This window comes from Lysinibacillus sp. FW301-JW8 (assembly GCF_058788755.1).
Window position 1 is genome coordinate 115343 of the sequence record NZ_JBYTBB010000001.1, and the last position, 57671, is coordinate 173013.

At 34.9% G+C, this 57671-nt stretch carries 54 protein-coding genes (2 of these 54 running past the window's edge); 6 read left to right on the forward strand and 48 right to left on the reverse strand.

Annotation, left to right across the window (positions count from 1 at the left end; genetic code table 11):
• The 45 genes from AC3WOM_RS00550 to AC3WOM_RS00770 all read right to left on the reverse strand — a co-directional run.
• Positions 1-1041, reverse strand: partial view of a glycosyltransferase gene (locus AC3WOM_RS00550; RefSeq protein ID WP_492444282.1) — the 5' portion only. 111 nt of this gene lie to the left of the window's left edge; only the first 1041 of its 1152 coding nucleotides appear in the window; the start codon lies at positions 1039-1041; its stop codon lies off the left edge, out of view.
• A 456-nt stretch (positions 1042-1497) separates the two neighbouring features.
• Positions 1498-2646: a UDP-galactopyranose mutase gene (glf, locus tag AC3WOM_RS00555; RefSeq protein ID WP_492444284.1), complete on the reverse strand. Its 1149-nt coding sequence runs from the start codon at positions 2644-2646 to the stop codon at positions 1498-1500.
• Positions 2636-4123: a glycosyltransferase family 61 protein gene (locus tag AC3WOM_RS00560; protein WP_492444430.1), complete on the reverse strand. Its 1488-nt coding sequence runs from the start codon at positions 4121-4123 to the stop codon at positions 2636-2638. The genes glf and AC3WOM_RS00560 overlap by 11 nt, the downstream gene beginning before the upstream one ends.
• Before the next feature lie 24 nt (positions 4124-4147).
• Complete coding sequence (locus tag AC3WOM_RS00565) at positions 4148-5200, reverse strand: glycosyltransferase family 2 protein (RefSeq protein WP_492444286.1); 1053 nt, start codon at positions 5198-5200, stop codon at positions 4148-4150.
• Positions 5201-5826: 626 nt separating this feature from the next.
• Positions 5827-6945 (reverse strand): glycosyltransferase family 8 protein, encoded by a 1119-nt coding sequence (locus AC3WOM_RS00570; protein WP_492444288.1) that lies wholly within the window; start codon positions 6943-6945, stop codon positions 5827-5829.
• A gap of 17 nt (positions 6946-6962) precedes the next feature.
• Positions 6963-8087 carry a hypothetical protein gene (locus tag AC3WOM_RS00575; RefSeq protein ID WP_492444290.1) on the reverse strand — a complete coding sequence of 375 codons (1125 nt, stop codon included), beginning with the start codon at positions 8085-8087 and terminating at the stop codon, positions 6963-6965.
• A gap of 250 nt (positions 8088-8337) precedes the next feature.
• Positions 8338-9366 carry a GDSL-type esterase/lipase family protein gene (locus AC3WOM_RS00580; RefSeq protein ID WP_492444292.1) on the reverse strand — a complete coding sequence of 343 codons (1029 nt, stop codon included), beginning with the start codon at positions 9364-9366 and terminating at the stop codon, positions 8338-8340.
• Between the two features lie 35 nt (positions 9367-9401).
• The gene (locus tag AC3WOM_RS00585; RefSeq protein WP_492444294.1) at positions 9402-10340 is read right to left on the reverse strand and encodes a Gfo/Idh/MocA family oxidoreductase; all 939 of its coding nucleotides are present in this window, start codon (positions 10338-10340) and stop codon (positions 9402-9404) included.
• Positions 10340-11275 carry a Gfo/Idh/MocA family oxidoreductase gene (locus tag AC3WOM_RS00590; protein WP_492444296.1) on the reverse strand — a complete coding sequence of 312 codons (936 nt, stop codon included), beginning with the start codon at positions 11273-11275 and terminating at the stop codon, positions 10340-10342. The genes AC3WOM_RS00585 and AC3WOM_RS00590 overlap by 1 nt, the downstream gene beginning before the upstream one ends.
• Before the next feature lie 64 nt (positions 11276-11339).
• Positions 11340-11891 carry an acyltransferase gene (locus AC3WOM_RS00595; protein WP_492444297.1) on the reverse strand — a complete coding sequence of 184 codons (552 nt, stop codon included), beginning with the start codon at positions 11889-11891 and terminating at the stop codon, positions 11340-11342.
• Complete coding sequence (locus AC3WOM_RS00600; RefSeq protein ID WP_492444298.1) at positions 11885-12703, reverse strand: SDR family oxidoreductase; 819 nt, start codon at positions 12701-12703, stop codon at positions 11885-11887. Before AC3WOM_RS00600 ends, AC3WOM_RS00595 begins: the two co-directional genes overlap by 7 nt.
• Entirely contained in the window at positions 12700-13407 is a 708-nt protein-coding gene (locus tag AC3WOM_RS00605; RefSeq protein ID WP_492444300.1) for an acylneuraminate cytidylyltransferase family protein, read from the reverse strand. Before AC3WOM_RS00605 ends, AC3WOM_RS00600 begins: the two co-directional genes overlap by 4 nt.
• A complete protein-coding gene (locus AC3WOM_RS00610) occupies positions 13400-14311 on the reverse strand; it encodes a Gfo/Idh/MocA family protein (protein ID WP_492444302.1) in 912 nt (303 codons plus the stop codon). The genes AC3WOM_RS00605 and AC3WOM_RS00610 overlap by 8 nt, the downstream gene beginning before the upstream one ends.
• A gap of 1 nt (position 14312) precedes the next feature.
• The gene (locus AC3WOM_RS00615; protein ID WP_492444304.1) at positions 14313-15371 is read right to left on the reverse strand and encodes a nucleotidyltransferase family protein; all 1059 of its coding nucleotides are present in this window, start codon (positions 15369-15371) and stop codon (positions 14313-14315) included.
• Positions 15372-15375: 4 nt separating this feature from the next.
• Positions 15376-15999: an acetyltransferase gene (locus AC3WOM_RS00620; RefSeq protein ID WP_492444305.1), complete on the reverse strand. Its 624-nt coding sequence runs from the start codon at positions 15997-15999 to the stop codon at positions 15376-15378.
• On the reverse strand, positions 15992-17065 hold the full coding sequence (gene neuB, locus AC3WOM_RS00625) for an N-acetylneuraminate synthase (RefSeq protein WP_492444306.1): 1074 nt from the start codon (positions 17063-17065) through the stop codon (positions 15992-15994). Before neuB ends, AC3WOM_RS00620 begins: the two co-directional genes overlap by 8 nt.
• Positions 17062-17727: a PIG-L deacetylase family protein gene (locus tag AC3WOM_RS00630; protein WP_492444308.1), complete on the reverse strand. Its 666-nt coding sequence runs from the start codon at positions 17725-17727 to the stop codon at positions 17062-17064. Before AC3WOM_RS00630 ends, neuB begins: the two co-directional genes overlap by 4 nt.
• Positions 17727-18884 (reverse strand): UDP-N-acetylglucosamine 2-epimerase, encoded by a 1158-nt coding sequence (neuC, locus tag AC3WOM_RS00635; protein ID WP_492444310.1) that lies wholly within the window; start codon positions 18882-18884, stop codon positions 17727-17729. Before neuC ends, AC3WOM_RS00630 begins: the two co-directional genes overlap by 1 nt.
• The gene (locus tag AC3WOM_RS00640; protein ID WP_492444312.1) at positions 18881-19519 is read right to left on the reverse strand and encodes an HAD family hydrolase; all 639 of its coding nucleotides are present in this window, start codon (positions 19517-19519) and stop codon (positions 18881-18883) included. Before AC3WOM_RS00640 ends, neuC begins: the two co-directional genes overlap by 4 nt.
• The gene (locus AC3WOM_RS00645) at positions 19497-20399 is read right to left on the reverse strand and encodes an ATP-grasp domain-containing protein (protein WP_492444314.1); all 903 of its coding nucleotides are present in this window, start codon (positions 20397-20399) and stop codon (positions 19497-19499) included. The genes AC3WOM_RS00640 and AC3WOM_RS00645 overlap by 23 nt, the downstream gene beginning before the upstream one ends.
• A complete protein-coding gene (locus tag AC3WOM_RS00650; protein WP_492444315.1) occupies positions 20396-21097 on the reverse strand; it encodes a class I SAM-dependent methyltransferase in 702 nt (233 codons plus the stop codon). Before AC3WOM_RS00650 ends, AC3WOM_RS00645 begins: the two co-directional genes overlap by 4 nt.
• A 649-nt stretch (positions 21098-21746) precedes the next feature.
• A complete protein-coding gene (locus tag AC3WOM_RS00655; RefSeq protein ID WP_492444317.1) occupies positions 21747-22895 on the reverse strand; it encodes a LegC family aminotransferase in 1149 nt (382 codons plus the stop codon).
• Positions 22892-23890, reverse strand: a complete 999-nt coding sequence (locus AC3WOM_RS00660; protein ID WP_492444319.1) for an NAD-dependent 4,6-dehydratase LegB — start codon at positions 23888-23890, stop codon at positions 22892-22894. Before AC3WOM_RS00660 ends, AC3WOM_RS00655 begins: the two co-directional genes overlap by 4 nt.
• Positions 23887-25107, reverse strand: coding sequence for a UDP-glucose dehydrogenase family protein (locus tag AC3WOM_RS00665; RefSeq protein WP_492444321.1), 1221 nt, complete (start codon positions 25105-25107; stop codon positions 23887-23889). The genes AC3WOM_RS00660 and AC3WOM_RS00665 overlap by 4 nt, the downstream gene beginning before the upstream one ends.
• Entirely contained in the window at positions 25104-25991 is an 888-nt protein-coding gene (galU, locus tag AC3WOM_RS00670) for a UTP--glucose-1-phosphate uridylyltransferase GalU (protein ID WP_492444323.1), read from the reverse strand. Before galU ends, AC3WOM_RS00665 begins: the two co-directional genes overlap by 4 nt.
• Positions 25992-27908 carry a UDP-glucose 4-epimerase GalE gene (gene galE / locus AC3WOM_RS00675; protein WP_492444325.1) on the reverse strand — a complete coding sequence of 639 codons (1917 nt, stop codon included), beginning with the start codon at positions 27906-27908 and terminating at the stop codon, positions 25992-25994.
• Positions 27909-28880 carry a UDP-N-acetylglucosamine 4,6-dehydratase (inverting) gene (gene pseB / locus AC3WOM_RS00680; RefSeq protein WP_492444327.1) on the reverse strand — a complete coding sequence of 324 codons (972 nt, stop codon included), beginning with the start codon at positions 28878-28880 and terminating at the stop codon, positions 27909-27911. It abuts the gene before it with no gap.
• Positions 28881-29014: 134 nt separating this feature from the next.
• Complete coding sequence (locus AC3WOM_RS00685) at positions 29015-30202, reverse strand: motility associated factor glycosyltransferase family protein (RefSeq protein WP_492444329.1); 1188 nt, start codon at positions 30200-30202, stop codon at positions 29015-29017.
• Positions 30202-30546 (reverse strand): DUF8042 domain-containing protein, encoded by a 345-nt coding sequence (locus AC3WOM_RS00690; RefSeq protein ID WP_492444331.1) that lies wholly within the window; start codon positions 30544-30546, stop codon positions 30202-30204. The genes AC3WOM_RS00685 and AC3WOM_RS00690 overlap by 1 nt, the downstream gene beginning before the upstream one ends.
• The gene (locus tag AC3WOM_RS00695; protein WP_492444333.1) at positions 30539-32227 is read right to left on the reverse strand and encodes a motility associated factor glycosyltransferase family protein; all 1689 of its coding nucleotides are present in this window, start codon (positions 32225-32227) and stop codon (positions 30539-30541) included. The genes AC3WOM_RS00690 and AC3WOM_RS00695 overlap by 8 nt, the downstream gene beginning before the upstream one ends.
• A gap of 97 nt (positions 32228-32324) precedes the next feature.
• Entirely contained in the window at positions 32325-33242 is a 918-nt protein-coding gene (gene hag, locus AC3WOM_RS00700) for a flagellin Hag (protein WP_492444334.1), read from the reverse strand.
• A 184-nt stretch (positions 33243-33426) separates the two neighbouring features.
• Entirely contained in the window at positions 33427-33645 is a 219-nt protein-coding gene (csrA, locus tag AC3WOM_RS00705; protein ID WP_492444336.1) for a carbon storage regulator CsrA, read from the reverse strand.
• A complete protein-coding gene (gene fliW, locus AC3WOM_RS00710) occupies positions 33645-34088 on the reverse strand; it encodes a flagellar assembly protein FliW (RefSeq protein WP_492444338.1) in 444 nt (147 codons plus the stop codon). The genes csrA and fliW overlap by 1 nt, the downstream gene beginning before the upstream one ends.
• Before the next feature lie 15 nt (positions 34089-34103).
• A complete protein-coding gene (locus AC3WOM_RS00715; protein ID WP_492444339.1) occupies positions 34104-34667 on the reverse strand; it encodes a DUF6470 family protein in 564 nt (187 codons plus the stop codon).
• A gap of 159 nt (positions 34668-34826) precedes the next feature.
• Complete coding sequence (flgL, locus tag AC3WOM_RS00720) at positions 34827-35750, reverse strand: flagellar hook-associated protein FlgL (RefSeq protein ID WP_492444340.1); 924 nt, start codon at positions 35748-35750, stop codon at positions 34827-34829.
• Positions 35751-35999: 249 nt separating this feature from the next.
• Positions 36000-37589, reverse strand: a complete 1590-nt coding sequence (gene flgK / locus AC3WOM_RS00725; RefSeq protein WP_492444341.1) for a flagellar hook-associated protein FlgK — start codon at positions 37587-37589, stop codon at positions 36000-36002.
• 40 nt (positions 37590-37629) lie between these two features.
• Positions 37630-38133 carry a flagellar protein FlgN gene (locus tag AC3WOM_RS00730; protein ID WP_492444343.1) on the reverse strand — a complete coding sequence of 168 codons (504 nt, stop codon included), beginning with the start codon at positions 38131-38133 and terminating at the stop codon, positions 37630-37632.
• 25 nt (positions 38134-38158) lie between these two features.
• Complete coding sequence (flgM, locus tag AC3WOM_RS00735) at positions 38159-38419, reverse strand: flagellar biosynthesis anti-sigma factor FlgM (protein ID WP_492444345.1); 261 nt, start codon at positions 38417-38419, stop codon at positions 38159-38161.
• 121 nt (positions 38420-38540) lie between these two features.
• A complete protein-coding gene (locus AC3WOM_RS00740) occupies positions 38541-38954 on the reverse strand; it encodes a TIGR03826 family flagellar region protein (protein WP_492444347.1) in 414 nt (137 codons plus the stop codon).
• An 84-nt stretch (positions 38955-39038) separates the two neighbouring features.
• Entirely contained in the window at positions 39039-39629 is a 591-nt protein-coding gene (locus tag AC3WOM_RS00745) for a ComF family protein (RefSeq protein WP_492444349.1), read from the reverse strand.
• Positions 39626-40993 carry an ATP-dependent helicase ComFA gene (locus tag AC3WOM_RS00750; protein ID WP_492444351.1) on the reverse strand — a complete coding sequence of 456 codons (1368 nt, stop codon included), beginning with the start codon at positions 40991-40993 and terminating at the stop codon, positions 39626-39628. Before AC3WOM_RS00750 ends, AC3WOM_RS00745 begins: the two co-directional genes overlap by 4 nt.
• Before the next feature lie 258 nt (positions 40994-41251).
• The gene (locus AC3WOM_RS00755; protein WP_492444353.1) at positions 41252-42094 is read right to left on the reverse strand and encodes a DegV family protein; all 843 of its coding nucleotides are present in this window, start codon (positions 42092-42094) and stop codon (positions 41252-41254) included.
• Positions 42095-42340: 246 nt separating this feature from the next.
• Positions 42341-42886 (reverse strand): nuclear transport factor 2 family protein, encoded by a 546-nt coding sequence (locus AC3WOM_RS00760; RefSeq protein ID WP_492444355.1) that lies wholly within the window; start codon positions 42884-42886, stop codon positions 42341-42343.
• 254 nt (positions 42887-43140) lie between these two features.
• The gene (locus tag AC3WOM_RS00765) at positions 43141-43815 is read right to left on the reverse strand and encodes a response regulator transcription factor (RefSeq protein WP_054770182.1); all 675 of its coding nucleotides are present in this window, start codon (positions 43813-43815) and stop codon (positions 43141-43143) included.
• 36 nt (positions 43816-43851) lie between these two features.
• Positions 43852-45000 (reverse strand): sensor histidine kinase, encoded by a 1149-nt coding sequence (locus tag AC3WOM_RS00770; RefSeq protein ID WP_427538868.1) that lies wholly within the window; start codon positions 44998-45000, stop codon positions 43852-43854.
• A gap of 165 nt (positions 45001-45165) precedes the next feature.
• Between AC3WOM_RS00770 and AC3WOM_RS00775 the strand changes: the two genes are divergently transcribed.
• Positions 45166-45801 carry a YigZ family protein gene (locus AC3WOM_RS00775; RefSeq protein WP_492444356.1) on the forward strand — a complete coding sequence of 212 codons (636 nt, stop codon included), beginning with the start codon at positions 45166-45168 and terminating at the stop codon, positions 45799-45801.
• A gap of 147 nt (positions 45802-45948) precedes the next feature.
• On the forward strand, positions 45949-47010 hold the full coding sequence (locus AC3WOM_RS00780) for an LCP family protein (protein WP_492444358.1): 1062 nt from the start codon (positions 45949-45951) through the stop codon (positions 47008-47010).
• A 467-nt stretch (positions 47011-47477) separates the two neighbouring features.
• Here the strand turns inward: AC3WOM_RS00780 and AC3WOM_RS00785 are convergent, their stop codons facing one another.
• Positions 47478-48557 carry a glycosyltransferase family 4 protein gene (locus tag AC3WOM_RS00785; RefSeq protein WP_492444359.1) on the reverse strand — a complete coding sequence of 360 codons (1080 nt, stop codon included), beginning with the start codon at positions 48555-48557 and terminating at the stop codon, positions 47478-47480.
• 224 nt (positions 48558-48781) lie between these two features.
• Here AC3WOM_RS00785 and secA2 point away from each other — a divergent pair, with 224 nt between their 5' ends.
• Both secA2 and AC3WOM_RS00795 read left to right on the forward strand, forming a co-directional pair.
• Entirely contained in the window at positions 48782-51148 is a 2367-nt protein-coding gene (gene secA2, locus AC3WOM_RS00790; protein WP_492444361.1) for an accessory Sec system translocase SecA2, read from the forward strand.
• Complete coding sequence (locus AC3WOM_RS00795) at positions 51148-52050, forward strand: accessory Sec system S-layer assembly protein (protein WP_492444363.1); 903 nt, start codon at positions 51148-51150, stop codon at positions 52048-52050. The genes secA2 and AC3WOM_RS00795 overlap by 1 nt, the downstream gene beginning before the upstream one ends.
• 47 nt (positions 52051-52097) lie before the next feature.
• Here the strand turns inward: AC3WOM_RS00795 and AC3WOM_RS00800 are convergent, their stop codons facing one another.
• Positions 52098-53018, reverse strand: coding sequence for a C40 family peptidase (locus tag AC3WOM_RS00800; RefSeq protein ID WP_427540126.1), 921 nt, complete (start codon positions 53016-53018; stop codon positions 52098-52100).
• 250 nt (positions 53019-53268) lie between these two features.
• Between AC3WOM_RS00800 and brnQ the strand changes: the two genes are divergently transcribed.
• Positions 53269-54588, forward strand: a complete 1320-nt coding sequence (gene brnQ / locus AC3WOM_RS00805; protein WP_492444365.1) for a branched-chain amino acid transport system II carrier protein — start codon at positions 53269-53271, stop codon at positions 54586-54588.
• 97 nt (positions 54589-54685) lie between these two features.
• Complete coding sequence (locus AC3WOM_RS00810) at positions 54686-56071, forward strand: S41 family peptidase (protein WP_492444366.1); 1386 nt, start codon at positions 54686-54688, stop codon at positions 56069-56071.
• 26 nt (positions 56072-56097) lie between these two features.
• On the opposite strand, the gene AC3WOM_RS00815 is transcribed toward AC3WOM_RS00810, so the two are convergent.
• Positions 56098-57671, reverse strand: the 3' portion of a protein-coding gene (locus AC3WOM_RS00815) for an IS1182 family transposase (RefSeq protein ID WP_492444368.1). It continues 160 nt past the right edge of the window; 1574 of the gene's 1734 nt are visible here — the last part of the coding sequence; its start codon lies beyond the right edge, outside the window — the gene reads right to left on this strand; the stop codon is at positions 56098-56100.

Genomic DNA, 57671 nt, shown 5'->3' on the forward strand with positions numbered 1-57671 from the left:
TAACCATAACGCTTTTTCTAAAAGTTGACGCGAGGCTATAATATCACCCTGTTGTGCAAAAATGACTGCACGATTATTTAATGCAGCGCCATGACCATCATTGATAGCAATTAACTTATCTAAATACGGTGCTGCTTCCATTTCCCTATTTTTCTCAATATAGTAAAGTCCCTGATAAAATAACTTACTTTGCAGAAATTCTTCGTCTATAATATCAGACAAATAATATACTCCCTCATCGAATTGTTGATACTGAAATAATAGCGTCACAAAATCGAGTAAATTCTTCTGCTCACTATAGTTTCGACTAAATATCGCTTCTTTTATTTCTTCAATAGAATATACTGCTAGGATGGCCTTACCAGCATTTGATGACTTTTTCAAATCTGATGTAATACTCATAGGGTGTCGGCGGAAATACACATACGGTTCATCTAAGTAGATAAATGTCCCTTTACGCGATAAACGCAAAATAAATTCTGCATCTTCGGAAACAAGAAAATTCGTTTTATACCCACCAATTTCAAGTGCAGCATCTCGATTTAACAACAACCCTGAAGGAGTAATAATATAATTACGTACTAGCAATGAACCGAATGTTTCACTAAATGGTAACTGATGTCCTCTATACTCACTATTTGCTAAAATATTGCCTTCTGCATCCGTTTGCACATACGCTGGGTGTACACAAACAGGTTCAGGTTTTACCCCTTTGTAGTTTTTAAGTAGCTCTACTTGGCGCCTTAATAAATCAGGATGAATTGTATCATCTGCATCCATCATTAACACCCACTCATGACACGCCTCTTGTAAACCTCGATTACGTGCCGCGGAACCCCCTTGATTATGTGACTGTTGAATCAAGCGAACAATAGAATGTTCCTTACTATATTCTTTTACAACTTCTGCTGACCGATCAGAACCACAATCATCTACAACTAAAATTTCGTCGATGGGATATGTTTGATTGATTAAACTATCTAATGTCTCTACTATGTATTTTTCAGCATTATACAATGGAATCACTACAGAAATGTTCACTTTGCTCTCCTTTATATAAAGAGAATCTATGAATGAAAATATAGATTCTCCCGTTTATTGTTCAATTCTTTTTAAATTCTTTCCTAATAAATCTACTATATAATCTAGTCTATCATGCCACAAAATGGATCTTATGGAAAGTACGTTCATCACAATTGCCATGAAAATATAACTAGATTTATAATCTAAATTTCTACTTAGTTATTTATAAATATACTCTTGTTTATCTTCATTGCACCGTCCATAGTCAAAGCTTAAAAACACAAGATACATTTTTCGTGTTTCCACATTATGTGCAATTGTCAAATCCATTTTCAGATAAGTGCCATCATCCAAAATAATACCACTAGGCTTTTCTGTGTCTATGAGGATAATACGTAGTAAATCTAGCTAATTATAATAATCATATTACTCACTTGATGGAATATGCCCTTATTTAACATAGCCTAGCATGTACTAATTGACTGTCAATTTTTTATACGCTTTCAATGCTGCTGCAACCACAGCATCCATATCGTAATACTTATATTCAGCTAAACGACCGACTAAATATATATTCTCTAACTCTTCTGCCAGCATCTTATATTTTTTATATAATTCTTGGTTTTTATCTGCAATAATTGGATAATAAGGTATATTCTCATCACGTATGTAGACTTGTGGATATTCACGTGCTAATGTCGTCTTTGGGTGTTGCTGTCCCGTTAAATGCTTGAACTCCGTAATACGCGTAAATTCATAGCTATTTGGTGAATTCAGTTGTCCTACTGTTTGTTTATATGCTACATCATATGTATCATACTCGAAACGCAATGAACGATAAGGAAGCTCCCCATATTGAAAGTCAAATAATTCATCAATCTTGCCAGTATAAATAATTTGCCCATCAAATGGCTGTCCGAATAACGAATGACCATCCTTTGAAATCGTCATTACATCTTGGTATTTTGTATTCAGCATGAGATGAATGTTCGGATGATTCATCATCTTTTTAAACATCTCTGTATAGCCATACTTTGGCAACCCTTGATATTTGTCTTGGAAATAACGATCGTCACGTGAAATATAAACAGGCACACGTCCTGTCACAGTTGAATCTAACTCTTCTGGCCCTATCCCCCACTGTTTTAACGTGTACTGCAAAAATACCTTTTCATATACGTATTCTGCTAAAAACTTTAAATCTTCATCATTTTGCTCACGTAATTTTAAAATTGGTACTTTCACATTATAACCAAGCAAATTAATTAGCTTTTGTTGCATTCGTTCTGCCAAATCTTTTGGGAACACTTCAGCAATCGTATTTAAATTAAATGGAATCGGTACCTCTTTGCCATCCACTTTCGCTAATACACGGTGTTCGTAATAATGCCACTCTGTAAAATGTGATAAATAGTCCCAAATTTCCTTTGAACGCGTATGGAAAATATGTGGGCCATACTCATGAACCAGCACGCCATGCTCATCAAAACGGTCATAGGCATTACCACCAATATGTTGGCGTTCTTCAATAACTAACACTTTTTGATTTTGCTGTGAGGCGAGGCGTTCAGCAAGAACTAGTCCTGCGTAGCCTGCGCCAATTATGATTGTGTTAAAGCTCAAAATCAGAACCTCCATTAATTATGTTTAAAAACTTATAAATTTCTTCAATGTTCACTAAAATATCTTTTACGTTTAATTTTTCTTTAATAGAATCAGAATACATATATTCTGTTCTATCGCCCAACGAACAATAATATTCCAAATTCATTTGACTACAAATCGACCAAAACATCACAGGTACATACGCAGGATTAAATATTTCCAAAACTTTTGTTCCTTCTTGACAATATACTAAATTCGATAAACCTGCTCCATGTGGAGCAATAATTACTTCCGCATTATAAAATAATGCAGCTTGTTCTTCTTGAGTGTATTTCTCCATATAACATATTTTGAATTCATATTTCTCTAATATTCCAATCAATAATTCTTCATTTACTACTTTTTTGTGAGCTACATCCCCTCTTGCTATATAGATTCTAGGAGCGTTCATTCGAATATTCTTCACTTTTTCGATGTGTATACTTTTAATAAAGTCACAAATCCATTTTGGTATATATCCTGAATCAAATGCAGGTGCGTAAGGAATAACAAGTTCATCAGCTTGAATCGCATAATTCTCACTAGAAGAAACAATTTTCTTAGTATCAATACCTATGCTTTGTAATGTATCAATTTGAAATCTAGTCATAGCGTAATTACTTAGATAATAATCAATTTCTATACCTGTCTGTTGTAACAAATGAAACCTAGGCAATTCTTCAAACATCCAATGGTAATAATTATCTTGACCCCAGATGGAAGTAACAACACCAACTCTCCCTTTTATTTTAACAAGTTCAGGTTGAGATTTTTCAAAATTATAATGCTTTATCCTTTGAGCGTCCCATATATTAGTATTTAAAGTGTTATATGTAGAATACTCATATAACATAATTCCTTCGCTATTAAAAATAGCTCCATTATAGTCATAACTGATACCATCTTTCAAAATAGAATACTCTACTAAACCTTGAGGCAATTTATGATGTGGAAACATAAAACTAGGAATTTGATTTTCAGATAATAAAAAAGGCTTTTTTAACGGAATTAAATCCTTAATTATATTTAATTGTTTTATTTCAAATTCGGCGTCGTTGTCACTTTTATAGTCTTTTAGACTTAGATATTTTTGAATATATGGAAATTCAAGTCTTTCTTTCGTATTAACATAATACAATTCGTTATCTTTAAACAATATTTTTCTACCGAAAATATAATGTTCCTTTTCTCTAAACCCTAGTTTATTTAACTGTTCTCCAATCTCTTTTTCATACATGCTAGCAATAATGATATAATCTTCATTTATTGATAATTTGTCAGGGTTAATTATGGTTTTCGCTAAAAATTTATCTTTCCATTTGGCTTTATTATTATCAACAAACTTATTAACAGTTAAATTTATTGTAGATAATACTTTATTTAACCTAGAGGCTGAAGTCCCTGTCCCAAATATTGCAATGTTTTTCCCTTGAACTAATTCTATTAGACGTTGCATCACACATTTCCCTTCACTCTAACATTAAAGTTTTGGCACAATTATTTTTGATTCTTCAAAACCTTGTGTTTTTAAAAATTCAAATATTTCTACTATTTTTGTAACTCCTATGATTATTCCATCAAAAAAATCTGGATTTTCTAAAAGATAATTAATATTATATAATGATGTACACTCAAAGTTCATAATGTCATTTGTAGTTAAACTATTAGTAAACCCTATGATAGAATAATCTTTGATTAATAAACTATATAATTCTTTTCCTAAACCACCATTGCCGAAAATTATATATCTTTTATTTTCATCTAAATTAATACATGCTTTAAATACATTTGCATAGATAAAAGTATAATTTATATCTGGTATTGGAGAAAAATCTTTTTGTTTTCTATATTCATTAAGTAATTCTAATGTCTTACTCTCATAGATATTACTTATAGATTGGTTCGAGTACCATCCATTTTCATCATGCGCTCTGTAACACCCTAATGTTTTTTCGATAGAAATCATATCTTCATGAATTAAAGAAAATACCCTTATATAATTATCCGCGCAAAGTTTATAGCTTTCTTCCGGTATTGGAAATACTTTTTTCAAAATTTCCGCATTGAAGGATATCCCGGAAGTGGGGATCAAACCCATAAAACCGTATTTTTCTAATAATTTTTTTTGCTTTACTACACCGTCTTCTAAAATAGTGTATGGAACTTTATTATTAATTAATAAATTATGTTGAACAGCACTAGATTTTCTATGATATTTTTCAATTGTTTCTAATTTATTTTCATACCAATAATCATCTGCATCTAAAAATGCAATAATATCTCCTTGTGCTAGTTTATAACCTTCATTAAAAGCAGATGCTTGTCCACCATTCTCCTTAAAAATTGCCTTAATCTTTGTTGGATATTCTGTCATGTATCTTTGAATAATGCTTTTTGAATTGTCATTTGAACCATCATCAACAATTATTAATTCAAAGTCTTGATATGTTTGATTTAATACAGATTCAATTGCCTCAGTAATGTATTGTTCATAATTATAGTTAGATATAATTATTGATATTAATCCAGTCATAATCTACTACCTCATATTCCAAAATAAAATTTATTAAAATCAAACAAAGTAAAAATTAAATCCCTTGACACAATGACAAAAAAGAATTGTCACTTCGATGCAATTTTTGCCCATTTTGACGCGCAACCTATTTTTCGGATATTCTCTAAAAGGATATTACGTAGACCGCACGAGCACTAAACTATAGTGCAATGATTGAATCACACTAATTATTCCCATTGCTAAAGCAATTAAGGATTTATTTTAACGTTTGGTCCACGATCCCTAGTTCAATTGTAGTTTTCTTGTTCCCAGATGTGGTATTATCTGAAACATCTTATTCATGTTTGATGTATATCATTTGTCAATAAGATCTACTCAATCTCATGAAAGATACATTATTTCAAAGAGTTCTTTAAGAGATAATGAACATCTCGCCATAGTTGTTTCACATCCAAATTCCGAGATGAAGATAGGTTCTGAAAAGACACTTATATCATTTATCATTTAGTACACCTTGCAAGAATCAATAAGTTATAATTAACTTTCTAGCTAATACACAGATGGTTCTAACTGACTTTTCTATATCTCTTGGAGATAACCCTCTTTAGGTCAATTTAAAAAACAGAGACTGTCTTCGATGTACCTTATAAATGTCTATAAACTAAAGGTGCAACTTTCAAAAAATTCATTTTTTCAAGTTGCACAGAGATTTCTTTTTCATATGTACTAGCTATAACTATACATATGTTAGGTATACTTTGTAATTTGAATGGGGGGATAATTTCAATTTCATCTACCTTTTGACCCCATTTATTTTCATTATTATCGGTAAAGTAACTTATTTTCAATCCATCACTTTCAATAAATTGTTTCATTTTTTTTCCACCTAAGCTTGCACCAAAAATTACAATATTCGATGTTGCCAAGGTATCTCTTTCAGAATACTTTATGTATTTAAACTGTGTATGATTTAAATAGAAAAAATATCTACTTTTAAAAGGATGATCATCTAGATAATTCCAGGGCTTTTTCCATGTAGTGTAGTGTACTATGATAGGTTTTTCCTTCGCATCTTTAATGGCAACTTGAAGTTCGAATGGCCAATCTTTACTCTCACGATCAAAAAACATCCTTGTTACATTCCATGACAAATCCAATTTTAACCAATTTCCTTTTAATACTCCATTTAATATATCTTGGTCTGGGAACCTTAATTTATCTTTATTCTCTAAGGCATAATTTAAACATTGATTCAAAAAATCTGTTTCTCTCCATTTTTTTAAATTTACTAACATAACGCCAGAATTAAAATATTCCAATCCCGAACTAATATTTTGATTTCTAGCTAATTCGTCATTAAAATCAGGAACTGCAGCAATATGGTAATTTTCCAAGTTAATTGAAAGCAATGAAGAAAGACTTCCTTCCAATATTAAATCGGAATCTAAATAAATCAGCTTCTCTACATTAATTGGGAGTAACTCTGTTAATAAAATTCTAAAAAGTGTCTGAACAGAAAGATGGGATTCTATAATAGGGATGGTGGAGAATCTATCTTCTGCAACTTCCACATAGTGAATTTCAATATTTTCATTTAATAAATTACTCAAAGCATCTTCTATAACATTTCTTTCATTAACACATATATCACTATGTAAAACAAAAATATCAATCTTTTCATTATGGTTATTTATTATTAATGAGGCACACATACTACAAAAATGTTGAATAAAATTTTTGTTAATTGATGTTACAATATTCATATTTCCACCGCTTTCTACTATTTAAAATCATATAACCCTATTTTAGGATATAGCGCACTCTCAGATGATGCTACTTTCAAACTAACTCCTTCATCCTTGAAAAACATTTCTTCAATCATATAAATAAATTGATCCGCAGGTATAGTATTTATGCCACTAACTGTAGAATGTATAATAGCCTTATCTTTTTTTCTTAATGGATACTGTGCCAACTGCTCATCAAAAACATTTTCCATTGACTCTTCAAAAAAGTAAACATCCTTATTCAAATCTACTCCACATAATATAACTTCTTTATAGCCAAGAGCCAACGCATGGAACATAACTGTCGTAACACTTGTTGCACCGCCTAAATGAAAATCCATTTTTGACAATAGACTATCAAGTTTCAAGTATTTTAGTAAATGTAACGAACTATATAAACTCTCTAAAGTATTTGTATGTAGCCTTATATCCTTTGTAATTGGTATCTTTTTAAATTCATCTTTTAAATAACAAGCATATGATTCTAAATAATAATGCAAATCTTTTATATAAGTTAAAGGATAACCTATTCTATTTTTCACATTACATGTAAGTTTATGGAATAATACGAAATTATCACCACCAAATTCGTACGAAGAATATGTCGGAACAATAGAGTGAATATTCCCGAAAGTCACCACCCAAGAATCATGTTGCCTAATATATTCAATGTTTTCTTCAGATAAATCATTTAAAGATCTACCTGTACCAAAGATAAATAATTTATTTGAAGACTTGATTTTTTTCAAATCTTTTCTTGTTATTATTTGATACTTAAGATCATTTTCTTTGAATTGGTCTAAAATTAAATTACATGAATCAATATCAACCTTTGCACAATAAATAATGGCCGCACTAAAAAAATTGATGTTCTCTTTTAATCCCATATTAATTAGTTGTCTTTTTATTTCATCATAATAATCACTAGCAACTAGTATTTTTATTGAGTGAAGATCAATTTCATCAGGCCTGTACACTTTAATATTTAAAAACTCATTTTTATTTTTATTATTATCTAAAAAAAATTGCGTCTTTACATTAGAGGTATATTCCTCTAGAAACTCAAAGACTATCTTCCCAAAGTTAGAAGCACCGAATATCGCTACATTTTCAATCATTATCATACCCTACCTTATTTTTATATAAAGTTAAAAATCGCATTTAGAGGTTGCTTTCATTATCCACCTCTGAAGAATAGAAGAACACAAGCTAGAACTCTTCATCTGTGAAAACACTTATCAAGCGAAAATTATGATAACTTGTACCTTTGGAGTCGCAGTAGCAGTACTACTAGTTAATACAAAACCCATATGATTCAGCTTTAGGAATCTCCTCGGCACTTCTTATTAATAACCCCCATAGTTTCATTTATACTATAATTAAATCTATATCTCCCCTTAGAAAATGGACTAAATAGTTTTTTTTATAAGTTAATTTCATTTTATTCAGTTGTTTATAGATGTCCACCCAATACATTGAAGAAATTATAATAAAAATTTCGTCTATACTATATTTATCCATCCAATATGTCAAACTATTGATTTCATTTTCTTCTATATATGTATTTCTTTTGTTTTCGTCATTATCAATAAAGCCTGTAATTAAAATGTGATTTTTAACAAGCATACGTTTTAAAGTTTGCCCCGATTCTCCTGCTCCAAAAATCAATATTTTTTTATTACTAGAAATTTCTAACAATATGTTTTTATCAGACTTTTTCACATTTTCCGTACTATTTACTATATTATTTTTATTCAGTGTTCGACTTATAATCTCAAAACATTCTTGAGCAACCAATTCATTTCCTGATTTATTTAAATGAATATCATCTAAGAGTAAAAATTCATGAGGCCTCATTGAATCTATATATTTCTCCATATCTATGAAAAATATATTGTTATTATTCGATGCTTGTTTTAAAACGTTGTTATATTTTTTTATTTCTTCTTTTACCCCAAGGTACCTACCATACATTTTTTCTGACGAAGGACATATGCCCACTATTATTAGTTTTGTATTTTCCCTATATGAAAACAATTTCAATATTACATTTAAATAAATAATAAACTCTTCATATAACACCATCTGTTTACCATTTAAAAAATCTCGATACCAACAATCTACAATCCCTATTTGTAAAACAATAATATCTGGTTCAAAATAGAATAGATGGTCCCAAAATTCAAAATAAATATCCTTTATTGTAGAAAACCTTTTAGCTCTATTAATTACTTCAATATATTCCGTTTCTCCGAATTCCTTAATTAATTTTTTGTGTAATATAGATGTGTGTACCCTATCATAAGGTACTGCCAATGTTAATTCATTGGGTGAGTATTCCTTCATATTATCGGGTCTTGGTAAACCTAACGAATCCCCTAGAGCTAAAATCCGCATTTCTCCCCCCCATTTCATCGATCCAGAATTTATTTCTAGTCTTTAATAAATAGATAATATTTAAACATTTCACTTGATTCCGTTATTGTCAATAAATTATTTATGAATTCATCACCTTCTAAAAAAGTCTTTGTTTGTTTATATAGGCCTGGCTTAAATAAATAATCTAATTCGTCATCAAAATCAATTTCTTCAATATCTACTGTGCCTAATTTTTGTACATGTAATTTTTCAAATGGTCTGAATATATATCTATTCTCTTTTGTCAACAGTTCTAACTTCCAACTTCCAGGTGCTCCCCAGTTGGCATGATATGAAAATAAAATACCCAACTCAGTAATGCCGGATCCTGCATAAATGCATCCATTTGGATGCCAAGTAGTTTGTCCTTGAACATAACTGCTCATTTTTTCTGGCTTACCACCAAAATAAAATGCTGTATCTAATACATGAGTTGAATTGCCAATATACCAATTTTCTAATTGAAACTCTGTTTTATCTAACTTTTCTATTATATGTCCCCATTCAGTAAATTCAAATAAAAATGATGTGAGCCCACCATCTTCTAAAATCCTCTTTTTCGCTTCTAAAACTGATCCATAAAACCTTCTATTATAGGCAACATAGACATTTGCCTCTTTACTCTTTGCTAATGTTGCAATTCTAGTTATTCCTTCGTATGTTACTGCACCAGGCTTCTCTAATAGAATATTCTTTACACCATTTTCAAGTAAAAAAACAGCGTTGTCTTCCAAACTCTCTAATGTTGTTGCGATAATTGCATGTGAGGGAATTGGATATTTAAAAAAGCAATTTTCTAACCCTCCTATATCCACTGTAATATTTAATTCATCTTCTAATACTTGAGCATTTTCCTTTCTTCGTCCAATTACACGGAATGAGATCTCAAGAGCTTGTAGCACTTTCACATATTCCTTTGCCATATATCCTGATCCTACTAGTAAAACTGACATTATGTTATAATCCCTTCTCTTCCTTTTAGGAAACTCTTAAAAGCCTTTAATAATAATAAATGCTCATTAGTAGACGTAATAAAATCAACTAAATCACATTCTTTTCGTTTATATAATTGCATGTACACTATGTCTGTTAAACTACTTTGATGGTGCACTCTGAACTCCATTTCGTTTCCATTCACAAGATACTTTTCTTGTTGTTCATAAATTTCAATCTCAAAATTATCACTATAAATTTTAATACTATGCTGTTCTTGACAATTAGATTTAGAGATTAATACAAGAGTATTTGACTTTGGGGTTGTAATTTTTAACGTTCCTGTCAACTCAATATAACCTTTTCTCTTATTTTCAGATACTTTTTCATCCAATAATGACGTATCTATACTAACTGAATTTTCATTTGCGAAATACAAAAAAAGATTTAAGAAATGAATTGCATTTGAAGCTAAATTCCATTCCCCACCTGAAACTTCAAAATGCAAATTTTTTTCTGATTTCAACATTGATTTTATATATTTATAATTTGGCCACATTTTTCTGGCACAATTAACATAAGCCTTAGTATTAACTTTATTTAACAACTGCTGTGCTTGTTCAAATTCTTCAATATTTGGAAATAAAAACTTCTCTAAAAGTAGATTATTAACCTGAGCATGATTTAGTAATTCACGTAGAACAGTTAGTCTTTGTTTGGAATTTGTTGCAATAACGACAAATTCCAAATTTTTCGGCAAATCAAAAATACTATTTAAGCTGGTCAGTGTTTTATTATAATAATTTACAACATCAAATCGTTCTTTACTTGTTTTTAATGATTGCTGTGAAGGATCCACAATATAAAGTGATACTTCTTCCTTTAATTGCGCTAAAGCTTGTAAATGCCTGCTCCCTAACTGACCAGCACCTATAATTGCTATATTTTTTGTCATAGATGCTTATCCCTTCTACCTAATATTTTTTTGATCTAAGTCTCTTCCTTTCCTAGTATAAATATTATTCTATTTTTTTTATAATTTTTGCTGGTACACCACCTACTAACATATTAGCCGGTACATCCTTTACTACGACCGCTCCAGCAGCAACTACTGCATTTTCTCCTATAGTGACACCAGGGAGTATCACAGCATTTGCCCCTATCCAACATCCTTCTTTAAGAACAACATTTTTAGATGGAAAATGTCCTTGGAAATATATAGGAATATTTATGTCGTTGTATTTATGATTGCTTACATATATATGCACCCCTGAACCAATTAAAACATTATCTTGAATTTCAATACTAGCATCTTTAGCAGCCATCAATATTGTATTGGGGCGTAACACAACATTACATCCTAAATAAACATTAGAACAGTTAACTACCGAAGCCCCAGGACGCACCTCAACATTTTCCCCAATAAAAGCAAACTTCTTTTTCAAAAATTTATTATATAATTTTGGAGCATACGACAATAAATGACTGTACAAAATATCAGGTCCTATTCTATCTATATTTTTAGACCACTTTATTCTGTTTACTATTTCATCTCTATATTCTTTTACCAAACACTTAACCCTCCATCTATTAAAATATTTTGTCCGGTTACATAGCTCGATGCATTTGAAGCTAAATAGATTAATGCACCGACCATCTCCTCAGCTTGTGCCATTCTTCCTAAAGGAATACGATTTCCATAATTTAACTTAAAGGTTTCATTTTGACCACTTTCTACTCCACCAGGTGTAATCGTATTAACACGAATCCCATCCTTTGCCCAATAAGTAGCTAGGTATTTTGTTAAAGCTACAACGCCACCTTTTGAGGCAGAGTAAATAGCTGGTGTATTAATTTCTCTATCTAAATAATACGAGCCTTCATAAATACGATTATCAGGACCCATCACTCCATAAATTGAAGCCGTCTGAATAACGGAGCCTCCTGTACCTTGTTCTTTCATTACTTTTCCAACATATTTAGCAACAAGGAACATACTATCTAAATTCGTACTCATAATTTCTTTCCATTGATTTAATTCATATTCTTCAAAAGGAGCAAAAAATTCATTAAGGTTGCTTGATTTTCCAGCAGCATTATTATGAAGAATATCAATTGTTCCAAACTCTGAAACAACTGTTTCAACCATTTCCCTGACAGATTGTTCTGATGTTAAATCACAATAAATAGCCTTTGCTTTTACATCGTAATTCTTCTCAATTTCATTTGCGACTTCTTTAGCACTTTCAACATTAATATCTACCACGGCTAAATTAGCTCCAGCATCAGCCAATCCTCTAGAAAAATGCCCCCCCAAGATTCCTGCGCCACCTGTAACTATGGCATTTTTACCTTTTAAAGAAAATCTCTGAAGATAACTCATTCAAGATTCCCTCTTTTCTTTGCAAGAAGCTGCACAATTTCAAAATCTAACTCAGTATCAATGTCTTGTGATCGCTCCTCTGGCATTACATACAATATTGTTCTATCAGTGAAAACAGAATTAAAGTTAAAAAAGGCTTCTCTATTCCAAACATAGATAGAGGCATTCATATCGTATGATTGTGGTGCATCTTGCCGTCGTACGACTGTATTTTCTAAAGGTTTTGAAAGTCCAACATAACCACCATTTCTTTCTTCTACTAAATTAAAATACGGGCTTCTTCGAGCAGGTGAAGCTGTTATTAAATTATAGGCGTTCTCATTTTTTTCAAACATAAATATTGCTTTTTGTAAATCTTCTATAGTGCGTAGAGGTGAGGTAGCATCAATATCAGTTATTAGATCAAATTGAAAATTGCTTAGTTGTTCAACTTGATTCACACAATGCTGGATAGCAGGCAATTTAGCTGCTGTATCTGTTGCTAATTCAGCTGGTCGTTTAATTGCAAAGTCCACTCCATATTCATTAGCAACCTTTAAAATTTCCTCACTATCACTGCTAACTGCGATAACATTAAATAGACCGCTTTTCTGAGCTTGTATAATACTATGGGCAATTAACGGTTTTCCTAATAAATCACGTAAATTTTTATTTTTCACACCCTTTGATCCTTCACGCGCACATATAGTACAAATTCTAGTCATTATATACCCACTCCTTATTTTCTGACGATTCCTCGATCGCTTCAATCATTTTCACTATATTTAAGCCTTCTTTAAAAGTACAACAATGTGATGGGCCATTCAGTATAGCTTCGTATTGTTTTCTATATGTATAATCTCTGTCTATTATTGTGAGTTGTTCAATTTCACCATTACAATTAATATTGTTATTATTAAAGTCAATTTTTATCGTATTATTATATGTTTGAACAATTACATACCGTTGTGAAATGCGGTCTAAATAATTTAATTCAACAGACACATATATATCTTGATTGGTTTTATAAGAAACATTTACATAATCTTCTGATTGTATATTTAAATTACTAATTTTCGCTGTTTGCGCAACTAACGAGTCCCACTTACCAAATAAGTAGGTAAGGTAATCTAATTCATGACTTAAATCTCTTAGAACCCCACCACCTTTATTACTATGCGCAGAGTAGCATTTTGTATAGTCTGTATTCGGTCTCCAGCTAGGTAGATATTGACCAACATATGCATTAACACTAATTATTTTTTCATTACATAGCATTGTTTTTAATTTGGTAATTAACGGATGAAACCTAAGATTATAAGCAACAATAATATTATCTTTTCTAGAATTTATCGATTCAAGTTTTGAAAAAAGGGGTTTTTCAACAAGTAAAATTCCTGTAAATCCACTATTTATAATTTCTCTTAAACTTTCTATGTGAGCTATCGTTTCATTCGCAATTACAATATAATCATATGTATTTGCCTCAAGAGCACTTTTCAAACTGTGAAAGAAATTCGATTCATCATATGACCTTCTAGAAGCAATATAAACCTGTAGTCCAAGCTCCGTTAGAACTCTCACATGACGTTGTCCTATTGAACCATAACCAATTACTAAGGCTTTCATTTCAGTCATCTCCTTTCTCAAATATGTTAGTAAATTCGTGATTTGCTCGTTCATATTCATTTATCTGCCCAATGTCTAGCCAATATTCGCGAATTGGAAAAGCAGACGTTTTCTGGTTTTCTTCAATCAATTTCTCAAATAGAGTAGGCATATCGTAAAATTCATCTTGTGGAATGTATTCAAGTACTTCAGGATTTAAAGCATAGATGCCTGCATTGACAAAACTACGTTGTATAGGCTTTTCTTTTATTGTTACTAAATCTGTTCCAGCCGTTTCAATAACCCCGTAGGGTATTTGATATTCAAATTCACGCACGCACATTGTAGCTATCGACTGATGTTCTATATGGAATTGCATAAGTTGATCAAATTTCACCTGTGTTAGCAAATCTCCATTCATTACAAAGAAAGGTAGTGTCGGTCTGCTTTTTAATAAGGAGAGTGCTCCAGCCGTTCCCATACGTTTCCCTTCTTCAACATATTCAATTGTTACATCAAAAGCTTCCCCATTTTGAAAATATTCCTGAATAACCTCTTTTTTGTAATTTACCGAAAAAACAAAATGTGAATATCCATATTGTTTGAAATTCTCAATGATTATTTCTAGAATCGGCTTATTTCCTATTTTCAACATCGGTTTGGGTATATCATTTGTAAGAGGACGTAGCCTAGTACCTAGTCCTCCAAGCATTAATATTACTGTATTTTTATTTGTGGACATCTCTAATCTATCAGTAAATAAAATATCTATAACTTTATTTGATTTATTTACTATCGGTAATTGTTTCAGTGTTTTAGATTTCATTAATTGCTTATATTTATGCTGTTTTTGTCCACTTTTTGCTGTTATAGGATTTGAATTCATAATTGAAGTAATAGGTACTTCAAGCCCTTCTCCTCGCAAAATACCACGACGAATATCACCGTCTGTTACAGTACCAAGTAAATGATGTTTCTCATCTACAACCACTGCAAACTGTAAAGAAGAATCATCAATAATTTTCATTGTATCTAATAAAGTTTGATTTTGAGTAACTAAAATATTTTGCCATTGCTTCAATGAGCTACACTTCCTTAGCAGGTACACCAACTACCTTTATACCATTTGTAATATTGTTTACCACAACTGATCCAGCCCCAATTAAACAATTAGAGCCTATATAAATTCCTTGTATAACCGTTGCACCAGTACCAATATGTGTACCTTGTTGTATTTGAACTCCACCTGACAGTTTAGTACCTGGAGCAATATGTATATGAGGTCCGATACGACAGTCATGATCAATTAACGCACCAGTATTTATAATGCTATTATCGGCTATATTCGTATTCGTTTGAATAATTGCACCTGCCATTATTTGAACACCTCTTCCCAATTTAACAGATGATGCAATAACAGCTGATGGGTGTATAACTGATTTAAATTGATAACTATAATTGCTATAAGTATTAAATATTTGTCCTCGTAATGGTGACGGTTCTATCATCCCTAATGCAAGTACTAATTCAACCTCTTTAGGATCATAATTTAGAATTATTTCATCAGGACCTAAATAAGGTAAATCAAAACAATTTTCTTCTAATGTCGGAGCTGTAAAGCCAATTATTTTTAGACTTTGTGTAAGTAAAATTTCCGTTAATACTGATGCATGCCCACCATTCCCAATTATAATAATAGATTTATTCATCTATTAACTCATCCTCATCGTAAAATTTTGATGCAGTTTGTCCAATAAATGACCAGTATTTCGATGGATCTATACCGTTTCCTGGTCTTTTTACAGTTAAATTCCTTGAGGTAAACACCTCCCCTACTTTAATTGAAGTTTTAGCAACTAAGCTTTTTCGTGAGGGAACACGATTTTGAAGTTCAATAGTAGTTGGCTTTTTAATACCATCACCTAAGGCTGTCTCTACATCTCTAATTCCTTTTATCATCTTCCTTAACTCAAAAGGATTTAACGAGGCAATATGATCAGGACCTTCAAGCGTTTTATTCAACGTAAAATGCTTTTCTATAACATTTGCTCCCATAGCAACAGCTGCTATTGAAACGTAAATGCCTTCTGAATGATCCGATAATCCAATTGGTAGCTTAAAAATCTTCTTCATTTCGTTCATTGCTTTCAAATTTATTGAATCCATAGGTGTTGGATATTGAGTTGTACAATGTAAAAGTGTTACATATTTTTTTAATGTCTTTTTAGCTTCGGCAGTTCCATAAAAAGCGTGTACGCGCTCTAGCATAACTGGTTCTTTCGGTCTCGCTAAACCATATGCAATAAATGCCAATGCCTCATGAATTTCTTCAATTGTCGCCATACCAGTTGATAAGATAATTGGTTTTCTTTTTGTTGCAATATAATGTATGTATGGCATATTCGTTAACTCTCCAGATGGAATTTTAACTGTTGTAATCTTCAGTTCATCTAGCAAAAAATCGACACTTTCAAAATCAAAAGGTGTCGATAAAAATTCAATTTGCTCAGTTTTACAATATGATTGCAGCTCTAAAAATTCTTCATAAGTTAATTCCAATTTTTTTAACATAGCCAATTGAGAACTACTTTCTCCTAAATTTTCAATTTGATAATCTGCTTGCAGTGCATGTTTAGTTACTAAGTTTTCTGCCTTAAAGGTTTGAAATTTTACTGCGTCAGCACCAGCTTCTTTTGCAACATTTACAAGTTCTTTCGCCATTTCTAGCGAGCCATTATGATTCACGCCAGCTTCTGCGATGATGTATGTCTTCATAGTACCCTCCCTTTTAATAACATAAATGCCTCTGCTGCTTCAAAACCACTTGCTGATCCACGAACATATGCAAGAGAACGAATTGCCTTTTCACTACGCGGAAATGGAAATTCACCTATTTCTGATTCGTAAATCATCATGATATCAATTTTTTTTTCCAAAAATGACTCTATGTTTACAAAAATGTTTGGTCTAAAATTATTGGCATCGGGGTTTATTGCAAAATCTGTCTCTGAGAGTGTTTCATATAACAATACTTGTTCAACAGATGGATATCTGAACCACTTTGTACATGCCATTGTGGCATCAAATACAGCTTTATGATCTGAATGAATATCGCTTGGATAGGGGGCATATACAATGTTCGGTTGTATTTCTTGGAATACCTCACTTATTTTCCCAATTAATAGACCACCTGAAACTTGATCTAATGTTGTAGCTTCAAATCCTAATTCAAATGTTTTATCAAATCCATACATTTTTGAAATTGTTTCAATTTCTTTAAATCTTTTTTCTCTCTTTTCTTCACCAAAATATTCACCCATAGTTGTAATAATTAACCAGTAAACCTTATCTCCCTGATTTACATGTTTCAGTAATGTTCCGCCACAGCCTAAGGTTTCGTCATCAGGATGTGGGGTTATTATAACAACTCTGTTCATTAATAAGTAATCTCCTTGATTAATAATTTTTCATTTATTTGCAAATTTGATAATATATTTGCTATTTTAGAAGCACTATTACCATCACCATACGGATTAATTCCTTGCTCTATCTCCTGTAAATACAAGTTATCAGTCAACGCTTTATTCACAGCTTTTACAATTTCATCTACTTCATGATTTACAAATTGAACATTATTTGTATGCAATCGTCCCTTTTGTCTATTTCCTATATTTACTACAGGAAGTTTAAGGAATGGCGCTTCTAAAATTCCAGCACTCGAATTCCCCACCATACAACTTGCATGACGCATAATATTGACAAACTCAAGTCTAGGTATGTTTTTTTGAATATACACAAAATGTAAATCGCTATACTCATTGATAGCATTTATGATTTGTTGTCCTCCTGCATCAGAATTCGGGTAACTTATTATCGTTTTAATACCCATTTTCTGAATGGCTTGCATCGTCACTTTCATTTGGTCATAAGCTTGTTCAACTTCTGTTGAAATTACATGTTGTATCAATAAAATAAACGGTTCATCATCTTCAATGATAAAACCTAGTCGTTTTGACAATTCTGATTTCGTTAATATAGGAACATTTTTCAATCTATCCAATCCCGGATTTCCTGTATTATAAATACGAAATGGTTCTTCACCTAATCGAATTAAGCGATCTGCACTTTCTTGGTTTGTCGTAAAATGTATATGTGCTAATTTACTTACTGCATGTCGTATTTGATCATCTACATTTCCAACAACACGGTCTCCTCCCGCTACATGAGCAACTGGTATATTCATATAAGCACCGACTAAAGCGGTAGTCATCGACTCTTCTCGATCACCTAGTACTAATAAAATATCAGGTTGCACTCTCTCAACAGTTTGAACCATTCCTTGTAACTGAATTCCCAAGCCCTTCACCCTAGCTGTCGAAAGGTCACTATTTAATAAACTTTCAATCTTATCCGCAATAACAAATCCATCATTCTCAATTTCCTGAATAGTATAACCGTATGAATGCGATAAATGTGCCCCTGTTACAATCAACTGTAATTCTAAATTTGAATGACTTTGAATAGATTTAAATACCGGCGTCATTAAATCGTAATCTGAACGAATCCCGGTTACGGCAAGTATTTTCCTTTTCATTCCTTTAACCCCCAAAAATCTTGAAAATTTTGAACATGTACAAAATCCATACCAGTATTCAAACAAAATTGTTCATCTACAAGTCTATCTCCAAAATAAATAATCTTAGAATCACTTTGAACACTTACTAATTTTCTTAAAGCTAATCTCGATGGTTTATAAAAATTCCTACCTAAATCGCCAGTAAAACAACAATTTTCATACATAAAATAATTTTCTAGACTTAACGCCCTATATTTACTTCTTTGTAGATGTGGATGTCCATCCGTTATTAAAAAACGTTTTGATAAAGGTATTTTTTCAATTATCTCTTTTACATTAATCTCTAATAACAAGTTCGGCTCTGATGTTCTATAAATAGATAAAGCATCCTCTATCGTTTTATTTTTTATATTAAAAGCTTGTATGGTTTCTTCAAAAATATATGGATAACTACTTCCTTTTTTAATCCATCTTTGAAGCATCCAGTCATATATATTTAGAGCTACCACCTTTGAATCGGGTGAAAAATAATGCGAAATTTTTATATATATTTGTTCTATAAAAAGTTGCTCGTTATACAATGTCCCATCCATGTCGAAGCCATAATAATCGTACTGATCAAAATTAACATTATTCAAGTGTAAATATTTCACGATAGTACCTCATCATTTTTAAACCATATTTAGTCTCTACAGGACAAATAGGCTTTCTGTGTATTAAGTTAGAGACCATTAAAGAAATCCAATTTTCAGTTGCAGCAAATCCAAGAGCCATTCCTCCAGCAATCCGAGGATTGATTTCAATAAATTGCAAATCCCCTTCAAAATCTTCAAAACATTGAATATTGATAGCACCGACAAATGGAAGTCTAGAACAAATAATTCTTACGTATTTCTCAATTTCTGGATGTTTCACAACTATACCACCTGTAGATTTTCCTTCCTTAACATTAAGGCGTTTCCGAGGTACTATATAAATAGGTTCATTATTAAAATCACAAAATACATCAATTGTATATTCTGTACCTCGAATTATTTCCTGTGATATATTACCATCCATATTCACACTTTGTTTGTCTACTTGTATAAAAATACCTGTACTACCTCGTCCTTTTCGAGGCTTTATAAGTGGATACTTTGATTCCAGACTCGTTTTGGGCGTTGGAATAAAGTTGTCTTGAAAAAATAAATATGTTTTCCATTTATCCTGACAAATCTCTAGAGTGGTCATTTCAGAAATTATTATATGAATATTGTTTTGTAAAAAAAATCTTTTATTTTCAGACCATTTCAATAAAGTTTCATCCAACGAAGGAATAACAACTTGAATTTCATTTTCATAAATAAGATTCACAGTTTTCTTCCAACTATGTTCTTCTGAAATTTTAGGCATCAGAATAAAATCATCTGCTAAATATTTCCCAAAACATTCTTCTATAATATCAGATGCGTAAACTTTAAAACCAGCTTCTTGAATCGAGCTAATTAAATAACCTGAAGTTAAACTTCCCGATGCTTCAACTAAAAAATTCATTGACTCTCACCAATATCCACCTTTTTTAGAACCAAATGGAACCTTGTATAATATTGTTTTGTAAAAACATTTTGATTAATAACCTTATTCAATTCCTTAATCTCAAATAGATTCTTAAATAAATCTTGAATTTTATCTAATGAAAAATACGATTGAATAGTTCCATTTTCATGATTAGACTCTACTAAAACTTCTCCTTCAAAATTATTTCCATATTCAGACTCATCACCAATTAAATCACAATAAAATAGGCCATCGTTCCGAATCACTCTATGGCACTCTCTCACAACATTTTTGGCAATATCAAACGGCATACTATCGAGCACACCATGACTTACAATAAAATTAAATTCATCTTGGTTCCACGGTAAATTTTCTGCTGTACCACTAACTAATTTATTTTCAGGGTTTATATTCTCCTTCTTTAACCATTCCCTTGCGACTGTAATTGCTTCTTTTGATAAATCAATCCCAAATGTCTCCATTCCTAATTTCTCAAAAAAGATAAGATGTCGCCCTATTCCGCAACCTAAATCTAAAATCTTATTTTCCTGATTTGTTCTATAACTCACTTCATCTAATCCGACTCTCTTAGCAATATATTTTGCTGAAAAGCGAATAATTTCCTCATGTGGATAAAAAACAAAATTATCTTTATTACGGTATGATAAATCCCATTCTTCTGCTTTTAAACTCATATTCTCTTCACTCCCCTTAATGGTATAAAATGTTATTCGCAACAATTGAATCAAAATTAAAACGAATAATATGATGTTCTTTCAAATTTAATTCTTCAAGTAATGCTTTGTTTAGCCAGTCCATTAAAGGTTATTAATTGCATCAAGTACTGTAAGTCCCTTTAGATATACGTGGCAGAAATTACTTTTAAGCCACTTTAATAGTGTTCTATAAATCAAAATCTTGAATAGTTAACTATTTTTCTACATATTATGGAATGATATTTGTAGCATTTCACTTTACTAACTTTTAAATTGAACATAGTATACACTAGTAGTATTATATTCCTCGTAAATATTATGCTCCTTCAAGCACTTAGCCACATTTACCTTTTCTTATATTATTTTCAAAATCGGAATTTATGTATTATTTGAAACCCTCTACTTGTATCCAAAACCAGTAATTCTTTTATCTATACAATATGGTTTTTACGTGCAAGATAAATTTCCCAATCTCAGTTTACCCTGCTTCCTTTTGAACGCCGCCTCCACAATACCTATACATTCATCAGATAAATTAATTAACTAATCCTTTCTTGCTATAAACCTAGAGACAATCCTTCCTCTAGGTTTATAATCACTATCTTTTCCTACAATGCCCATTACCAAATTATTTAATAGGTGTACTAGGAATATTAATAATCTTTCTCTTTAATTGTTCTGTTAAGTTCAACTCTGCTTTGGGGCATTCTTTAAACATTTCAAGCATGTGCATTGGCTGCCAAATAGGACGACTCATCACACCATTGTCATTCAAAAATGTTAGCACTTCATCCCGATTTAAGGAATCATCTAAAATTAATGTTTGTAACCAATAATTGCTTGAACAATTTTTGGGTTGCTTTAATAAATAAGCTCCGTCTAAATTGGCAATTAGTTCAGCATAATTTATTGTAAGTAGCTGTTTCTGCTTTAAAAACATGCCTATCTTTTCGAGTTGCGCGCAACCAATCGCCGCATTGATATTTGGCATTCGATAATTAAATCCTACTTCATCATGAACATATTCCCACTGATGCGGTACCTTTGCTGTGGTAGTTAAATGTTTTGCATAATCTGCAAGTTCTTCGTCATCCGTTAAGATGGCACCACCACCACCAGTTGTAATAATTTTATTACCATTAAAACTTATTGCATTTACTTTGCCAAAGCTACCTGTATGCTTCCCCTTATAATAGCTGCCTAACGATTCTGCTGCATCTTCCACAAGTACTAGATGAAACTCTTCACATATTTTAATTAATTCATCTAATGCTACTGGATGACCAAATGTATGCATTGGCACGAGTGCTTTAATACGACGTTTAGTCTGCTTATTATACAGCTCACCGTTCCTTTTTTCACTAATTTCATTGAGATGATTACGTAGTTTAATAGAATCAACTCCTAATGTGCTCCATTCCACATCAATAAAGTGTGGTATAGCCTGCAAATAAGAAACTGCATTTGCTGTTGCAATAAAAGTAAGCGAAGGCATTAGCACTTCATCATTTGTCTCCACTCCCGCTACCTTTAATGCAATGTGTAGTGCTGCTGTGCCGTTTACTACTGCAACAGCGCGCTTTACTCCTACAAACTTCGCTAAATCTTCCTCGAATCGTATAACATAGGAACCAACAGACGATACCCACCCTGTTTTTACACAATCCGTTACATATTCAACTTCTTTTTCACTAAATGTTGGTTCATGTAACGCAACAAAATCTTTTCCATATAATCTTTTTACATTTTCAGTAAATTTTATCCATTGTTTATTCATATATTATAAACATCTGCCTTATATTTAGATAAATTATTAGGGTTTGTAAACCATTCAATCGTTTCTTCTAAACCTTTTCGGAAGCCATCCTTTCCACTATACTGTGGCATCCAACCAAGTAATTCTTTCGCCTTTTTATTCTCCGCCCAAAGGCGCTCTACTTCACTTTTTTCAGGACGCAAGCGTTGCTCATCAGTGTCTATCGTTAATTTAACTCCCATAATATCTGCAATCATTTCTGCCATTTCTCCGATAGATACCTCATAGTTTGAGCCAATATTTATTACTTCACCAACTGATTTTTCAGAGTTCATAACTGAAATAAAGCCTTGTACTGTATCCTGCACATAGTTGAAATCACGCGTTGGACTAGTTGCGCCTAGTCTAATAGTTGTTTTCCCACTCGCTAACTGACTAATAATGGTCGGAATAACCGCACGTGCCGATTGACGTGGACCGTATGTATTAAAAGGGCGAATAATAGATACTGGTGTGTCAAAAGAACAATAAAATGATAAAGCCATTTGATCAGCACCAATTTTAGAAGCTGAATATGGTGATTGCCCTTGTAGTGGGTGGTTTTCATCAATTGGCACATATAGCGCTGTACCATACACCTCACTTGTAGAAGTATGGACAACTTTTTCTACACCCAATTCCTTAGCAGCTTGTACAATATTCAATGTTCCTGTAACGTTCGTATCCACATAAGTAGCTGGTGAATGATAAGAATATGGAATTGCAATAAGCGCTGCTAAATTTAGTACATGGGTACAATCCTTCATTGCTTCCTTTACACCATACGGGTCGCGGATATCACCTGAAAACATATCTAATTGTGACATGATTTCTTTTGGAGACTGGTCTAGCCAGCCCCATGAATTAAATGAATTATAATAAACGAATGCCCGTACATCGTAGCCTTCCCGAACAAGTTGTTCTGTTAAATGAGAGCCTATAAACCCGTCTGCCCCAGTCACTAATATTTTACTCATAACATCATCCTACTTTTTAAAAAATATCTACCATCAAAAACTCTAATATTCTCTATTTTTATTTCTTTAAACTCATCCCACTCTGTCACAAGCAATACAGCCTCTGCATCTATTGTCACTTCTTCCAACGAATTAACACACTGCGGTAAATGCTTTACAACAGGATCATAGGCTTTAACGACCGCACCACGTTTCTCCAATTCCTCGATCAAATAAAGGGATGGTGCCTCACGCAAATCATCCGTGTTTGGCTTAAACGCTAACCCTAACATTCCAATAACTTTACCTTCAACATCTCCATTAAAATAATCTAATACTTTCTTTAAGAACAACTCTCGTTGTCGGAAGTTCGCTTTAATAGCACTTTCTACAATTGTTAAAGGCGAATCGTACTCTCTACCTAAATAAGCAATAGCCTCTGAGTCCTTTGGGAAGCAAGAGCCTCCATAACCTAATCCAGGGTTCAAAAAAGCACGTCCAATTCGGTAGTCTAACCCTATTCCATCTGCTACATCTGCTACATTTGCCCCCGTCTTCTCACAAAGATTTGCAATTTCATTAATATAGCTTATTTTTGTGGCTAAAAATGCATTCGCTGCATATTTAATCATCTCGGCACTACGACGATTTGTTCGTACAATTGGTAAGTTTAATGGAAGAAATAATTGTTCTATCGTATCTCCAGCTACTATTGACTCAGCGCCTATAACAATCCTATCCCCATGAAATGTATCATGAATTGCGTGACCTTCACGTAAAAATTCAGGATTTGATACTATATCTACGTTTACATTTGTCAATAGATTTTCTTTAATAATACTCTCTACTAAATCATTTGTCCCAACAGGCACTGTACTTTTCACAACAACAACTGTATCGTTTACAATATTTTTAGCAATATCTTTTGCAGCCTGCTTTATATATACTAAGTCTGCTGCACCGCTATCACTTTGAGGTGTACCGACTGCGATAAACACAATGCTGACTTTCTCAAAAGCCTTTCGATGATCCGTTGTAAAATAGAGACGGTTCGCTTCTATATTTTTCATCATTATTTCATCTAAGCCAGGCTCATATATCGGTGATTTGCCTGCCTGTAATGTATGCACCTTTTTCTCATCAATATCAATGCAAGTAACCATATGACCAATTTCAGACAACACTACGCCTGAGACAAGCCCTACATAGCCTGTACCGATAACCGCTACGTTCATCATGCTTTTTCCACCTTACCTACTATTTGTTTAAGATAAGCAAGTATCTCATCTTTTAAATCATCACGTTCTAATGCAAAGTCAATAGTAGCTTGTACAAAACCGACCTTACTTCCACAATCATACAATCTCCCTTGTACATCATGTGCCACAATTCGCTCAGAATGGTTGAGTAACTCAATCGCATCTGTTAGTTGAATTTCACCACCAGCACCAGCCTGTGTTACTTTTAAAGCGTTAAAAATATTTGAAGTTAAAATATATCTCCCCATAATAGCTAAATTAGAGGGAGCCGCTTCAGCTTTTGGCTTTTCGACAAAGCCTTTCACTTCAATTGCTTCCCCGACCTTAATTTCACCGACTGGATCAATTACACCATATTGATGAACAATACTCTTATCTACTGCTTGTACACCAATCACGGATGCTTGCTCCTTTTCAAAAGTTTTAATTAATTGCGCCAATGCTGGTGTTTCTGCTTGTAAAATAATGTCTCCTAACAACACTGCAAAGGGCTCGTCTCCAATAAAACGATGCGCACAATTGATGGCATCTCCTAGTCCTTTTGCTTCTTTTTGCCGAATATAATGGATGTTTGCTAAATTTGAGATGGCTTGAATATCATCAAGGTCGTTCCACTTTCCTTTTTTCGTTAATAACTCTTCAAGCTCATATGTTTTATCAAAGTGGTCTTCGATGGCTCTTTTATTACGGCCACTAATAATAATAATATCCTCAATGCCGGCTGCTACTGCTTCTTCAACAATATATTGAATCGTTGGCTTATCAACAATAGGTAACATTTCCTTTGGTTGTGCTTTTGTTGCTGGAAGGAAGCGTGTACCAAGACCAGCAGCAGGTATTACAGCTTTACGTACTTTTTTCATTTATACTCGCTCCTTGAAATAAGCAATTGTTTTTTGTAGTCCCTCATCTAACATCACTTGTGGTTCCCAATTTAGCACTTTTTTCGCTTCGGTGATTACAGGCTGGCGTTGCTTCGGATCATCTTGTGGCAGGGTCTCATACTGTAATGGCGTATCATTGCCTGTCCATTTCATGACTTTCTCTGCTAATTCCATCATGGTAAACTCGTGCGGATTACCTAAATTTACAGGTCCTGTAACATGTTTAGGTGTAGCCATTAATCTCAAAAAACCTTCAATTAAATCATCAACATAGCAAAAGGAGCGTGTTTGCTTCCCATCACCATATACAGTCAACGGTTTATTTTGTAAAGATTGCACGATAAAATTGCTAACTACTCGCCCATCACTTGCATCCATACGTGGACCATATGTATTAAAAATCCGTACAATTTTTATTTCAATATCGTACATTCTTGCATAATCAAAGAATAATGTTTCAGCACCACGCTTGCCTTCATCATAGCAGCTACGAATACCAATTGGGTTGACATGCCCCCAATAATGCTCAGGCTGCGGATGTACTAACGGATCACCATATACTTCTGATGTAGAGGCTTGAAAAATTTTCGCTCCTGTTCGACGTGCCAATTCTAATAAATGTAAAGCACCAATTACACTTGTTTTAAATGTATGTACAGGATCTGCCTGATAGTGAATAGGGCTAGCTGGACATGCTAAATTATAAATTTCATCAAATTGCCCCAACTCAGGCAATGACTCCGTAATATCATGTTGGATAAATGTGATTTCATTCATTACATGTTGAATATTGTCCATTGAGCCTGTTTGTAGGTTGTCGATACATATAATTTCATGCCCTTCCGCTAGCAGACGGTCTATTAAATGTGAGCCAAGAAAGCCCGCTCCTCCTGTTACTAAAATACGTTTTTTCATAATTGTGCCTCCAAATTTCTTCTGATGCCAGGCCCAAGCTGATGCAATAATTTGCTCTAGGTCGTATTTCGGCTCCCATTGAATCACTGACTTTGCATTATCTGCACAACCTATCAATTGTCCCGGATCACCAGCACGTCGGTCTGTTAATTGATATGGAATCGGCTTCTCCGTTACTTTTTCAACCATTTGAATAATTTCTAAATTAGAATAACCTGCCCCATTCGCTAAATTTAGCTTAAGGTTTTGCCGTTCATTCTTTAAGTATAATGCGGCTTTATAATGTGCATCTGCTAAATCTATGACATGAATATAATCACGTATACACGTACCATCTGGCGTATCAAAATCTGAGCCAAAAATATTAATTTGTTTTGACTTGCCCAATGCAACATCCAAAACTAATGGGATAAGATGTGATTCTGGCTCATGCCATTCGCCAATTGTACAATCAATCGCTGCTCCAGCCGCATTAAAATAGCGTAGTGCAGCAAAGTTAATGCCATACGCAGTTGAGTAATCTTCCATTAACTGCTCCATCATTAATTTCGTACGCCCATAAGGATTAATCGGATTTTGTGGATGCTCCTCAGTTATCGGTAAAGAGACAGGATTACCATATGTAGCACAAGTTGAAGAAAACACGATATTTTTCACATTATATACTCGCATACTATCTAATAAATTAATGGTATTTACTAGGTTATTTCGATAGTATTTCGCAGGCTCTATTACTGATTCACCTACATAGGCAAATGCAGCAAAATGAATGACTGTATGAATCTGAGGGTAGAGTGTAAAAAGATTGTGTAAATCATCAAAGGAAGCTAAATCTCCTTTAACAAATGGCACATCGTTCGGTACAAATTGTTGATGTCCTGTGCTCAAATTATCGAAGACAACAACCTGTTCACTTTGCTCTACTAAATATTTGACTGTATGTGAGCCAATATAGCCTGCCCCTCCAACTACTACTATCATTTATATCTCCTCCGCCAACTCACGTAGTTGTTCAACCGTTAACCAATCTTCATTCACATCACTTGTATAAGAAAATTCATCTTTCAGCTCTTTTCCACCTTCAGCATACTTTGCTGACCAAAACGGAAACTCTGGCTGAATGACATAATATGTATCAAATTCAACAGTATGTCGCGCATCATCATCCATAATCATTGCTTCATGGAGCTTTTCTCCTGGGCGAATACCAACAACTTCAATTTTACATTCTGGTGCAATCGCTTTTGCCAGGTCTGTTACCTTCATACTCGGAATTTTTGGGACAAATATTTCGCCACCATGCATACGTTCTAAATTATTTAATACAAATTGTACCCCTTGTTCTAAGGTAATCCAGAAACGTGTCATACGCTCATCTGTAATCGGTAGCGTACCTGTTTCTTTAACTTTTTTAAAAAATGGCACTACACTCCCTCTACTACCAACAACATTTCCATAACGCACTACTGCAAAACGCGTTTTCTTTTCCCCGACATAAGCATTTGCTGCAACAAATAATTTATCAGAAGCTAATTTTGTCGCACCGTATAAATTAACAGGAGCACATGCTTTATCTGTAGATAATGCAATCACTTTTTCTACGCCACAATCTATAGCGGCTTCGATAATATTTTGAGCACCATGTATATTTGTTTTTACTGCTTCAAATGGATTATACTCACACGCATCAACATGCTTCATTGCCGCAGCATGAATCACAATATCAACACCATCAAATGCTCTATGTAATCTTTCTTGATCTCGAACATCTCCAATGAAGAAACGTAAGCGGCTATCATCAAATTCCTGCTTCATCTCATATTGCTTAAGCTCATCACGACTAAAGATAATAATCTTTTTTACACCTAGTTCAAGCGCTCGTTTTGTGAACTTTTTACCAAAAGAACCTGTCCCACCAGTAACTAAAACTGTTTTATTTTTTAATACATTCATTATGTATATCTCCAATCTTAATAAATAAAATTATGTATGATAGTAACGATTTTATTATACAATTAATCTATCTATATATATATCGACAATATTCCCAAAAAATAAATAAAAACCTACAGTATTGTAGGCTTTTATTATGATTGAATATATTGCAGAAGCTGATTTTCATCCATGTATGGCACTTTAGGAATATAAATTCCTCGCACTGAAGTTGTGTAAATTTGGGCAGACATTCTCCCTACCTTGTGCTCAATCCATCTGGCATAGGTTTGTAGATTCGGTGTTGTATAAATCTTGCTACCGTCATTAGCTAGAGCAATACGTAAGTTTAAATCATGCTGAATTATCCTCCCAGATGTTGAATGCTTAGCATGTGTTTCATTACCATGAAAGCCCAAATCTTGGCCAAATAAAATAATTTTTTCAAACCCTAAATAGTCAAGCAAGCTAAGTGCAATAGTCGATACAGAACCACCCGTTTCCAACAAAGGCAATTCATACTTTTGTGCCACTAGCTGTGCTGGTGGATAGCCTTGTTGAAGCAATAAATACGCCGGTCCACTATGTTTCTTTATAGCCTTTTCATTTGCTGTGCTTAGAAAATATAAGGAGCCATTATAATTTGCTCCATCTAATTGCTGAATGATACTATCTTTTGCATCCGAAATAATTACAGCTGCTGGTATTATTTCATTAGCTAAAAGTAGCTTTAAACTAGAACCCACAGCAAAAATCTCAACTTGCTCTTGCACTTTTTTCAGCCAATGAATTGTTGTGTTTAATGATGGTCCTGAGGCAACTAAACAAGCTACCTTTTTTGTATAATCTGGATAGCTTGTTTTCTTTGTCCAAAAGTATAAATTCTCTTTAAAGTTATGCTTCATCAGGTCAGCAAATTTTTTATAGGTAACTTGATTAATTTTAATGACTTCTAAATAAGAAAAAATCGGATGCTCTATACCAATTGCTTTTAATAGCTGATTGGGAATCAAAATTTGAACATTTTCATCCATTAGTTTTCCTTGTAAATCATGAACAATTTCAAATCCTGATGAAATTAGATTGTATTGCCTATACAAATCAAATTCTTGTTGCTCAAAGCAATAGACAAATACTTGCTTTCCATCTGCTATTTTCGCAAGGTGTTCGGCATGATAGCCAAGACCCAGACCAATTAATAAATAGCTTGTTTTCGATTCATCAAACTCAGCCTCTACCCAACGCAGAGCATCTTCTTGAGGTCGATAACGGCTATACAGTAACACATTATTTAATTGTAATGTTGGCATACCGTTTTTAGCCGTTAAAACTTCCCACTGCATTACTGTTCAATTCCTTCAATTTGCGCAGCCTGCTCAAAAAATGGGGCAATTTCATATTCAAACATATCTGCGACTAATACGTAATCTTGAATTTCCAAACCATTGTTCACTTCATTTAAAAATTCATGAATCTGCTCTACGTGAAGTGTGACTTGAACATCATTTTGTTTCAGTAAATCACTCGCTTGTACTAGCCAAATCATTCCTTCAGAAAAATGTAGAATTAATTGCAATGATTCTTGTATCTCATCTTTACGTAAGTGTTCGGCAATTTGTAAACTACCTGGTGCTATATTTTTAATATATTGATTAAAACTGTCTATTACTTCAATTACTTCATTCATTTTTTTCCCTCTTTTCAATTATTTCTTTCAATACTTTTTTCGCTACGTCTGTTTTTTCTCGCAATGAATGATACATATCCTCCATTTGTGCAAAAGTTCGAAGATATGCTTCTTTCTCTGTTTCATTTATCTTCGGTAAATAATTTCTTAAAGTATGCATGACAACAGGAGAAATAAGTGGTTCAATTGTTAGCTTATTTATTATATTTTGTATTTTCTTTTCCAACTTTTGCAACTTTTTCATTGTGTTAATATCGAATTGATTAGAGCCTTTATTATTTTTTAATATTTTTATAGCATTATTTAACATTTCTAAAAGTTGATTATACAAATTTAATTCTTTTTGAAAACTTTGCGAGACGTTATAATGATTGTTTATTTCATCATGATTAAGTATTTTTATTTCTTCTTTAGAGGCATAAATTTCACAAAAATCTTTAAAACTCATATGAGTGTACCCATTAATTTTTGCTCCTCCTTCCGTACAGTTAAAAAGTAAGTTTTCAGGAGGATCAAATTTTATTATGTCTTCAAACTCTAATCTCATGGAATTGAGCGCTGGAGATGTCCAAATGTTTTCATCATAGTAGCTTGTAATTTTAAATGCTTGTTTCTCTTTAATAAATTGCTCATCAATATTACGTGCAAATTTATTGGTATTGGCATGTGTAAGATTGTCTGTATAGGCTAAGTCCTGCCCAATTAATGCAACGGGACCAGTCGTAATAAATTTTGCAAAATTAAATGCTACATGAGCAACAGATGCGCCACCTATAAAAGTAGGGATCTCGATTTTAAGTTCTTCTTTTAAATATCTCTCTGACATAGCACTTCCGTTTGTTGCAACTACATAACCCAATTTTTCAAAAGAATCACGTACTAATGGATGACTTTGCATCGTGTATACAATTCTAGCATCTTTTAATTTTATTCCTTTAAAATGTTGATAATTTGGGTCACCTCCATCAATGGTAGCGACATAGTCTGGTTCAATTTCTTCTGCAATTAGCGAATTAATAGTTGAACCGGCACAAACCAAAATTAACTTATTTCGGTATTTTTTTAGCAATGGAATTTGCTTAGCTAATGATGGCCCTCCTGAAACAATGACAACAGCTTCTTTATAGACTTTCTTTAATACAGTAGCACTATTATCTTTCTCTAGATGAATCATGTTTTCTAAAAAATTACTATGCCATACTTCTGAATACTTTAAAATAGTGTAGTCATTGACTAAATTTCTATTTTGAAAATCCTTGACTTTGGATAATAACAATTTATATTCATTCGGAAATATTTTATCATAATTAGATAAACAAACCACTTTATAAGATATACGAACTTGTGCTGTTAAATCACTTAAGTAAAATTCAAAATCGTTTAAGATTTTCGACTCAAAATAAAATACATTTGCTTTTGATTTAGGTTTCTCTATCACTCCATCAAATAGTGGATCAACTACAATAATTGTTTCATTAAATTGGCGCACTTTTAGAAGTGCTTGCACTAAATAACCGCATCCATAGCCAAAAAATACATGTGCATGATGTGGGCAATAATTTTTTTCAACAATTTGAGTTGCCTCTCTCATAGGGTTATATTTGCTATGTATAAAATATTCGTTTATTTTTAATGTATTTTCTCCATTTTTAGCTCTATGTCGTTCTGTACTTATTTGCACTCATACCACCTCCCTCTTTTTATCGGCACGTATTTGATTTCTTATATAGAGCAAAGAAAAACCTCTAGCAAATTTGCTAGAGGTTTTAAGACGTGTATTAACCTAATAATTGAAGTACGCCTTGTGGTTGTTGGTTCGCTTGCGCCAACATTGATTGAGCAGCTTGCATTAAGATGTTGTTCTTTGTGAAGCCCATCATCTCTTTAGCCATATCTGTATCACGGATACGTGATTCAGCAGCTGTTAAGTTTTCAGAAGTTGCACCTAAGTTGTTAATTGTGTGCTCTAAACGGTTTTGAACAGCACCTAAAGATGCACGAGTTTCAGATACGCGTTTTAAAGCAGAGTCAATTACAGAAATTGCATTATTTGCACCTGATTGTGATGCGATATTAATACCCGTACCGATTTCACCAGGAGCGCTAATTTTTGCCGTTGCGCCAGAATTAGCATTTACTCCTAATGATTCTGCAGACATATTACCAATTGATAGGTTAATTGATTGGCCTGAGTTCGCACCGATATGGAAGACTTTACCGCCAGCAGCAGTAGCATTGTTAATATCATAGTCAGCTCCAGATGCTACTTGACCACCAAAAGTACCATTTAAAAGTTTTTGCGTGTTGAACTCAGTATCTGTAGAAATACGAGTAATTTCTTTTGCTAGAGAGTTAATTTCTAATTGTAATGCAGCACGGTCAGAAGATACGTTAGTATCGTTCGCAGATTGTACTGCTAACTCACGCATACGTTGTAGGATTGCGTGTGTTTCGTTAAGAGCACCCTCAGCAGTTTGGATTAAAGATACTGAATCTTGTGCGTTTTTTGTAGCCATATCAAGACCACGGATTTGTCCACGCATTTTTTCAGAGATTGCTAAACCAGCAGCGTCATCGCCAGCACGGTTTACTTTGTAACCTGAAGATAATTTCTCAAGGTTTTTAGAAGCTTGAGCATTGTTGAAAGTAAGGTTACGGTGTGTGTTTAAAGCTGAAATGTTGTGTTGAATTCTCATTTGGAATTCCTCCTTGAATAATTGTTTTTGTTATTCCACATCCGTGTGGAATTCGGATTAGGCAGTTATGTACTCCCTGCACCTTACAATCTATATATCGTATTGAATTGGAAATGTTTAATAGTTTTTTAGAAAGATTTTTTATTTTTTTATGTAATCTATTTAACTACTCAAATTATAATTTTTATTTTTTCTTCAATTGCTCAAAGAAGCCTGTAGACATGGAGAGTGCTTCCTTGTTCTGGGCTTGGATAGCTTCAAAAACCTCTGAACGGTGTACTTTAACCGTTTTAGGTGCGACAATTCCAATTTTAATTTGTTCACCTTCGATCGCTAATATTTTTATTTCAATTTGGTCGCCAATCATGATGGACTCATCTTTTTTGCGGGAAAGGACTAGCATTATTTCGCACTTCCTTCCAATGCTTGCAACGGATAGCGTAGAGGATAGGATTTATTATCTTGAAGGACGATTTGTTTCCCACATTTAGTTCCAATATTGATGATAACTGGAGCTAATAAATTGATGGTAGAATCCTGTAATGTTTCCTTCATTGTAACAATTGCATATGTTAGGACATCCTCTTGTTTTTCAATCTGCAGCTGTTCACGATCCTCTTCGCTAATATCAAAGCTATAATCTTTTTTAAAGGCAAACGGGAAGGCCACTACAAAACCAATATCTGTATTATTAATCGATTGAAGCATCGCTAAAGGGAGATCTGCATCAAGTGGCAGTAAAACAAATTGTTTTTCATTTTCTAATCCAAGTAAACCATGTTCAAACATTAGGATATCTTGTTTTGAAATTTCAATGTCACCTAAAAACTTCGTCGCAATTTTCATTATTTATACGCTCCTTTAAATGCTGACGTCAATGTCAACATCTGGTCTTTGTACCATTGTACCAGTTACTTTTCCTGGTGTGTATTCATGTATTGGTTTGTTCACCTTAGCGTCAATAATAGGTTCTCTACGTTGAATATTGACATCAGTTGTACCTGGTGTATAGTCGATTTTAACTGATCCTACTGATGGAACAAATTTAATATTAAATTGTACTCGATGTGGACCATGATTTTGCTTGGCTATATTTTGAATTGTAGAGCGTCCTTGCCCTTTTCCTGCTGACATCATCATTTGTCGACCTTCTCGTGCCCGTCTTGCTGCACCACTTAAGGCAGCCTGACTTCCCTCTTGAGCAGCATTTTTGGTTGCTTCAATCGGTCCTATCATTCCTAAATCACGTCTTGCTTGAGAAGAGTCAATTTTTAAAACTCCTCTTGTTGTATTGATTTCTAAAATAGCAGCAGGCTGTTCAATATGCTGTGTCGCCTTTGGCTGTTTAATATGCTGTTGAGGTTTTGCTATATGAAGATTTAATTTTGCATCTGTTGTATGAATTTGAATTTGAGGGAGTCTCATCTATATCTCTCCTTTCAAGAAAAGCGTCTGAACAAATTTGTCCAAACGCCCTTGTTGTTCATAATAGAGTTTACCCCTGTCGCTTCGCTTTCGAGGCAGAACCTTTCGCTTCGCGTTTACCCCTGCCGCTTCGCTTTCGGGGCAGAACCTTAGTAGATTTTATCTTATAAAATCTACTAAGGTTTGCTGAATAATTTTCGCACCTACGGATAATGCAGCCTGATGAATAGATTCATTAGTCACCATTTCTGTAATGGCTTTAGAGTAATCTACAGACTCAGTATCTCTAAGTTGCTTTGTTACATTGACCTCACGGATACTTAAGCGATTCTCCATCATCTCAACACGATTTTGTCGGGCACCTACATCAGCCTGCGCTTCTAGGATTTTATTGTGCATCGTTGTAATATCATCACTAGTACTTGATGATGAGACTCCACCTAGTAGATCCCCAATTTCTTGACCAGTTTTACTTGAATCACCTAGTAAATCTGAAATTTTCCCCATCATATCATCTATATTTTTAAATAGATCTTTTCCAGGTGTATTCACTTGAATTTGAATACCATCATAAACTTCTATATTAACAGCTTCATTTGGTGCATTTAGGGCAGGATTAATTTCCTTTCCGCCTCCAGCAGCTGGTGTAAACAATGGTTGATTCGTATTTGTTCCACTAAATAGGTAGCTACCACCAATATTTGTATTTCCAACATCCTGAATCTGCTGGCGAATTTGGTCAATCTCCATTTTAATTTTTTGACGTTCTTCTGGTGTGTTTGTATCATTCGCTGCTTGAACAACAAGTTCACGAACACGCTTCATTTGCTCACCAACCTGGTTGAGAGATTCATCAGACGAATCTAACCAGTTATTTGCTGTTATCATGTTGCGTGTATATTGCTCAACCTTAGCTAAATCTCTACGATAACCCATTCCCTTTACGGCTACTACTGGATCATCCGATGGACGAGTAATTTTAGAGCCTGAGTTAATCTGATCTTGAAGTTTTGACATTTTGCCATAGCTTTTATTTAAATTTAGTAGCATATTACTTGATAGCATTGATTGTGTTACGCGCATTTTAATAAAAACTCCCTTCTTGTTAGCCGGAGAGTTATTCTCCATCAATTTCGCCTTGGCGTAATTGCGTCCTGATTTTGAATTGTGCAGGCACAATTCATTCCTTTGAAAATCCGTGACATCCGCCGGGGGCTTTATCTTTATTCAGTAGGTGTTTGGATACCCACTGAAAAGAAACCAAAACCTTATTCATCTCACCACCTGTAGAGGTGGGAGTTTTCTGCTGAATGAAGATAAATCATTTATTTTTTATAGACCCACTCGGCCCATACCGTTAATAATTTTATCTAATGTTTCGTCAACAACAGTAATCATACGTGCATTAGCATTATACGCTTGTTGGAAAGTAATCATATTTGTCATTTCTTCATCTAATGAAACTGAGCTCACAGAATCACGACTATTTGATACAGTTAAACGTTGTGATTCAGAAGTTGCGGCTAGACGTAGTGCTTCTTCACCGTCTACACCAATTTTCCCAACAATTCCTTGGTAAAATGATTGCATCGTTGCATTTCCAATAGAGGCATACAATTTATGTTGCATATTAGCCAGCTCATATGCATGCTTACCGTCACCTTCTTGAGTTACCCCAGAGGATGCAGCTAAAAGATTAGGATTATTTTTAATAGCATCATTAAGTTTAATGCCGCCTGCACCCGTGCCTACAAAGAAGACTCCTCCATTAGTAGAGGCATTTATAATAGCTCCATTTGAATCTTTTTCCTCTAAAGTGTAGCCATTTCCATGTAAAGTGTTAAATTCTTGAATAAAGGCATTTGCTAACTGGTCTAGTTTTTCTAAAGTTTCAGGGTAGTAGCCCTTTATACCACTAGTACTTTGGTAACCATAGGAATTAATAAGGGATAGTAATTTTCCTTTAGAAGCTTCAAAATCCTGTTGTCTAACTGCCGCTTGGGAGCTAGTAACTGTTCCCGCTTCATGATCCTCTAATGATTCAATATCTGTTAATTGTAATTCTGAAAATACATTGGTTATGTCATCACCAGTGACATTAATCCCATTAGTTCCCATTGCAGTAAATTGAGCAAAATCTTTTCCATCTACTAAATTTCTGATAACACCATCAGTACCTTTAAACGTTATTTTTAAGCTACCCTCAGCAACCTCAGAAGCGAGACCACCAGAAGGAACACGTTCAATCGATACAGGTATGTACTCATTTAATTTATCTACTAATACATCACGAACATCATATAAATCATTTGGTACATGCCCATTTGGCTCTACTTCTTGAATTTGTTTATTAACGGCTGCAATTTGCTTTAGAATAGTGTTAATTTGTGTTGTAGAGACACCTAATTCTTTACCGAGATTACCTTGAATCGTTTTTAATTGTGTATCAATATAATTGAAGGATTCAGCTAAATGCTCCGCACGTCTAATTGCAACCCCGCGTGATGCCAGATCAGCTGGCTTATTACCAACATCCTCAAGACCTTTCCAAAACTGCTCAAATGCCTTGTCTAAACCAAATTCAGTTGGTTCGTTAATAATATCTTCCATTTGAGAGATGGCCTTTGTTCTTGATTCCCAATAGCCAAATTTATTCGTTTCTTGACGATATTGGCGATCAATAAATTCATCACGAATACGTTGAATTGATCCTGCTTCTACCCCTGTTCCAAGATGCCCTGGATAGATTGGCTGATTTAAACCTGCCGTTGGAAAGCCTGGAGTTGCCTGCATATTTACTCGTTGACGCGAGTATCCTAATGTGTTGGCATTGGAAATATTATGTCCAGTTGTATATAAAGCTGTTTGCTGTGTAAATAAACCACGTTTACTTGCCTCTAAGCCCATAAATGTTGAGCGCATTTCTTTTCCTCCTTTTAATAACCTCTATTTTCTAGAAAATTTACGCTTGTGAATCAAAATATGATTTTTTGCCCATTGTATTTGTGCCTCGTACCTCATTACCTGAGTAGTTAAATTGCTCTGGACGTGGGGGACGCACAGCATCTAGTGTAAGATTTACAATTTGCAATGATTGAAATACCAATTTTTGGTTGAGATCATTTTGTTTTTTTAAGTCATTGATGATATGCATTAAGCGATTGCGAACTGCTGTTAGTATGTCTTTTTCAGTCTGTTGCTCAGCAGCATCGATGACATCTGCGACAGTTGTTTTGTCAGTGGTAGCAAGTCCTTTTGCTCCAAGGTAGTCCGTTACCTGTTTCTGACGCTGTTGCTCGAGCTTATCGATTGCCGCTACATGGGCTTGCTCGTCCTTGAGCATTTGATCCAGTGCTTCGATATCGCCAGCTGTAATAATTTCCGTTTTTTTGTTAGCTAGTTCTAGCAAGCTTTTATGCATTCTTTCTAGCTTTGTTAATGTAGAACAAATCGCTTCTATAGACATTGCTAAACACCCTTTCTGTTATTCCCTAGAAACGATAATATTTCAGCATATCTTCTGCAACTTGACGAGCATTGACCTTATATTCGCCAGAAGCAATATCCTCCTTTAATTGTTGGACACGTTCAGCACGCTCAGTACTGTATGTTGAAATTCCTTGCATATTCTGTGCAGCCTTTGAAATTTCGATTTTATCCGCAAAGGATGCCTTGTTATCGCCTGATTTTACATTACGAATTTGATTTTTGTAGGCGTTTACTGCATTGATGCCATAAGATGTAATTTTCATTTTTTTACCTCCCATCTAAAAAGCTTATCTTCCTATTATTTCGGATTGTCTTGCATAATGTTAAGTTTTCAAACATAAAAAAGTGTGTTAATTTTGTTTGAAATTAACACACTTTCCACCTTTATCGTTTTCGTTCAGAGTGATATGTGACACGATCGCGCGTTTCTACACTATCACGAAATTCCTTAGCAGCCTCAAATGTTCGAAGCTCTGACTTCAGCTCATCCTGACATTTTGAACAAAGCTTGCCTTTCGTTGTAAGGTGTCCGCAATTATCACATGGGTAGCCTAAGTTAGGAAACATTGCTGGCTGTAAACGACCTTTGCGCACCCATTTATATAAGAGCTCTTCCTCGGCCCCTGTTGCCTCCACAATACGTTCCACTGTTGCGGCACGGTTTTCACGTTTACGTAAAAATCGATAAACGATTTGATAGAGCTCCTCTTCAGATTGAGCACATTTATGACATACTTCTCTGACACCTATATAATTAAAAAATTCATTACACTTTGGACAATTACGAACCTCTGCCATCTACTCTTCCTCCTCTGTATAAATAACAGTTATCTGCGATTTCTTCTATACTCGTTATCTATTATACATGATGCATTAGCATTTTCATCCATTAATTAATGTGAAGCATTGAACACTTTTAGCTCCCGCATTTATTAAAACCTCAGTAGCATGCTGTAAAGTTGTTCCTGTAGTTTTTATATCGTCAAAAAGAAGATATTCTTTATGCTCTACGTAAGCTCCATCCATTAGACAAAATAGCGGAGCCACCTGTATGCGTTCCTCTCTATTTTTGGCACTTTGCGTTTCGGTTGTAGTTTTTTCTAATAGTTGAATATATGGAATATTCGCTGCTTTCAATAGCTCTTCCATATGCGAAAAGGTACGCTCTTTTTGTTTGAAAGGGTGCATAGGAATTGGAATGATAGTGGCTTTTTCATGTTTGAAACGAGCATAAAGCTCCTGTCGAAATACTTTTGCCAGTGCGACATCCTGAAGGAATTTATACTGATGTAAATATTCCTTCATAGCATTATTATATTGATAAAGAGCCGTTGCTGATTGGGAATTTTCAAAGCGTGCCGAGCACTTTTCACATATAGTTGGTTGGAATTGCTTAGTTAAAAGAGTTGTCCATGAGATAGTATGCTGCAAAGGCTGTGCACATAATAAACAATGTGTGTCTATTTTATTCATTGAGAAAAGCCTTCCTTATTGCAAGCCAGAATTTTCGTTCGTGCATCATCCATTTCAACCGTAATCCCATGATGGAAAAATACAATATCTCCGTCTGCAAATTCAGCGTTTCGTCCAACCCGTCCAGCTATTTGTATAAGTGCACTAGAATTAAAAATGGTGGATTCTGCCCCAACGACCGCCACCTGCACATTCTTAATCGTAATTCCACGTTCTAGAATAGTGGTTGTCAGCAATCCTCTAACTTCTTCATTACGCAGTTTAAGTACCTTCTCTTTACGCTCAGGATCCTCAGCATGTACTGTGGTAATGCTGGCATCTAACGCCTGAAAAAGTGGTACAGCTACTTTCATTAACTCTACCTTTGGAAAGAATATTAGAAATGGCTCTTTTTGTACTAGACGCTCCTCAGTCCATTGTTTTAGTTTTGGTGGGATTTTCCCTCGTTTAAAGCATTTTTCATAGCGCCATAAAGAACGAAATCTTGGGACAGGTAACGGATAATTATGATAACGTTTTGGGATAAAGGAGTAACTGTTATTTTGATACTGATAAAGTAGCTTTTGAGAAGGTGTTGCAGTTACTAATACTACTGGGGTATCTTTCCTTTTAGCTTTTTTCACAGCTCTCTGTAAGGTTTCATCAAAAGTATATGGAAAAGCATCGGCCTCATCAACAATCATTACATCAAAGGCTCGCTCAAATCGATAAAGCTGATGTGTAGTTGCTAATATAAGTTGTGCATAGCCCTCCTGCTTCGGTGCCCCACCGTATAAGGCATGGATTATTGTGCTAGGGAAAGCCTTTTGAAAGCGAGGAAATAATTCTAGTACTACATCTGTTCGTGGTGTTGCAATGCATATACGCAAGCCTTGCTGTAATGCATAATGAACTGATGGGAAAAGTAGCTCAGTTTTTCCTGCACCACATACAGCTGCCAAAAGATGAGAGCGCTTTGCTCTTATGCTTTCTAGTATTTCATTTGCTGCTTGCTGTTGAAGCACTGTAAACTGACCAGCCCACTCTAATGGGTGCCTTTTTAATCTAATTGCACGAGGGCCTATCCAGATAAGCAGCTCTGTACAGCTACTCACTCTCCCCATATGAAGACAATGTCTACAATAAATACACGATTGCTCGCATTTTGAGCAATCAAACGTAGTAAATTGCCGAGGGTCTTGATTATGACAACGATTGCATTTTAAATGTGGCTCTTTTTGGATTCCTTCTATTATATGGAAGTAATTGCATTCGATGGTTCTTTCGATATCATCTTTTGTAAACGGTGAATGTTCCTTATGCCAAATACGTCCTTCATGAAAGTCCCTCAATGCAGGTGTTAATAACCAACCTCTATATTTCATTTTTTGCTCCTTTCAATACGAAATCAATTTCGCCTTGGCGTAATTGCGTCCGGATTTTGAATTGTGCCTACACAATTCATTCCTTTGAAAATCCGTGACATCCGCCAGATGCTTTATCTTCATTCAGTAGGTTTTTGGACACCCACTGAAAAGAAACCAAAACCGCATTCATCTCTCCACTGTAGAGGTGGGAATCTTCTGCTGAATGAAGATAAAAACAGCCCCTACAAATATCATGTAGAGACTGTTTCATCTAAGTTATTTTTTTGTCCAGCCCAGCCCCATAGAGCCCTCTCCTAAGTGCGTACCAATAACAGGACCGAAATAGCTTAATGTAAAGTTCACGTTTGGGTAGGTTGATGCTAATTGTGCTAGCCATTCTTCTGCCTCGGATTGGCAATTGCCATGAATCACAACCGCATCCATTGCTTGATGTTTCCTCGCATCCTCAGCTAATAGGTCCTCAGCACGTTTTAATGCCTTTTTACGTGTGCGAATTTTTTCAAAGGGGACAATAATCTTGTCCACGAAATGCAAAATAGGCTTTACTTGCAGTAAACCGCCAATTAATGCAGCTGCCGAAGATAGTCTTCCCCCACGCTGTAAGTGAGCCAAGTCATCTACAATGAAGTAAGCACGAGTATACTGCTTCATGTCCGCCAATGTAGCAAGTATTTCTTGTGCTGAAAAACCTTGTGCTGCCATTTCAGCTGCTCGTAATACATAAAAGCCCTGTACAGCACAAGATATTTCACTATCAAAAGTAAAAACATCAATGCCTTCCACCATATCTCCAGCTTGAACTGCGCCTTGATATGTCCCGCTAATACCACTCGATAAATGAATAGATATGACCGCATCATAATCTTTTGCTAGCTCTTCAAAGAGAGTGGCAAATTCTCCAATTGGAGGCTGTGTTGTTTTTGGGAATTCTTTTGCTCCACGCACCTTATCATAAAATTCAGATGCCGTGATATCCACTTCTTCAGCAAATAATTGCCCTGAGATATTGACACTTAACGGAATCATATGAATGTTTAAGCGCGCTCGTTCTTCAGGTGTAATATATGCAGTACTATCTGTTACGATTGCTGTCCTCATCCATGTCCACTCTCCTATTCTTCATAGTTTACAATAAAAAGAAATGAATGTGAAATGAATTACGGCCATACGTAAACTTGTCCAATTTTCGAATAGGAAACAAGATTTACTTTCCGTTATTCTAGATTTTTGCTAGAGAACTAGCATTCATTTCACATTCATTTTCTATGTATAGTCGATTCTTATTTAGAGGATATCTTCATCTGGTTCATTCTTATTTGAATAAAATGAAGATATTCCTCTTTGTTATTTACCAGTAGTTGATTTTGTGTCGTCACCGATATAAAAGACGCTCGTTACCTTCCAGCTTCCATCCTCTTTGACGAATACTGTTACTTGTTGACCTACACCCTCATGCTTTACTTTTGTTTTCAATTCAACTAAATGCACTGTCATATTTGTATGGATCTGTGCTTCTTCTTTACTATATTTTATAATTGTTGTATCTTTAACATCTCTTTTAACGTCAGACTGTTCAAAAACTTCTTTTGTGCGTTTTTTGTCTTCTTCATAATCGAAACCTTTTGGATTCTTTGAGATCGTTTGCATATAACGATCAAGGTCTTCTGCATTGAAAGCTGCAATATATTCATCAAACGCTGCTAATATTGCTTTTTCTTCATCAGAAGGAACATTTTGTGCCTTTGTTATTTTCCCATCATTCATTTCAAACCCAGCAGTACCTTCATCAATGATTTTCTGTCTTTCTTCCGCACTCATATCTTCATTTTTATTACCACAAGCAGTTAGTATCAATAAGGTAAAAACTGCTAGAATACTTTTCTTTAACATCCAAAAACCTCCCGCGCATATTGTAGCATATAAATGCCGTCGTAGGAATTTTGTTGTGCATTTTCAACATTTAGGTGCTACATCTTTCTTATGACGCTCATGATTTTAAAATGTTGCACCATTTAAATGTTCTCTTCAATCAAATTGTTACGCTTTTAATCAAGGAGTTCATATCATAAATAAAAAACTGCTTTAAAAACTACTAAAATGATTAAGTAATTTTTTAAAACAGCTTTTATAGTAAAGCTATGCAATTATCTTACTTCTACCCAGCCGTTTTTAATAGCAGTAACAACGGCTTGTGTACGGTCGTTAACATTCATTTTTTGTAATATGCTAGAAACATGGTTTTTAACTGTTTTTTCAGAGATAAACAGTGTTTCACCAATTGTACGGTTTGATTGACCATCCGTTAATAACTGCAATACCTCACATTCACGCTTTGTTAATAAGTGGAATGGACGACGAATTTCTGCTTGATGGAAGTTTCCTTTATTTTCATGCTCAGAAAGACGGCGGAATTCTGCTACTAAATTTTTAGTAACTTTCGGATGTAAATAAGAACCACCGTTTGCTACTACCTTAATCGCTTCAACGATTTCATCCGCATCCATCTCTTTTAGCATATAGCCAAGAGCACCTGATTTTAGTGCATGTGTTACATAAGTTTCATCATCATGAATAGAAAGCATAATAACCTTTGCATCAGGGAACTCATTAATTAATTCCGCTGTAGCCTCTACTCCATTTTTGCCTGGCATATTAATATCCATTAGTACAACATCTGGTTGGTTATCAGCATATAAGGACACCACATCCGTACCATCATCACCTTCTGCTACTACATCGAACGTATCTTCAAAATCTAAAATACGTTTTACTCCTTCACGGAATAGCTGGTGATCGTCTACAATAATAATCTTTGTCATTTGTCTTTACCCCCTAGATTTCTACAACAATTACTTTTATTCGACTTCTAACGGAATTTTAAATAGTACCGTAGTGCCGCGGTTTATTTCACTTTCAATTGAGATTGTACCATCCAGTATTTCGATACGCTCTCGCATTCCTAAAATCCCAAATGAATGGTCTTTCACTACTTGTGGGTCAAACCCCATACCATCATCTTTTACGACAATATTCACGGCATTTCTCAGCCACTCAAGTTTTACCCAAATATCCTTACATTTTCCGTGTTTCATAGCATTAGTGACACATTCCTGCACTAATCGGAAAATAGAGACTTCATAATTAGAAGGTATACGCTTTTCAGTGCTTCTCGATTGGAAATGAATTTCAACACCAGGATTGTATTCCGTCACTGTCGATAAATACTTTTTTAATGTAGGAACAATTCCCAGATCATCAAGTGCCATTGGTCTTAAATCATAGATGATACGTCGTACCTCGGATAATGCATTACGCACGGTTTTCTTTAAATCGGCAATTTCAGCCAAAGCATATTCAATACCCTTTTCGCGGTATGTTCTTTCAATTAAATCCGTACGCATTAATACATTTGCTAGCATTTGGGCAGGTCCATCATGAATTTCCCTCGATAAACGTTTACGCTCTTCTTCCTGTGCAGCGATAATACGTATACCAAAATCTTGCTTCATTTTTGCTTGCTCAAGCGCTAGTCCCACATTTTTTAAATCTGACGTTAAGTAATTCAAAACGACATTTACTTGATTGACAATATGATCTGCACGTTCTATCGTATCGAGTAAACCTCTTAATCTTCTCTCGAGATCATCTCTTTTATCACGGAGCTGCTTTTCTTGTGTTTTAATAACGGAGAGCTTTAATTGAAAATCATGCGCAGTTTCATATGCATCTCTAACTTGTTCTTCGGTATAATTATCAAAAGCTTTACTCACTAACACAAGTCTTTGCTTTGCAAGCTGTGTGCTTTTTTCTAAAGCATCGCCTTCATCAATGACAATTGAAATTTGTTTTCTAACAATTTCTAGCTCTCTCTGCATATCTTCAAAGCTTCTTCGGCTTTGTTCACTTATAATAAAGATATCATCTTTTGAGCTCATGATTGTTTCTAACATTCGATTAAATACGTCATCAAGCGACTTTAAATCGAAGGTATCATTTGAAAACATAGTGTACTCCCCAGTCTAATGTCTTATGATTACTTACTTTTTTAATAGACCAATTTCATATATTCTACAGTCTACACCTATTATAGCATCACAATGATAAAAATTAATGCTTTTTCTTCATGAAAATTATAGAATAAATCCCTAGATTAAAGGAGAATGTCACATATGAGAGAAAATTATCTAACTGTAAAAGGATATGGAGAAAGCGAAATAGTAATTTCTAAATCTCGCTTTCTTACTTATATAGAACGTGCAGAAACTGAAGAGGATGCAATTTCTTTTATTGATCGCATAAAAAAATTGCATCATAATGCGACTCATAATTGCTCTGCTTATCTAATTGGTGAGCATGATCATATTCAAAAGGCTAATGATGACGGGGAACCTAGTGGTACAGCTGGCGTCCCTATGTTAGAGGTCCTAAAGAAACAGGGCTTAAAGGATACAGTCGTTGTGGTCACACGTTACTTTGGTGGCATAAAACTTGGTGGCGGCGGTCTTATCCGCGCATATGGTAAAGCAACAACAGAAGGTTTACTGGCAGCACAAGTCGTTGAACGCAAACTTCACCATATTATGAAAATTGCCATTGACTATACTTGGCTGGGTAAAGTAGAAAACGAAATTCGAGGCTCTTCGTATACATTAGAAGAAATTCGATATTTGGAAGGCGTAGATATCATTGTATCTGTGCTAAAAGAAGAGGAAGAACAGTTCCGAAACTGGGTAACAGAAATGACAAACGGGCAGGCAAATATTTCTTTTGAAGAGACCCGATTTATTGAAATTGTTGTGAAATAAATAGTTTTAATTGTCGAAAGCTTAATATCCATAGTATAATTTTAATATTGAGCTATTTTATCAATCACACATTCTTTTAGGTAATTTGATAAAAACTTAGTTTCATCGCACTATTATTCCCAAAATTCAGAGGAGAATATACTAAATATGAAAAATAGAATAAATAAAAAAAACAAGAAGAGCTCTTCTAAAACTTCTTTAATTATAAAAGTAGCCCTTCTTCTTGTGGCCAGTTTATTAATTTGCGTTTCGGCTTATGGTGTTTATATTACAAAGCAAGCGGAGCACGCAGCAAACTCAGCACATGAAGAATTAGAAGGTCGAGAGGTTTCTGTAATGCGAGAAGAAAAAGTAGAGCCTGTACATGATAATGTGTCCATCTTGTTTGTCGGCGTTGATGATAGTGAAAATCGTGGTCAAGGCTCTGATAACTCTCGTTCCGATGCACTTATTTTAGCTACACTAAACAATAAAACAAAAACGATTAAAATGTTAAGCATTCCTCGCGATTCGTACGTTTATATCCCTAAAGTAGGCTATGAGGATAAAATTACTCATGCTCACGCATATGGTGGCACGTTGGCAACAATCGAAACGGTAGAAAAGCTATTAAATGTTCCAATCGATTATTACGTTCGTATGAACTTTAATGCATTTATCGATGTGGTGGATGCATTAGGTGGTATTGAAGCAGAAGTACCATATAAGCTACATGAAAAGGATGAATTCGATCGAAATTCTATTAATTTACAGCCAGGCTTACAGCATTTAAATGGAAGCCAAGCTCTAGCTCTAGCTAGAACACGTAAGCAGGATAGTGATATTGAACGTGGCAAACGTCAGCAAGAAATATTAACAGCCATTATCAATAAAGTTTCTTCTGTTAGCTCTATTACAAAATACGATGATGTTATTAGAGCACTTGGTGATAACATGAAGACCAATATGACATTTACTGAAATGAAGTCATTCCTATCCTATTTAACGCAAGGTATGCCACGTATTGATTCTTTAACATTAGATGGCTCTGATGATACGTCTACTGGTGTTTATTACTACCAATTAAATCAGCAATCGGTTGATGAAGTGTCTGAAATACTTAATAATCATCTTGATGTCAATAAAACATCCTCTAGCTTAACGAATAATGCTCATGATAAAGTGAACGCAGCTGGAGATGAAGCAACAGATAATAGAAACGCCCAATAACCAAGAGCCTTTCCACGAAAAATTTGTGGAAGGGCTTTTATATGTAATACTTTTGAGAAGACTTAAAATGTTTTGTGTCGTCTCAATTTTAACTAGCTATCTTGGGTTATGGAGATTTGAGTTTGGCAACCTGAGCGGTTTGAATCTATATCTGAGCAATTTTTTCCGTACCCGAGCTTCTTGATTCATTACCCGAGCAATTTTCTATTGGACCTGAGCAGTATTCTTAGCTACCTGAGCAATACCCCACCACACCCGAGCTTTATGTGTCGTCACCCGAGTGATTTTCACTTGAACCTGAGCACTTCTCCTCGTTAACTAGCAATTTTCACCCTCCATTGACTACCCTCTGTCCGATTTCATATCCAGAATCCCATCGTTCTTTGCACCACAAAATATCCCCTAAAAATATAATTCTAAACAAAAAAACAACCACACATAAAAATGTATGATTGCTTAATATTTTTTTATTTATTAAATATCCGAACAAAGTTCAGTAATGGTTTATAGTTTTTACCTGCTAGTCCAATGACTTCGACAAAGATTTCAATAGCCGTTAAAATTACAGCGACTAGTAAAATAGCGCCCCATACTTTTGCCATGGAGAAAATAATGGCTGCCAAACCAAACATCATTGCAATACCATAAATAATAAGCACTGTTTGGCGGTGTGTGAAGCCCATATCTAGTAAACGGTGATGTAAGTGTGACTTATCTGGATCAGACCATTTCTTCTTCATTCGTACACGACGAACAATTGCAAAGAACGTATCCGAAATTGGTACTCCTAATATAATTACTGGAATAATTAAAGCCACAAATGCGACATTTTTAAATCCAAGTAATGCCAGTACAGAAATCATAAATCCAAGGAACAGCGCCCCTGTGTCACCCATAAAGATTTTGGCAGGGTGGAAATTATAAAATAAAAAGCCGAATGATGCTACTGCTAATATAGCGGCAAGGACTAAAACAAACATATTGCTCATAATAAAGGCCATAATCGCTAATGTTATAAGGGCAATCGTTGAAACACCTGCAGCTAGACCGTCTAAGCCATCAATTAAATTAATAGCATTTGTAATGCCGACAATCCACAAGATTGTTAAAGGAATACTTAGTAATCCAAAATCTAATTCACCGACGAATGGTAAGTTAATTGTGTCAATTTGAATACCACCCACAAAAATAATGATAAGTGCTGCTGCAAGCTGACCTAGCATTTTGGCCTTTGCAGAAATCTCACGCATATCATCTATAACGCCTGTTGCAACAATAATACAAGCACCAATTATGATTGCCAATAAACTATAGTTACTAGCATTCCATGGTAGTACACCTTTTGAAGTTAAATAAGGATATAGTATGGCAACACCTATTAAAAAAGCAAGGAAAATTGCCAATCCGCCAAGTCTTGGCATAATTCGCGCATGGACTTTTCGATAGTTTGGTGCATCAACAGCACCTATTCTGAACGCTAATCGTTTAACTAGTGGAGTTAACAATATGGAAGCAACAAATGCTGCTATTAAAGACACGTAAATCATGTCTCTCCTCCTCAAAAAATAATCTACATTGGAATCCAAATTGATTATAGCACGAACCGGCAACGAAATATACTTTTTCTATTTATTTTCCACCAATTCACAAAAGTTATTCCTCACTTTTAGTATGGCAGATTGCTGTATGTCAAATGTAGTCACCATTCGTAAAATTTGATAGAATAATGAAGTGTCTAGCATTTAGACAACCTAAAAGGAGCGTAAATTTCATGTTCTCAATTTTTAAACGTAACGATGAGCAAACTAGTGCTCGTCAATTAAAACGCTACTATAAAATAGTAGATCAAATTAATAATCTTGAAGAAAAATATGTCAACAAGTCAGATGCAGAATTAAAAGAAATGACTTTTGTTTTCAAGAATCGTTTAGAACAAGGTGAACCAATTACATCAATCATCCCAGACGCATTTGCTGTTGTACGCGAAGCCTCAAAACGTGTATTAGGTATGCGTCATTTCGATGTACAGCTTATTGGTGGCCTTGTTTTAACGGAAGGCAATATTGCAGAAATGCCTACAGGTGAAGGTAAGACGCTTGTCGCCTCCCTTCCATCCTATGTACGTGCATTAGAAGGAAAAGGTGTTCATGTCATCACAGTCAATGATTATTTGGCGAAGCGTGACTATGAACTAGTTGGCCAAATCCATCGATTCCTTGGCTTATCAGTTGGTCTAAACATACCAATGATGGAGCCAGATGCAAAAAAAGAAGCTTATAATGCCGATATTACTTATGGTGTTGGGACTGAATTTGGCTTTGATTACTTACGTGACAACATGGCCCATAGCTTGGCAGATAAAGTTCAACGTCCTTATCACTTTGCCATTATTGACGAAGTAGATAGTGTACTAATTGATGAGGCAAAAACACCACTGATTATTGCTGGAAAAATGGCAGCGAATGATGAACTACATCGTATTGCCTCTATGCTAGCTAAACGTTTCAAAGCTGAGGTTGATTATGACTTCGATGATGAAACAAAGGCTACTTCATTAACAGACAAAGGCATTGAAAAGGTAGAGGCTGCCTTCAATGTTGATAATTTATATGATCTTGAACACCAAACACTTTACCATTATGTTATCCAGGCTGTGCGTGCTCATGTCATGTTCCAGCGAGATGTTGATTACATTGTTAAGGATGACAAAATCGAGCTTGTGGATATGTTCACTGGCCGTATTCTAGAAGGTCGCTCACTTTCTGATGGCTTACATCAAGCCATTGAAGCTAAAGAAGGTGTGACAATTACCGAAGAAAACAAAGCACAAGCTCAAATAACAATTCAAAACTATTTCCGCATGTATCCGAAGCTTTCTGGGATGACGGGTACGGCGAAAACACAGGAAAAAGAAATACGAGAAGTGTACTCCATGGAAGTTATTCAAATTCCAACAAACCGTCCACGTCAACGTGTCGATCAGCCTGATATTATATTTAGCACACAAGAAGCGAAATATAAGTGCGTGGCAACTGAAGCAAAGGAACGCCATGCGAAAGGGCAACCTGTTTTAATTGGTACAACATCTATTTTACAGTCTGAAACAGTTGCTGATTACTTAAAAAAAGAAGGCTTATCATTCCAATTGCTGAACGCAAAAACAGTTGAGCAGGAGGTTGAACTCATTTCACAGGCAGGTCAAAAAGGACGTATTACAGTAGCGACAAATATGGCTGGACGTGGTACAGATATTATGCTTGGTGAAGAAGTACCTGAGCTTGGAGGCTTATATGTTATAGGTACTGAAAAGCATGAAAGCCGTCGTGTAGATAATCAGCTCCGTGGTCGTTCAGGTCGTCAAGGTGATGTTGGTGAAAGCTGCTTCATTCTCTCTATTGAAGATGATATGTTCCGACGTTACGCAAAAGAAGAAGTTGAAAAATTCTCTGCAAAAATGATTGTTGATGAAAAAGGCATTATCCAAAACAAAGATGTACAAGAGCTTATAAACCGCACACAGCGAATTGTTGAAGGCTCCCAATACGGTATGCGTGAATACAATTTAAAATTGGATGATGTTATTAATGATCAGCGTACAGTTATTTACGGTCTTCGTGACAAAATATTAGCTGGTGAGGATTTATTAGAGCAGTTGAAACAAATGTTCTACGAAACAGTAGATTTCGCAGTACGTGATGCTTCACCAGAGGAATTACCTTCAACTGAATGGGATTATGATAGTATGGAAAAAGCATTAAACAGTCTATTCCTTACACCTATCACAATCGATAGAGAGGTTGGAAAGGTAATCCCAATTTTAGATTCCCTGCAAAAACCTGTAGATGAGTTAACAGCAAAAATGGAAAAATTCGCAGAAAACGATCGAGTTATTGCAATCATTCCACAAGTAATGCTGAGCTATTTAGATAGTGGCTGGGTAAAACATTTAGAGGCAATGGCACACTTAAAAGAAGGTATTGGGCTACGTCATTACCAACAAGAAGATCCTATGCGTATCTATCAGCGTGAAGGTTTAGAGCTATTCGCTAAAAACTTCCAGGAATTACGTCGTTCTATAATTATTGAAATCACAGGCTTTATGAAAATGATTGAATCCGAACAGGAGGCACAACAATAATGGGTCTATTCTCATTCTTTAAAAAGTCCGATAAGCTTGGGCAAGAAAATACAATTGATTCCAAGGATTTACTAGAAAATATCAAGGTAGAAAATACAGACGATGATCGCGATGTTGAAACGAAATTGTCATTTCATCCAGATTGGGATGTTCCGCAAGAGCAGAAATATATCTTTAACTTCCTTGCAAATGAACTAGAACCGTTAAAGCCTAACCAATTATCACTTTCTTCTATTAGTATTGATCCAGAGCTTCGTACTGGAAAATGGTTAGTACGTGCATTTTTCCGCTCTTCATTAGCTGAAGAAATTGAACTAGGTGAAATAGAGCTATTCATCATGGATAAAAATGATGAGCTAGTAGCAACGAAAAGGTTCGACTTTAAGGCACTAGGTACGATCCCTGCTGAAAGTGCTCGCCCATGGGTATTTGAATTTGAACAATCAACAATCAAGGTCGATAAAATACCTGAAGAAGGATGGAAACTAGCTTTTAATCTAGTATCATTACGTGAACATCAGTTAGAGTTAGACCCAACATGGGAAAAACAATTGCCAGATGCACAAAAAGAAGAGCTTGCTAAAATCGTCAAAACATTGCCTAAGTTAGGCGAAACAGAAGTCAATTTCACTGGACTCCAAGCTAAGTTCGCTAACAATGGAAGTTTAAATGTTTCCATCTTTATTCGTAATGGCCATAGTAAAGCTATTAATCTTGAACAGCTTCCTTTAGAAATAATTGATGCCAGAGGAAAACAAATTGCTAAAGGCTCCTTTAATATGGAACCTGTTCTAACTGTTCAGCCTAATTCAACGAAGCCGTGGACGTTCATTTTCCCGCCACAGCTGGTTAATCCAAAAGGTGCAGATCTTTCTCGCTGGACAGCACGCGTAACGCAATAAAAGGCAAAAATCCTCTTATTCTTTCACCAAAGAATAAGAGGATTTTTTTACTTTAATAGATCAAATCGTTTATACGCGACTAATCTGCTGGACCAATAAGAATATGTCACATCAGAAATTTCAACACCATCTGTTCCCGCATGGATAAATTTATTACTCCCAAGATAAATACCCATATGGGATATTCCTTCTTTATATGTGTTCTCGAAAAATACCAAATCTCCAGCTACAGGGTTATTAACATGCGATGTATTTCCATAAAAATATCCCTCACTACTATCTCTTCCAATTTTTAACCCGCTTTGATTAAAGGCATAGAAAATTAAACCACTACAGTCAAGCCCATCAGGAGTGTTACCACCGTAAAGATATGGTGTTCCCACCAACAGATTGGCCAGCTCAATTGTTTTCTTATAGACAGCTTGTCCACTCAATGTTGGATCCTTTGTCGTTACCTTTGAAGGCGCTCCCGTATTTGAAGTCACATTATTATGTATTGTTTCACCCTCAGGGATGGATGCAACAGGAGACACCTTTAACACTTGTCCAATGTAAATAGCATCTGTTGTTAATTCGTTCCAATCCTTAAGCTCTTTTAAAGTCACATTATATTGCTTAGCAATCTTAGATAATGTGTCACCTTTCACGACTGTGTAGGAAGTACTAATAGGCTTTGATGGTGTTACTGGCTTTGTTGTCGATGTCGATGGATTTGATGGTTTCACCTCTTGTTTCGAAGGTTCCTTTGTAATCTCTAGCTTTTGAGCTACATAAATCGTATCCTTCGTTAGATTATTCCATTTTTTGATATCCTGTATCGTTACTTGATGATTTTGGGCGATTCTAGATAGAGTATCCCCCTTTTGTACAGTATACGTTGATGTTGCTGCTTCTGCAGTCTGTAATGCGAAAAATGAAGTAGCGATAGTACTTAAAGCAAGGATTCTCCACCTTTTTGATTTTTGCATACCCAATTGCCTCCGTTCATGCTAAAATATTTCCTTGTGTGTCTATCATACTAGATATTTAATTGTTCAGAAATCGGAAATACTGACTATTTTTCAAACAATCTATCAAACCTATAGGAAACGACAGATTCCGACTATATTACAATAGTATTATAATTGCAAGATTAGACTTCATATGGTAACATACACTTCTGTATTTAAAATTTTTAGAAAGTTTTATTTATTCAATATTAAAGGAGTTTTAATTTTTATGAAAAACATCATGCTTTTCATCAAAGAAAATTTAGCAGTAGGTTTACTTCTATTTGCCTTGTTCTTAGGAGCTGGAAATATAATCTTTCCACCGTTATTAGGTCAACAGGCTGGTGAGCATATTCTATCAGCAATGATTGGATTTTTAATAACAGGTGTTGGTTTACCACTACTAGCAATAGTTGCTGTAGCAAAAGCTGGTGGTGACTTACAATTGCTCGCTAACCGTGTGAGCCCTACATTCGGCGTTATCTTTACGTCCATTGTATATTTAGCAATTGGTCCATTTTTCGCTGTTCCCCGTACAGGATCCGTATCGTATGAAATAGGGATAGCCCCTTTTCTTCCAGAGACAGCAATAGAGCATTGGGCACCACTATTCATTACCTCTGTCTTATTTTTTGCCTTAATACTCTATTTAGCCATCAATCCTTCAAAGCTTGTAGATCGCGTAGGTAAAATATTAACTCCAGCACTCTTGGCAGTTATTTTATTATTAGCAGTTAAAAGCTTTATTTCGCCAATGGGTGAAGCAGGCAATGCTGTAGGAAAATACACAATATCACCTTTTGCTGAAGGTTTTGTACAAGGCTATTTAACAATGGATGTACTAAGCGCACTTGTTTTCGGTATCGTTATATTACAAGCATTGCAAGGTATGGGTATGTCTGATACGAGAAAGCAGGTCAATACAACAATATTTGCAGGCGTTGTAGCTGCTCTTGGTTTATCATTTGTTTATATCTCACTTGGCCATATCGGAAATACAAGTATTGAAGCAATTGGTGCCTTAGATAATGGCGGAAATATTATTGCAAAATCAGCAGAAGCCCTATTTGGTAGACTAGGAAATGTTATTTTATCTATTACTATTTTACTAGCTTGTATCTCGACAGCAGTAGGTTTACTTACTGCTAATGCTCAATATTTTAACAAGCTATTTCCCAAAATCTCATATAAATCATTTCTAATCGTTTTCACTATTTTGAGTATGGCAATTACAAACGTCGGTCTTTCCACAATTATTAGTGCATCTACGCCAGTATTATTAATTATCTATCCATTGGCAATGGTGTTAATGGTTTTATCACTTTTCGATAACTTCTTTAAAGGTGGACAAATTGTTTACATTCTAGCTTTAATTCCAACATTTTTTGTTAGCTTGTATGATGGTTTCAAGGAAATGGATATAAAATTATCACTATACGAGAGAATCTTAAAAGTTCTACCTTTTTATGAGCAAAATCTTGGATGGCTTGTACCCGCATTAATTGGTGCTCTTATCGGCTTGATTATTCATAAAATTCTAAAAAACTAGCATCTTCTAGTATGAAGTTCTACTAAACTGCCTCTTTCCTATTCGCTGTTATATGGAAATTCATGTATACTTATAGATATTAGAAAAGAGGTGTCCTATGAAAAAAATAGTGTGGTCTTTCGTATTTATACTAAGCTTCTTCATCATTCCATTTACCAACACGCAAGCAGTTAGTAATGAACAACCGCTTGTAAAAGAAATTAAGGAAATTATTAAAGAAAATTATGTTGGTACGATTAAAGGTGAGTTGCAAAACGCAAAAACAATTCCCGAAATGATTGATATGTTAGACCCTTATTCCACGTATTTTACGAAACAGGAATTTGAAGAATTTATGAATAGCATTAACCTAGCAACAATTGGTATTGGTGTTATCATTGAGGAACATGAGGATGGTATTCATATATTACAGGTAATTGACAATAGTGGTGCTTCAGATGCTGGTGTCACAGCTGGCGACATCATTATCGAAATTAACGGCCAATCTGTCGTAGGACGCTCAACACAAGAGGCCTCATCCCTTTTAATTGGCGATGAAGGTACTAAAATCGATATCACATTGCAAAATGTAAATGGCAAAACCTCCACAAAATCCATTACACGAAAAAAATTCACCTTACCAAATGTAGAATCTGAATTATTATTCGGAGATGTTGGTTATATAGCCATGTCTTCTTTCTCAGAGGATGGAGCAAAGCTTGTAAAAGATGCACTTATTCAATTAAAGCAACGTGGAGCAACTTCCTTTATTTTAGATTTACAAAACAATGGTGGTGGCTATGTGGAAACTGCCGAGGAAATTACGGGGCTTTTCTCAAAAGCAAAAATCGCCTATTTACTTGAGGAAGCACATGCCTCTTATGAGGTTCGGGCAGTCCGCCAAAACGAAAAGTTCCCTGCTAATACCCGTATTCTAGTTAATCGCTATAGTGCTAGTGCCTCTGAGATGCTAGCTGCTACTTTACAAGATCAACAAGCTGCTATTTTATATGGGGAAACAACGTACGGCAAAGGGGCTATGCAGGGCTTTTTTGAACTACACGATGGAAGCTATTTAAAGCTTACTGTTGGGAAGTTTACAGGTCCTTTAGGTCAAACAATTAATGAAGTAGGTGTCAAACCGAACATCACAACAAAGACAGCACCTATTTTCCAGGCACATTATGATGCACTAAAGGAACAATATATTGATTATCAAGAGCTTACAAGCTTAAAAAATGTATCAAATACTAAAACATTTACAGTGAAATTTTCACAAGCGCTCACATCTAAAATTGCTGATGGCAGTGTACAGCTTGTTGCTTTAGGTGGTACTGAGGTACCAATCACTACAAAAGTTGAGGGCCATTCATTACTTGTTACGCCGTCCCAGCCACTAAACAGCGGACAAGAATATATGCTTCTTGTACATCCATCTGTTCAACAACAAACAGGCAATAAGCTTCAAAAAGGTATTTATTTGCATATTTCAGTGAAAAACTAAAAAATCCGGGGCTGTCCAGAAAGTCCCTAAATAAAAATTGCGATTTGGAGAACAGGCCGTTTTCCAAATCGCACTTTTTCCTTTTGGCTGAAAGTAGTGAGGTGGATGCCTGCTACTTTCAATAGGTTATGGGCAATTGCCACAAGCCCAAATTCTGTTTGGGTCTTGGCAAGTCCACGCAATAAAAATCGTGTGAACGACCTATTGCCCTTGATGTCTCCGAACACAGTTTCGACATCCACTTTACGCTTCGCATAAAGGGCTGCCTTTTGTTCGTCATCAAGGGCTGTTCTTGCCTTTGCTTTCATTTCTTCATAGACCGGATTCCAGTGAACTTGACGATTGCCTTTGGCTTTCGTACAAAATGCTTTCAACGGACAATCTGTACAATCCTCGCATTCATAAATTTTGTAGTCTTGTTCGTATCCTCCCGTATTTTTTCGTTGACTATAGCGTTTAAATAGCACCTTTCGATTGTTCGGACAAATAAAAACATCCTCTTCCTCGCGATAGGGCCAGTTTTGTACCTTCGAAATATCCTGTTTATAACTTTTGGTTTGTTCCTTTACATACGTGTTATAAGGGGCTAGTAATTCAAATAGTGGTTCCTGCTCTTCGCCCATCGCAAATAAATAATTTTCTTCACTTGCATAACCTGCATCCGCTATTACCTGTGTTGGCACTTTGGGTAATGCTTCAATTAGTTGATTCATAAAGGGCTGGAAACAACGGGTATCTCCTGGTCGTTGAAATAACTTGTACCCGATAATGAATTGATTTTGTGTGGCAATTTGTACATTATATCCAGCTTTTAACTGACCGTTTTTCATATGATCATCTTTCATTCGCATAAATGTGGCATCGTGATCTGTTTTCGAATAGCTATTACGTTCACCTAAAATTTCTCTTTGTGCCTCATAACGAGCTAGTCTTGGCAGATAATCCGTTTCAATCGTTTTGATGTGTTTTTGACATTTGGATTTCTCCATTCGAAGCTGTTTTCTTTCCTCTTTGTCCGAAGCCTGTTCATATCGACTTTCTAACGATTGCACTTCCTCCGTCAGTTGTTCGACTGTCTTCGTGAGTTGTTCTTCTAAGTTGTCCTCGCGTAACTCTTCTGTTGTCACAGCACGTACATCTCTAATCAACGATTGGATTTTATCACGTAGCTTTTGGTCGTGATTGGCCAGCGCCTTGCCCCATACAAACGAATATTTATTGGCATTCGCTTGGATTTTTGTCCCATCGATAAACATGTACTCAAGGTCAACGAATTCTTGCTCTACAAGTTGGAGGAGGAATTGTTCAAATAACTCCTCCATGATGGCTGGCATACGGACACCACGGAAATCATTGATGGTACGATGGTCAGGTGTTTGCATACCTGCTAACCACATGGCAGGCAAATTTTCTTCAACCATTCGCTTCATACTTCGGCTAGAATATATTTTTTGTGTGTAGGCATATAAAATGACTTTTAGTAACAGTTTAGGATGATAAGGGGCACGACCACCACCTACATAATGGGAAAATAGCAGTTTATCTGGAATGGATTCTACCATTTCATCGACTAAACGTGCTACATGATGCTCAGGAATAA

Bases quoted from the DNA above. Each gene is read 5' to 3' on its own strand.
- AC3WOM_RS00740 (WP_492444347.1), bottom strand. From the start codon at position 38,954: ATGGCAGAGGTTCGTAATTGTCCAAAGTGTAATGAATTTTTTAATTAT.
- AC3WOM_RS00600 (WP_492444298.1), bottom strand. From the start codon at position 12,703: ATGAGTTATCTTCAGAGATTTTCTTTAAAAGGTAAAAATGCCATAGTT.
- hag (WP_492444334.1), bottom strand. From the start codon at position 33,242: ATGAGAATTCAACACAACATTTCAGCTTTAAACACACACCGTAACCTT.
- secA2 (WP_492444361.1), top strand. From the start codon at position 48,782: ATGTTCTCAATTTTTAAACGTAACGATGAGCAAACTAGTGCTCGTCAA.
- AC3WOM_RS00580 (WP_492444292.1), bottom strand. From the start codon at position 9,366: ATGCGGATTTTAGCTCTAGGGGATTCGTTAGGTTTACCAAGACCCGAT.
- AC3WOM_RS00765 (WP_054770182.1), bottom strand. From the start codon at position 43,815: ATGACAAAGATTATTATTGTAGACGATCACCAGCTATTCCGTGAAGGA.
- flgM (WP_492444345.1), bottom strand. From the start codon at position 38,419: ATGAAAATTACATCTTATGGCATCAATGCAGTAAACGCCTACAAAAAT.
- AC3WOM_RS00795 (WP_492444363.1), top strand. From the start codon at position 51,148: ATGGGTCTATTCTCATTCTTTAAAAAGTCCGATAAGCTTGGGCAAGAA.
- AC3WOM_RS00690 (WP_492444331.1), bottom strand. From the start codon at position 30,546: ATGAATGAAGTAATTGAAGTAATAGACAGTTTTAATCAATATATTAAA.
- flgL (WP_492444340.1), bottom strand. From the start codon at position 35,750: ATGCGCGTAACACAATCAATGCTATCAAGTAATATGCTACTAAATTTA.
- AC3WOM_RS00785 (WP_492444359.1), bottom strand. From the start codon at position 48,557: ATGATTTACGTGTCTTTAATAGCAGCATTTGTTGCTTCCATATTGTTA.
- AC3WOM_RS00575 (WP_492444290.1), bottom strand. From the start codon at position 8,087: ATGATTGAAAATGTAGCGATATTCGGTGCTTCTAACTTTGGGAAGATA.
- AC3WOM_RS00770 (WP_427538868.1), bottom strand. From the start codon at position 45,000: ATGTTTTCAAATGATACCTTCGATTTAAAGTCGCTTGATGACGTATTT.
- AC3WOM_RS00665 (WP_492444321.1), bottom strand. From the start codon at position 25,107: ATGATGAACGTAGCGGTTATCGGTACAGGCTATGTAGGGCTTGTCTCA.
- AC3WOM_RS00605 (WP_492444300.1), bottom strand. From the start codon at position 13,407: ATGACTAGAATTTGTACTATATGTGCGCGTGAAGGATCAAAGGGTGTG.
- AC3WOM_RS00755 (WP_492444353.1), bottom strand. From the start codon at position 42,094: ATGAGGACAGCAATCGTAACAGATAGTACTGCATATATTACACCTGAA.
- AC3WOM_RS00745 (WP_492444349.1), bottom strand. From the start codon at position 39,629: ATGAATAAAATAGACACACATTGTTTATTATGTGCACAGCCTTTGCAG.
- AC3WOM_RS00565 (WP_492444286.1), bottom strand. From the start codon at position 5,200: ATGACTGGATTAATATCAATAATTATATCTAACTATAATTATGAACAA.
- flgK (WP_492444341.1), bottom strand. From the start codon at position 37,589: ATGCGCTCAACATTTATGGGCTTAGAGGCAAGTAAACGTGGTTTATTT.
- AC3WOM_RS00775 (WP_492444356.1), top strand. From the start codon at position 45,166: ATGAGAGAAAATTATCTAACTGTAAAAGGATATGGAGAAAGCGAAATA.
- AC3WOM_RS00810 (WP_492444366.1), top strand. From the start codon at position 54,686: ATGAAAAAAATAGTGTGGTCTTTCGTATTTATACTAAGCTTCTTCATC.
- AC3WOM_RS00800 (WP_427540126.1), bottom strand. From the start codon at position 53,018: ATGCAAAAATCAAAAAGGTGGAGAATCCTTGCTTTAAGTACTATCGCT.
- AC3WOM_RS00685 (WP_492444329.1), bottom strand. From the start codon at position 30,202: ATGCAGTGGGAAGTTTTAACGGCTAAAAACGGTATGCCAACATTACAA.
- AC3WOM_RS00590 (WP_492444296.1), bottom strand. From the start codon at position 11,275: ATGACAAAAAATATAGCAATTATAGGTGCTGGTCAGTTAGGGAGCAGG.
- galE (WP_492444325.1), bottom strand. From the start codon at position 27,908: ATGATAGTAGTAGTTGGAGGGGCAGGCTATATTGGCTCACATACAGTC.
- AC3WOM_RS00585 (WP_492444294.1), bottom strand. From the start codon at position 10,340: ATGTCAGTTTTACTAGTAGGATCAGGATATATGGCAAAGGAATATGTG.
- AC3WOM_RS00715 (WP_492444339.1), bottom strand. From the start codon at position 34,667: ATGAGACTCCCTCAAATTCAAATTCATACAACAGATGCAAAATTAAAT.
- fliW (WP_492444338.1), bottom strand. From the start codon at position 34,088: ATGAAAATTGCGACGAAGTTTTTAGGTGACATTGAAATTTCAAAACAA.
- AC3WOM_RS00730 (WP_492444343.1), bottom strand. From the start codon at position 38,133: ATGTCTATAGAAGCGATTTGTTCTACATTAACAAAGCTAGAAAGAATG.
- AC3WOM_RS00780 (WP_492444358.1), top strand. From the start codon at position 45,949: ATGAAAAATAGAATAAATAAAAAAAACAAGAAGAGCTCTTCTAAAACT.
- AC3WOM_RS00630 (WP_492444308.1), bottom strand. From the start codon at position 17,727: ATGAACAGAGTTGTTATAATAACCCCACATCCTGATGACGAAACCTTA.
- brnQ (WP_492444365.1), top strand. From the start codon at position 53,269: ATGAAAAACATCATGCTTTTCATCAAAGAAAATTTAGCAGTAGGTTTA.
- csrA (WP_492444336.1), bottom strand. From the start codon at position 33,645: ATGCTAGTCCTTTCCCGCAAAAAAGATGAGTCCATCATGATTGGCGAC.
- AC3WOM_RS00620 (WP_492444305.1), bottom strand. From the start codon at position 15,999: ATGAATAAATCTATTATTATAATTGGGAATGGTGGGCATGCATCAGTA.
- galU (WP_492444323.1), bottom strand. From the start codon at position 25,991: ATGAAAAAAGTACGTAAAGCTGTAATACCTGCTGCTGGTCTTGGTACA.
- AC3WOM_RS00570 (WP_492444288.1), bottom strand. From the start codon at position 6,945: ATGAATATTGTAACATCAATTAACAAAAATTTTATTCAACATTTTTGT.
- pseB (WP_492444327.1), bottom strand. From the start codon at position 28,880: ATGAATGTATTAAAAAATAAAACAGTTTTAGTTACTGGTGGGACAGGT.
- AC3WOM_RS00655 (WP_492444317.1), bottom strand. From the start codon at position 22,895: ATGAATAAACAATGGATAAAATTTACTGAAAATGTAAAAAGATTATAT.
- AC3WOM_RS00645 (WP_492444314.1), bottom strand. From the start codon at position 20,399: ATGAATTTTTTAGTTGAAGCATCGGGAAGTTTAACTTCAGGTTATTTA.
- neuB (WP_492444306.1), bottom strand. From the start codon at position 17,065: ATGAAGACATACATCATCGCAGAAGCTGGCGTGAATCATAATGGCTCG.
- AC3WOM_RS00760 (WP_492444355.1), bottom strand. From the start codon at position 42,886: ATGTTAAAGAAAAGTATTCTAGCAGTTTTTACCTTATTGATACTAACT.
- AC3WOM_RS00560 (WP_492444430.1), bottom strand. From the start codon at position 4,123: ATGCAACGTCTAATAGAATTAGTTCAAGGGAAAAACATTGCAATATTT.
- AC3WOM_RS00750 (WP_492444351.1), bottom strand. From the start codon at position 40,993: ATGAAATATAGAGGTTGGTTATTAACACCTGCATTGAGGGACTTTCAT.
- AC3WOM_RS00660 (WP_492444319.1), bottom strand. From the start codon at position 23,890: ATGAGTAAAATATTAGTGACTGGGGCAGACGGGTTTATAGGCTCTCAT.
- AC3WOM_RS00610 (WP_492444302.1), bottom strand. From the start codon at position 14,311: ATGAAAGCCTTAGTAATTGGTTATGGTTCAATAGGACAACGTCATGTG.
- neuC (WP_492444310.1), bottom strand. From the start codon at position 18,884: ATGAAAAGGAAAATACTTGCCGTAACCGGGATTCGTTCAGATTACGAT.
- AC3WOM_RS00650 (WP_492444315.1), bottom strand. From the start codon at position 21,097: ATGAGTTTAAAAGCAGAAGAATGGGATTTATCATACCGTAATAAAGAT.